The 45,696-nt window shown below is 65.5% G+C and carries 46 protein-coding genes and 1 tRNA gene; 16 read left to right on the top strand and 31 right to left on the bottom strand.

Annotated features, from left to right (window positions below):
- Positions 1 to 204 precede the first annotated feature (204 nt).
- The 5 genes from recQ (at position 205) to AC1DKR_RS20240 (ending at position 5,945) form a co-directional block, all read left to right on the top strand.
- Positions 205 to 2,010: a DNA helicase RecQ gene (recQ, locus tag AC1DKR_RS20260; RefSeq protein WP_025874645.1), complete on the top strand. Its 1,806-nt coding sequence runs from the start codon at positions 205 to 207 to the stop codon at positions 2,008 to 2,010.
- A gap of 93 nt (positions 2,011 to 2,103) precedes the next feature.
- Positions 2,104 to 2,490 (top strand): CopL family metal-binding regulatory protein, encoded by a 387-nt coding sequence (locus AC1DKR_RS20255; RefSeq protein ID WP_025874646.1) that lies wholly within the window; start codon positions 2,104 to 2,106, stop codon positions 2,488 to 2,490.
- A 75-nt stretch (positions 2,491 to 2,565) separates the two neighbouring features.
- Entirely contained in the window at positions 2,566 to 4,377 is a 1,812-nt protein-coding gene (locus AC1DKR_RS20250; RefSeq protein ID WP_478034806.1) for a copper resistance system multicopper oxidase, read from the top strand.
- Positions 4,374 to 5,354 (top strand): copper resistance protein B, encoded by a 981-nt coding sequence (locus AC1DKR_RS20245; RefSeq protein WP_478034804.1) that lies wholly within the window; start codon positions 4,374 to 4,376, stop codon positions 5,352 to 5,354. The genes AC1DKR_RS20250 and AC1DKR_RS20245 overlap by 4 nt, the downstream gene beginning before the upstream one ends.
- 78 nt (positions 5,355 to 5,432) lie before the next feature.
- Complete coding sequence (locus tag AC1DKR_RS20240; protein ID WP_312786166.1) at positions 5,433 to 5,945, top strand: GNAT family N-acetyltransferase; 513 nt, start codon at positions 5,433 to 5,435, stop codon at positions 5,943 to 5,945.
- A 6-nt stretch (positions 5,946 to 5,951) separates the two neighbouring features.
- Here AC1DKR_RS20240 and AC1DKR_RS20235 read toward each other — a convergent pair whose 3' ends face one another.
- Positions 5,952 to 6,275, bottom strand: coding sequence for a TFIIB-type zinc ribbon-containing protein (locus AC1DKR_RS20235; protein WP_025874650.1), 324 nt, complete (start codon positions 6,273 to 6,275; stop codon positions 5,952 to 5,954).
- A 150-nt stretch (positions 6,276 to 6,425) separates the two neighbouring features.
- Between AC1DKR_RS20235 and AC1DKR_RS20230 the strand changes: the two genes are divergently transcribed.
- Together AC1DKR_RS20230 and AC1DKR_RS20225 are read left to right on the top strand one after the other, a co-directional pair.
- A complete protein-coding gene (locus AC1DKR_RS20230; RefSeq protein ID WP_478034800.1) occupies positions 6,426 to 7,193 on the top strand; it encodes a CPBP family glutamic-type intramembrane protease in 768 nt (255 codons plus the stop codon).
- Positions 7,194 to 7,285: 92 nt separating this feature from the next.
- Positions 7,286 to 7,711 carry a response regulator gene (locus AC1DKR_RS20225; protein WP_025874652.1) on the top strand — a complete coding sequence of 142 codons (426 nt, stop codon included), beginning with the start codon at positions 7,286 to 7,288 and terminating at the stop codon, positions 7,709 to 7,711.
- Positions 7,712 to 7,871: 160 nt separating this feature from the next.
- Here the strand turns inward: AC1DKR_RS20225 and AC1DKR_RS20220 are convergent, their stop codons facing one another.
- Entirely contained in the window at positions 7,872 to 8,807 is a 936-nt protein-coding gene (locus tag AC1DKR_RS20220; protein ID WP_478034798.1) for an alpha/beta hydrolase, read from the bottom strand.
- A gap of 85 nt (positions 8,808 to 8,892) precedes the next feature.
- Positions 8,893 to 9,738, bottom strand: a complete 846-nt coding sequence (locus AC1DKR_RS20215; RefSeq protein ID WP_312107734.1) for an alpha/beta hydrolase — start codon at positions 9,736 to 9,738, stop codon at positions 8,893 to 8,895.
- A 716-nt stretch (positions 9,739 to 10,454) separates the two neighbouring features.
- Between AC1DKR_RS20215 and AC1DKR_RS20210 the strand changes: the two genes are divergently transcribed.
- Together AC1DKR_RS20210 and AC1DKR_RS20205 are read left to right on the top strand one after the other, a co-directional pair.
- Positions 10,455 to 10,811, top strand: a complete 357-nt coding sequence (locus tag AC1DKR_RS20210; protein ID WP_478034795.1) for a hypothetical protein — start codon at positions 10,455 to 10,457, stop codon at positions 10,809 to 10,811.
- Between the two features lie 79 nt (positions 10,812 to 10,890).
- Positions 10,891 to 11,208 (top strand): hypothetical protein, encoded by a 318-nt coding sequence (locus tag AC1DKR_RS20205; RefSeq protein ID WP_478034793.1) that lies wholly within the window; start codon positions 10,891 to 10,893, stop codon positions 11,206 to 11,208.
- Positions 11,209 to 11,441: 233 nt separating this feature from the next.
- Here AC1DKR_RS20205 and AC1DKR_RS20200 read toward each other — a convergent pair whose 3' ends face one another.
- The 3 genes from AC1DKR_RS20200 to AC1DKR_RS20190 all read right to left on the bottom strand — a co-directional run bounded on the left by AC1DKR_RS20200 (position 11,442) and on the right by AC1DKR_RS20190 (position 13,463).
- Positions 11,442 to 11,927 carry a hypothetical protein gene (locus AC1DKR_RS20200; RefSeq protein ID WP_478034791.1) on the bottom strand — a complete coding sequence of 162 codons (486 nt, stop codon included), beginning with the start codon at positions 11,925 to 11,927 and terminating at the stop codon, positions 11,442 to 11,444.
- A gap of 142 nt (positions 11,928 to 12,069) precedes the next feature.
- Complete coding sequence (locus AC1DKR_RS20195) at positions 12,070 to 12,810, bottom strand: abortive infection system antitoxin AbiGi family protein (RefSeq protein ID WP_478034787.1); 741 nt, start codon at positions 12,808 to 12,810, stop codon at positions 12,070 to 12,072.
- A gap of 239 nt (positions 12,811 to 13,049) precedes the next feature.
- On the bottom strand, positions 13,050 to 13,463 hold the full coding sequence (locus tag AC1DKR_RS20190; RefSeq protein ID WP_478034783.1) for a DNA adenine methylase: 414 nt from the start codon (positions 13,461 to 13,463) through the stop codon (positions 13,050 to 13,052).
- Between the two features lie 107 nt (positions 13,464 to 13,570).
- Here AC1DKR_RS20190 and AC1DKR_RS20185 point away from each other — a divergent pair, with 107 nt between their 5' ends.
- Positions 13,571 to 13,834, top strand: a complete 264-nt coding sequence (locus AC1DKR_RS20185; RefSeq protein ID WP_478034779.1) for a hypothetical protein — start codon at positions 13,571 to 13,573, stop codon at positions 13,832 to 13,834.
- Positions 13,785 to 14,894 (top strand): site-specific integrase, encoded by a 1,110-nt coding sequence (locus tag AC1DKR_RS20180; RefSeq protein WP_478034774.1) that lies wholly within the window; start codon positions 13,785 to 13,787, stop codon positions 14,892 to 14,894. The genes AC1DKR_RS20185 and AC1DKR_RS20180 overlap by 50 nt, the downstream gene beginning before the upstream one ends.
- A 39-nt stretch (positions 14,895 to 14,933) precedes the next feature.
- Here the strand turns inward: AC1DKR_RS20180 and AC1DKR_RS20175 are convergent, their stop codons facing one another.
- The 3 genes from AC1DKR_RS20175 to AC1DKR_RS20165 all read right to left on the bottom strand — a co-directional run bounded on the left by AC1DKR_RS20175 (position 14,934) and on the right by AC1DKR_RS20165 (position 16,393).
- On the bottom strand, positions 14,934 to 15,674 hold the full coding sequence (locus tag AC1DKR_RS20175; RefSeq protein WP_478034771.1) for an adenylate/guanylate cyclase domain-containing protein: 741 nt from the start codon (positions 15,672 to 15,674) through the stop codon (positions 14,934 to 14,936).
- Positions 15,675 to 15,692: 18 nt separating this feature from the next.
- A complete protein-coding gene (locus AC1DKR_RS20170) occupies positions 15,693 to 16,172 on the bottom strand; it encodes a Pycsar system effector family protein (RefSeq protein ID WP_478034769.1) in 480 nt (159 codons plus the stop codon).
- A 145-nt stretch (positions 16,173 to 16,317) separates the two neighbouring features.
- Positions 16,318 to 16,393, bottom strand: a tRNA-Lys gene (locus AC1DKR_RS20165).
- Between the two features lie 174 nt (positions 16,394 to 16,567).
- On the opposite strand from AC1DKR_RS20165, the gene AC1DKR_RS20160 reads away from it, so the two are divergent.
- Positions 16,568 to 17,581 (top strand): DUF2268 domain-containing putative Zn-dependent protease, encoded by a 1,014-nt coding sequence (locus AC1DKR_RS20160; protein WP_478034766.1) that lies wholly within the window; start codon positions 16,568 to 16,570, stop codon positions 17,579 to 17,581.
- A 77-nt stretch (positions 17,582 to 17,658) separates the two neighbouring features.
- Here the strand turns inward: AC1DKR_RS20160 and queC are convergent, their stop codons facing one another.
- The 18 genes from queC to aspS all read right to left on the bottom strand — a co-directional run bounded on the left by queC (position 17,659) and on the right by aspS (position 34,150).
- On the bottom strand, positions 17,659 to 18,324 hold the full coding sequence (gene queC / locus AC1DKR_RS20155; protein ID WP_478034764.1) for a 7-cyano-7-deazaguanine synthase QueC: 666 nt from the start codon (positions 18,322 to 18,324) through the stop codon (positions 17,659 to 17,661).
- Between the two features lie 77 nt (positions 18,325 to 18,401).
- On the bottom strand, positions 18,402 to 19,103 hold the full coding sequence (queE, locus tag AC1DKR_RS20150; RefSeq protein ID WP_025874666.1) for a 7-carboxy-7-deazaguanine synthase QueE: 702 nt from the start codon (positions 19,101 to 19,103) through the stop codon (positions 18,402 to 18,404).
- A gap of 237 nt (positions 19,104 to 19,340) precedes the next feature.
- On the bottom strand, positions 19,341 to 20,159 hold the full coding sequence (gene ybgF / locus AC1DKR_RS20145; protein WP_088100990.1) for a tol-pal system protein YbgF: 819 nt from the start codon (positions 20,157 to 20,159) through the stop codon (positions 19,341 to 19,343).
- A 3-nt stretch (positions 20,160 to 20,162) separates the two neighbouring features.
- Positions 20,163 to 20,681 (bottom strand): peptidoglycan-associated lipoprotein Pal, encoded by a 519-nt coding sequence (gene pal / locus AC1DKR_RS20140; protein ID WP_025874668.1) that lies wholly within the window; start codon positions 20,679 to 20,681, stop codon positions 20,163 to 20,165.
- Positions 20,682 to 20,745: 64 nt separating this feature from the next.
- Positions 20,746 to 22,065 (bottom strand): Tol-Pal system beta propeller repeat protein TolB, encoded by a 1,320-nt coding sequence (gene tolB, locus AC1DKR_RS20135; protein ID WP_025874669.1) that lies wholly within the window; start codon positions 22,063 to 22,065, stop codon positions 20,746 to 20,748.
- Positions 22,066 to 22,314: 249 nt separating this feature from the next.
- Positions 22,315 to 23,370: a cell envelope integrity protein TolA gene (tolA, locus tag AC1DKR_RS20130; protein WP_080150524.1), complete on the bottom strand. Its 1,056-nt coding sequence runs from the start codon at positions 23,368 to 23,370 to the stop codon at positions 22,315 to 22,317.
- The gene (gene tolR, locus AC1DKR_RS20125; RefSeq protein WP_025874671.1) at positions 23,360 to 23,788 is read right to left on the bottom strand and encodes a protein TolR; all 429 of its coding nucleotides are present in this window, start codon (positions 23,786 to 23,788) and stop codon (positions 23,360 to 23,362) included. The genes tolA and tolR overlap by 11 nt, the downstream gene beginning before the upstream one ends.
- A 24-nt stretch (positions 23,789 to 23,812) precedes the next feature.
- On the bottom strand, positions 23,813 to 24,592 hold the full coding sequence (gene tolQ, locus AC1DKR_RS20120; RefSeq protein ID WP_025874672.1) for a protein TolQ: 780 nt from the start codon (positions 24,590 to 24,592) through the stop codon (positions 23,813 to 23,815).
- 10 nt (positions 24,593 to 24,602) lie between these two features.
- Positions 24,603 to 25,040, bottom strand: a complete 438-nt coding sequence (gene ybgC / locus AC1DKR_RS20115) for a tol-pal system-associated acyl-CoA thioesterase (RefSeq protein WP_312786169.1) — start codon at positions 25,038 to 25,040, stop codon at positions 24,603 to 24,605.
- Positions 25,030 to 26,070 (bottom strand): Holliday junction branch migration DNA helicase RuvB, encoded by a 1,041-nt coding sequence (gene ruvB / locus AC1DKR_RS20110; RefSeq protein ID WP_223496280.1) that lies wholly within the window; start codon positions 26,068 to 26,070, stop codon positions 25,030 to 25,032. Before ruvB ends, ybgC begins: the two co-directional genes overlap by 11 nt.
- A gap of 510 nt (positions 26,071 to 26,580) precedes the next feature.
- Positions 26,581 to 28,500, bottom strand: coding sequence for a potassium transporter Kup (locus AC1DKR_RS20105; protein ID WP_312787392.1), 1,920 nt, complete (start codon positions 28,498 to 28,500; stop codon positions 26,581 to 26,583).
- 49 nt (positions 28,501 to 28,549) lie between these two features.
- Complete coding sequence (gene ruvA, locus AC1DKR_RS20100; protein ID WP_032975138.1) at positions 28,550 to 29,143, bottom strand: Holliday junction branch migration protein RuvA; 594 nt, start codon at positions 29,141 to 29,143, stop codon at positions 28,550 to 28,552.
- A gap of 13 nt (positions 29,144 to 29,156) precedes the next feature.
- Positions 29,157 to 29,678: a crossover junction endodeoxyribonuclease RuvC gene (gene ruvC, locus AC1DKR_RS20095; RefSeq protein ID WP_025874677.1), complete on the bottom strand. Its 522-nt coding sequence runs from the start codon at positions 29,676 to 29,678 to the stop codon at positions 29,157 to 29,159.
- 129 nt (positions 29,679 to 29,807) lie between these two features.
- The gene (locus AC1DKR_RS20090) at positions 29,808 to 30,539 is read right to left on the bottom strand and encodes a YebC/PmpR family DNA-binding transcriptional regulator (protein WP_032975140.1); all 732 of its coding nucleotides are present in this window, start codon (positions 30,537 to 30,539) and stop codon (positions 29,808 to 29,810) included.
- 243 nt (positions 30,540 to 30,782) lie between these two features.
- Positions 30,783 to 31,415, bottom strand: a complete 633-nt coding sequence (locus AC1DKR_RS20085) for an esterase/lipase family protein (protein ID WP_025874679.1) — start codon at positions 31,413 to 31,415, stop codon at positions 30,783 to 30,785.
- Between the two features lie 77 nt (positions 31,416 to 31,492).
- On the bottom strand, positions 31,493 to 32,014 hold the full coding sequence (locus AC1DKR_RS20080; RefSeq protein WP_099843426.1) for a GNAT family N-acetyltransferase: 522 nt from the start codon (positions 32,012 to 32,014) through the stop codon (positions 31,493 to 31,495).
- 32 nt (positions 32,015 to 32,046) lie between these two features.
- Positions 32,047 to 32,382 (bottom strand): DNA primase, encoded by a 336-nt coding sequence (locus AC1DKR_RS20075; protein WP_312786719.1) that lies wholly within the window; start codon positions 32,380 to 32,382, stop codon positions 32,047 to 32,049.
- Positions 32,383 to 32,398: 16 nt separating this feature from the next.
- Positions 32,399 to 34,150, bottom strand: coding sequence for an aspartate--tRNA ligase (aspS, locus tag AC1DKR_RS20070; RefSeq protein ID WP_478034754.1), 1,752 nt, complete (start codon positions 34,148 to 34,150; stop codon positions 32,399 to 32,401).
- 160 nt (positions 34,151 to 34,310) lie between these two features.
- On the opposite strand from aspS, the gene AC1DKR_RS20065 reads away from it, so the two are divergent.
- Positions 34,311 to 35,069 carry a DUF3011 domain-containing protein gene (locus tag AC1DKR_RS20065; protein ID WP_478034752.1) on the top strand — a complete coding sequence of 253 codons (759 nt, stop codon included), beginning with the start codon at positions 34,311 to 34,313 and terminating at the stop codon, positions 35,067 to 35,069.
- A gap of 100 nt (positions 35,070 to 35,169) precedes the next feature.
- On the opposite strand, the gene AC1DKR_RS20060 is transcribed toward AC1DKR_RS20065, so the two are convergent.
- The 3 genes from AC1DKR_RS20060 to blaL2 all read right to left on the bottom strand — a co-directional run bounded on the left by AC1DKR_RS20060 (position 35,170) and on the right by blaL2 (position 38,102).
- A complete protein-coding gene (locus tag AC1DKR_RS20060) occupies positions 35,170 to 35,811 on the bottom strand; it encodes a hypothetical protein (protein WP_312786716.1) in 642 nt (213 codons plus the stop codon).
- Positions 35,812 to 35,867: 56 nt separating this feature from the next.
- Positions 35,868 to 37,082, bottom strand: coding sequence for a cation:proton antiporter (locus AC1DKR_RS20055; RefSeq protein WP_312786715.1), 1,215 nt, complete (start codon positions 37,080 to 37,082; stop codon positions 35,868 to 35,870).
- Between the two features lie 105 nt (positions 37,083 to 37,187).
- Positions 37,188 to 38,102 (bottom strand): L2 family extended-spectrum class A beta-lactamase, encoded by a 915-nt coding sequence (gene blaL2, locus AC1DKR_RS20050; protein ID WP_312786714.1) that lies wholly within the window; start codon positions 38,100 to 38,102, stop codon positions 37,188 to 37,190.
- A gap of 174 nt (positions 38,103 to 38,276) precedes the next feature.
- Here blaL2 and ampR point away from each other — a divergent pair, with 174 nt between their 5' ends.
- Entirely contained in the window at positions 38,277 to 39,143 is an 867-nt protein-coding gene (gene ampR / locus AC1DKR_RS20045; RefSeq protein ID WP_478034746.1) for a LysR family transcriptional regulator AmpR, read from the top strand.
- A 78-nt stretch (positions 39,144 to 39,221) separates the two neighbouring features.
- Here ampR and AC1DKR_RS20040 read toward each other — a convergent pair whose 3' ends face one another.
- Positions 39,222 to 41,087 (bottom strand): ABC-F family ATP-binding cassette domain-containing protein, encoded by a 1,866-nt coding sequence (locus AC1DKR_RS20040; RefSeq protein WP_312110462.1) that lies wholly within the window; start codon positions 41,085 to 41,087, stop codon positions 39,222 to 39,224.
- Between the two features lie 332 nt (positions 41,088 to 41,419).
- Between AC1DKR_RS20040 and AC1DKR_RS20035 the strand changes: the two genes are divergently transcribed.
- Both AC1DKR_RS20035 and ybaL read left to right on the top strand, forming a co-directional pair.
- Positions 41,420 to 43,807 (top strand): TonB-dependent receptor plug domain-containing protein, encoded by a 2,388-nt coding sequence (locus AC1DKR_RS20035; RefSeq protein ID WP_478034740.1) that lies wholly within the window; start codon positions 41,420 to 41,422, stop codon positions 43,805 to 43,807.
- Positions 43,808 to 43,965: 158 nt separating this feature from the next.
- On the top strand, positions 43,966 to 45,696 hold a 1,731-nt coding region (gene ybaL / locus AC1DKR_RS20030), incomplete at its 3' end, for a YbaL family putative K(+) efflux transporter (RefSeq protein ID WP_478034735.1).

The following is a 45,696-nucleotide window of genomic DNA, read 5'->3' as shown; positions in this document are numbered from 1 at the left end:
GCGCCATGGATGGCGCCATCGAGCCCCCATGGACGGGTTTACGGCGTGTCCTGCAAGCCCACACCGCCCCGCCAAACCACGGATCACCCCAGAGCCGGCTGTTGCTGTTGCTGTTGCTGTTGCCAGGGTTGCCGGCCAGCGGCCGGCCCTACAGCAGGTGCCGGGTGCAACCCGGCCGAACCCCCGCCGGGGTAAACTAGCCGGATGGCTTCCCGTCCCGCGCACGACCTGCTCCGCCGCGTCTTTGGTTACGACGATTTCCGTGGTCCGCAGCAGGACATCGTGGAGCATGTGGCTGCCGGTCACGATGCCCTGGTGCTGATGCCTACCGGCGGCGGCAAATCACTGTGTTACCAGGTGCCCGCCCTGCTGCGTGACGGCTGTGGCATCGTCATCTCGCCGCTGATCGCGCTGATGCAGGACCAGGTCGAAGCCTTGCGCCAGCTCGGCGTGCGCGCCGAATTCCTGAACTCGACCCTGGACGCCGAAACGGCCGGCCGGGTCGAACGCGAACTGCTCGCCGGTGAGCTCGACATGCTCTATGTCGCCCCCGAACGCCTGCTGACCGGCCGTTTCCTGTCGCTGCTGTCGCGCAGCCGGATCGCCCTGTTCGCCATCGACGAAGCCCATTGCGTGTCGCAATGGGGCCACGACTTCCGCCCCGAATACCGGCAGCTGACCGTCCTGCACGAGCGCTGGCCGGAGATTCCGCGGATCGCCCTGACCGCCACCGCCGACCCGCCAACCCAGCGCGAGATCGCCGAGCGCCTGGACCTGGCCGAAGCACGTCACTTCGTCAGCTCCTTCGATCGCCCCAACATCCGCTACACCGTGGTGCAGAAGGACAACGCCCGCAAGCAGCTGAGCGATTTCCTGCGCAGCCATCGCAGCGAGGCCGGCATCGTCTACTGCATGTCACGGCGCAAGGTGGAGGAAACCGCCGAGTTCCTGTGCACGCAGGGGTTCAATGCACTGCCCTACCACGCCGGCCTGCCCGCGGAAGTGCGTGCCAACAACCAGCGCCGTTTCCTGCGCGAAGACGGCATCGTCATGTGCGCGACCATCGCCTTCGGCATGGGCATCGACAAGCCGGACGTACGCTTTGTCGCCCATACCGACCTGCCCAAGTCGATGGAAGGCTACTACCAGGAAACCGGCCGCGCCGGGCGCGATGGCGAAGCCGCCGAGGCCTGGCTCTGCTACGGCCTGGGCGATGTGGTGCTGCTCAAGCAGATGATCGAGCAGTCCGAGGCCAGCGAGGAGCGCAAGCAGCTGGAGCGGTCCAAGCTCGACCACCTGCTGGGCTACTGTGAATCGATGCAGTGCCGCCGCCAGGTGCTGCTGGCCGGCTTCGGCGAGACCTATCCCAAACCCTGCGGCAACTGCGACAACTGCCTGACACCGCCGGCGGCCTGGGATGCCACCATCCCCGCGCAGAAGGCGTTGAGCTGTGTTTACCGCAGCGGCCAGCGCTTCGGCGTCGGCCACCTGATCGACGTCCTGCGCGGCAGCGAGAACGAGAAGGTCAAGCAGCAGGGCCACGACAAGCTGAGCACCTACGCCATCGGCCGCGACCTGGATGCACGCACCTGGCGCAGCGTGTTCCGCCAGCTGGTGGCCGCCAGCCTGCTGGAAGTGGACAGCGAGGGCCACGGTGGCCTGCGCCTGACCGATGCCAGCCGCGATGTGCTGACCGGTCGCCGCCAGATCAGCATGCGCCGCGATGCGGTCAGTGCCAGCGCCGGGCGCGAACGCAGCGCGCAACGCACCGGCCTGTCGGTGCTGCCGCAGGACCTGGCCCTGTTCAATGCGCTGCGCGGCCTGCGCGCCGAGCTGGCGCGCGAGCAGAACGTGCCGGCCTTCGTGATCTTCCACGACAGCACCCTGCGCAACATCGCCGAACAGCGCCCGACCTCGCTGGACGAACTGGCCCGGGTCGGTGGCATCGGCGGCACCAAGCTCAGCCGCTATGGCCCGCGCCTGGTGGAGATCGTGCGCGAAGAGGGTTGAACACGCCCCGGCCCCAGCCTGGTGCCGCTCAAACCTTGAACCACCTGTTCAGCCGGATGTGCATGTCCGTCCACTTGCCGCTAGATTAGCGCCATGTCCCTCGCCTCGACCCTGCTCCGTGTCGTGCTCATGCTCAGCCTGTTGCTCAACGGGCTGAACGCGGCCATGGCCAGCGGGCACGAGGACATGGGCCGCATGGCCCATGCGATGGCCTCGGCGATGACCGATGAAGGCGACGCCGACTGCCACCACCACGCCGGCATGACTGCAGACGAGGCGCCGCAGGCCAAGGCCCCCGCCCACGACGCACACTGCCAGATCAAGGACTGCGTGCGCAGCTGTGCCCAGCACCCGCTGCTGGCCGTGCAGGCACTGCCTTTCCTGACCGGTCCCGGTCTTTCCCTGACCCCGCAGCCGATGCCTGCCAATGGCCGCCCGGCACCGCCGCTGCCGCCGATCTCACGCCCTCCCATCGGCTGATCCAACACGCCTCGTGCGCGCTGCGCACTGAAGCCGGCCCTGCGCTGGCGTCTTTCCGTGTTTGGAGTCACCACCATGAGTACCCGTATTCCTCCCGGCCCGGGCGCTGTGCCCATGCCGTCGCGCCGTCTGTTCGTGCAGGGCATCGCTGCTGGCGGCGTGGTTGCCGGCCTCGCCGCGGCCGGCATCCCGCAGCGCGCGCTCGCCGCCGCTTCTGCTGCACCCCGCCTGGCCAGCGCACCGGCGATCATCAGCGATACCCGCGTCGAACTGGCCATCGGCGAGTCGCTGGCCAACTTCACCGGCCGCACCCGCCCGGCAATCACCGTAAACGGCTCACTGCCGGCACCGATCCTGCGCTGGCGTGAAGGCCAGACCGTGGACCTGTTCGTGCGCAACACGCTCGGCCAGCACCCTACTTCGATCCACTGGCACGGCATCCTGCTGCCGGCCAACATGGATGGCGTGCCCGGCCTGAGCTTCAACGGCATCGGCCCCGGCGAGACCTACCACTACCACTTCGACCTCAAGCAGTCCGGCACCTACTGGTATCACAGCCATTCGCTGTTCCAGGAACAGGCGGGGCTGTACGGCGCGCTGATCATCGACCCGGCCGAACCGGCGCCGTACCGGCATGACCGCGAGCACGTGATCATGCTGTCCGACTGGACCGACATGGATCCCGGCGCGCTGTTCCGGCGAATGAAGAAGCTCGCCGAGCACGACAACTACTACAAGCGCACCCTGCCCGACTTCCTGCGCGACGCGCGTCGCGATGGCTGGTCCGCCGCCCTGTCCGACCGCGGCATGTGGGGCCGGATGCGGATGACGCCCAGCGACATCTCCGACATCAACGCGCACACCTACACCTACCTGATGAACGGGACCGCGCCGGCCGGCAACTGGACCGGGCTGTTCCGCAGTGGCGAAAAGGTGCTGCTGCGTTTCATCAACGGTGCGTCGATGACCTACTTCGACGTGCGCATCCCCGGCCTGAAGATGACCGTGGTCGCCGCCGACGGCCAGTACATCCATCCGGTCAGCATCGACGAGTTCCGCATCGCCCCGGCCGAAACCTACGACGTACTGGTGGAACCCAGCGGCCAGGATGCCTTCACCATCTTCTGCCAGGACATGGGCCGCACTGGTTATGCCGCCGGCACCCTCGCCGTGCGCCATGGGCTGCAGGCACCGATTCCCGCACGCGATCCGCGCCCGTTGCTGACGATGAGCGACATGGGTCACGACATGGGCGGCGGTGGCCACGGCGGCCACGACATGGCAGCAATGAAGGGCATGGAAGGCGGCTGTGGTGCCAGCATGGGCCACAGCGCACATGGCGGCGGCGAGACCGCCAGCAAAGCGCCAAAGCATCCGGCCAGCGAGCGCAACAATCCGCTGGTGGACATGCAGAGTTCGGCCACCGAGCCCAAGCTGGACGACCCCGGCATCGGCCTACGCGACAACGGCCGCCAGGTGCTGACCTATGGTGCGATGCGCAGCTTGTTCGAAGACCCCGATGGCCGCGAGCCCGGCCGCGAGATCGAGCTGCACCTGACCGGCCACATGGAAAAGTTCTCCTGGTCGTTCGACGGCATTCCCTTCGCCGGCGCCGAACCGCTGCGCCTGAACTACGGCGAGCGCATGCGCATCGTGCTGGTCAACGACACCATGATGCAGCACCCGATCCACCTGCATGGCGTATGGAGCGACCTGGAAAACGCACAGGGTGAATTCCAGGTGCGCAAGCACACCATCGACATGCCGCCCGGTACACGCCGCACCTATCGCGTACGCGCCGATGCACTCGGCCGATGGGCCTACCACTGCCACCTGCTGTACCACATGGAAGCAGGCATGATGCGCGAAGTGAGGATCGAAGAATGAGCCGTTCCCTGCTTGCCCCAAGCCTGTTGACCGTAGGCCTGTTGGCTGCGCTGCCCTCGTTTGCGCAGTCCCATGACGGCCATGACATGACAGCGCACTCGCCTCCCGCCGATGCCACGCCAGCAGCAGCGGCCGACGTGGATCATTCGAAGATGGACCATTCGAAGATGGATCACGGTGCGATGGATCATTCAACGATGGACCATTCAACGATGGACCATGGCGCGATGGATCACTCGACAATGGGCCACGGCACGCCCGCGCCGACGCAGCCGCGCGAACCAATACCTGTACCCACCGATGCTGATCGTGCGGCCGCGTTTCCACCTATCGCGCATGGTGCGATGGAGCACCCACCGGAAATCCACAGCCTGCTGCTGATCGATCGCCTGGAACACTGGGATGGAAAGAACGGCAACGGCCAGGCCTGGGAAGCCAGCGGCTGGATCGGCGGCAACATCAACCGCCTGTGGCTGCGCACCGATGGCGAACGCAGTGAAGGCCGCACGGAATCATCAGGCGTGGAAGCACTGTATGGCCGCGCCATTTCGCCATGGTGGGACGTGCTGGTTGGCGTACGCCAGGACTTCCGCCCCGCCGATTCACGCACCTGGGCGGCCATCGGCATCCAGGGGTTGGCGCCGTACAAGTTCGAAAGCTCGGCCACGCTGTATGCCGGTTCCGGTGGCCAGCTGATGGCCAAGGCCGAAATCGAATACGACGTACTGTTGACCAACCGGTTGATCCTGCAGCCCCTGCTGGAAGCGACCGTGGCCAGCAAGGACGAACCGGAGTACGGCATCGGCCGCGGCCTCAACAAGGTCGAGGCCGGCCTGCGCCTGCGCTACGAGTTCAGCCGACGCTTCGCGCCGTACGTCGGCATCAGCCACGAACGCAGTTTCGGCGACACCGCGGACTATGCCGGCGACCATGCACGCGATACGCGCTGGGTCGCCGGCATCCGCATGTGGTTCTGAGCAGCGGATCGTGAGCAGCCAGCCCCGGCAAGCACCGGGGCCGGCTACACTGCCGCACGTTCCATTGCAGGCTGCACCATGTCGTTGCATATCCGCCGCGCCACCCTGGCCGACGTCGACGCGTTGTCGGCGATCGCCATCGCGACCTATACCGAAACCTGGGGCGATTCCTATCCGCCGCAGGACCTGCACACTTTCCTGCAGGATCACTACGGCACCGAGCCGCAGCGAGCGGAACTGTCCGACCCGCGCAGCGCGGTGTGGCTGCTGCTGGAGGGCGAGACGGTGGTGGGCTATCTGGCCGCCGGCGCCAACACCCTGCCGCATGCCGAAGCACGCGAAGGCGACATCGAACTGAAGCGGCTGTACATCCTGGCCAGCCACCAGAACGGCGGTCACGGCGCGCGCCTGATGGATGCCTTCATGGCCTGGCTGGACCAGCCACAGCGCCGCACCCTGTGGGTGGGCGTGTGGGAAGAGAACTTCGGCGCGCAGCGCTTCTACGCGCGCTACGGCTGCAGCAAGGCCGGCGAGTATGACTTCATCGTCGGCGACAGCCGCGACCGCGAGTTCATCCTGCGCCGGCCCTGAGCAGCGTCAGAAATCGAACAGCTCGGAGAGGAAGCTCTCCTTCTTCTTTTTCTTGTAGCCCTGGCTGTACTGGCCACGGTTGTCATCATGGCGCTGGCCGAGATGACGGGTATCGCGATGCATCACCGGCGGCGGAGCAGCCTGCGGTTGCACAGGCGCGGGCCCTGGCGGCGGCATGGCGGCACCTGCACCGTCAGTGGCGCGCTCGATGATCTTGTCGAGTTCGCCACGATCCAGCCATACGCCACGGCAGCTCGGGCAGTAGTCGATCTCGATGCCATGGCGCTCGGCCATCTGCAGGGTCTGGGTCTTGCACACGGGGCACAGCATTCGCATTGCTCCTGTCGGTCTGGCCTCGACTGTACCTGCGTGCGGATGACTGTGCGGCAACGCATGACCAATGGCACAGGGACTTCCGGCGCGTGCCGGCACGTTCCCCGCCCTGCAGACTGCCTTGCGATCTCGCTGCAAGGAATGCATGTGACTGCCCGTGACTCGATTCCCACCGGCGTCCGCCTGTTGCTGGTGCTGCTTGGCGTTGGCCTCGGCCTGAACGTGCGCGACATCAGCTCCACGCTGGGCGCGCCGATTCCCGCCCTGCCCATCCCCTACGGTGGCAGCCTGCTGGACAACGCGCTGGCGGTGCTGGTCGCACTGCTGCTGGCCACGCTGCTGCGCCCCCGCGGTGTGGGCCTGCTGGCCAGCCTCGGCCTGCGCGGAAACGGCATGCGTGGCCCGTTGTGGGTGCTGCTGGCCAGCCTGCCGTGCTGGCTGGGGCTGGCCCTGCTGGGGACGCCCAACACGGCGCTGACGACGCTGGACGCCACGATGCTGGCCGTGCTGTTCCCGCTGGCCGAAGAAGTGCTGTTCCGCGGCCTCGGCTTCGTGCTGCTGATGAAGATCGTACGCGGCCCCTGGCCGTTGCTCGCACTGCCGCAGGCGCTGCTGTTCGGCATGGTGCACTGGCTGGGCTTCGGCGGCTTCGACGGCGGCGGCATGGCCCTGTTCGTCGGCCTAGTGATCGCCTTCGGCGGCTTCATCTTCGCCTGGCTCGACCACCTCGACGGCAACACCCTGTGGTGCGGCCTGGCCCTGCACCTGTCGATGAACCTGGCCTGGAATGTGTTCAGCCTCGACGACGGCGTTGCGCTGGGCTGGCAGGCCACCAGTTTGCGCATCGGCACTACGCTGCTGGCAGTGGCAGCGCTGGCCTGGCATGTGCGGACCCGGCGCAACCGCGCGCTGTAACGCCGGCTTAGCCGATCCTGCACACGGGGATCACTGGGGGCTTGCGCATACTTGCGCGCCTTTCATGCCCTGCCGTCCGGAGTTGTTGCGTCATGCTGCTGTCCAAGCGCCACGTTGAACCACGCGTCCTGCTGATCGAAGACGCCGAGGAAACCCGTGAACTGAGCCGGATGGCGCTGGAGAGCCAGGCCTGCCACGTCGCAGGCGTCAGCAGCGCCGAAGCCGCGCTGGGCCTGCTGGCCGCCGGAGAGCGCTTCGACCTGATGTTCACCGACGTCAATCTCGGCCTGGTCAGCGGCATCGAGGCCGCCAACCGCGTGCGCAGCCTGTATCCGCAGCTGCCGATCCTGGTGACCTCCGGCATGGACCAGCATGCCGTGCTGCCGCAGTTGCACGACGGCATCCATTTCCTGCCCAAGCCCTACAACATGAGCGAGCTGCTGGATGCGATCCGTCTGTGCTTCCGCCATGCCGCCGATGCCGCGCTGATGCCGGCGCCGCAGGCAAGCGCGGCCTGAGGCTGCCATCCACGCATGGCGTGGATCTACTGGTGCAGCCACGCATGGCGTGGATCTACTGATGCATCCCCGCATGGCGTGGATCTACTGCGATGCGCACCGTTGCGTGAACGAAAAATGCTGCCAGTAGATCCACGCCATGCGTGGATGGAGCCGGCCGTCAACCGCCGGTATACGGTCCTTCGCCCGGAAGTACCTCAAGCAGCGCACGGGTGATCACGCGTGGATACACGGTGAGATGGTCTTCGCCATCAATCACGATGTTCTCCACCTGCAGCTTGCGACCGCTGCGTCGCAGCTGACCGGCGAAGTCGGCGCTCTGCCGCAGCATGTCATTGCCCGTTGAGTAACGTGGCCCCGGCTTGACCGTCTCGTAGCCGCCCACCGACAGCAACACGCGGATGGGCTGTGAAGGCATCACGGCGGCATCCTGCATGCGCGGCAGCAGGCTCTGGTCGAACCACAGCGACGGACTGGACAGGATGTAGGTGCCGAACATGTCGGGCTGGGTCGTCAGCACGTAAGCACCCAACAGCGCGCCATAGGAATGACCCGCAAACACGCGCCGGGCCGGATCGGTACGGTAGCGCGCATCGATCAGCGGCAGCGCGTGGTCAGCCAGGAAGTCGCGGTAATGGGCCGCGCCGCCATAGGTGACGTCATCGCTGTAGTAGCCGGCAGGGGTGCGCACAGGATCACTGGGGGTGTAGTCGCGCGAGCGGCTCTGTTTGGAGGTCAGGCCTTCCTGCGGCGGCAAACCGACCAGGATGAAATCCTCGATGTTGACGCCCTGCTGCCCCACCAGGTTGCGCACGCTGCGCACCAGCGGAAAGCTGTACAGCGCATCGGTCACGTACACCACCGGATAACGCTTCTGCGGATGCGCCGCGTAGCCGGCAGGCAACGCCACCCACAGGGAATAGTCGCGCCCGATCGGGTCATGCACGCGCAGTGACTCGGTATCGGGCAGCACAACGCCTGGCACGGCCGTCGCGCTTTCCCTGGCTTCCTTCTGCGTTGCCGGCGGCGCCACCGACATCGCGCACCCTGCCAAGGCCAGGCAGGCCAGCACACTCCATACACGCACACGCTGCATCCGCGCTCTCCTGTTGCGGGCGGCGCATCCAGGTGGCGCCGCTGATGCATCCTCACACACCGCGTTGTTGCGCGCCAAACCCCTCTCAGGGCGAGGCCGGCGGCGGTACTGGGAACAACGTACGCAGGCCCTGCAGCGCCGCCGGGTGGTAGATCGTGGCGTGGGTCTCTTCCGGCAGCGGCTGGTACTTCACCAGCGTTGCCGGCGATGCCTGCTGCAGCACCGCCGCCAAGCGTGCGCTCGACGCAGCCAGTTCCGGTTGGCCACTGCTGGCCAGGAACAGCCGCGCACCGCTGCGCGCGACGGACGGCACCTGCTTGCCTGCGCCAGACAGCAAGGCGCCGTGGTTCCACCACAGGCTGGGGTCCAGCGCGATATAGCTGTTGAACAAGGCCGGTTCCTGCAGCAGCGTCTCGATCACGAACAACCCGGCCAGCGATTCCCCAATCAGTGCCCGCTCGTCGGTGGTCGCATAACGCTGGCGTACCTGCGGCATCAGTTCATCGCGCAGGAAATCACGGTACGCCGCCGAGCCACCGATGCGCGGCGCGATCTTGCGATCCTCCGCCACGTTGCTGGGGCCGGTCATGTCGCGGCGGCGCTCGGTGTTCTCGATGCCAACCAGAAGGAACGGGCGCATGCTGCCGTTGCCGGTCAGCACCTGCACCAACCCGGCCACGTGCAGGAAGTCCTCGCCGATGCCACCGTCGGGCATGTACAGCACCGGCAGCGGCGTCTTCGGGTCCAGGCCCCACGGCTGCGGGCGATAGACGTTGATGCGACGGGTTTCGCCCAGCGCCTTGGATTGGAAGGTGAAGGTCTCACCGATGACCAACGGCGAAGCGACCGCTGGCTGAGGCGCCGGTTCGGCGGCCATCAGCGGCGCGGCGGAGACACAGGACAACAACAGCGACAGCACGATCAAGCGCATTGGGCGCCCCATCCAGCGAAAGATGCCGAGCATAGCGCCCGGACGCGCGCATTGGTGCCTGCCAGATGCGTAGATCCACGCCAGGCGTGGATGACTTGCCGTGACTCGCGCCCGGTTACGGCCCCCCATACCGCGCGTGCACCGCCATGTGTCGTGTTTGAACCGCCAAGGACACCACTATCGTCGCACCTGCACCGAAATGCAGTGGGTACAACTGAAACGCACAGAGGACATTGATGGCGAAAGTGAAGCCAGCTTTACACGCGTTGGTTCACGGCAGATGCATCGTAATGTGCGGTTTGCGGCATCTTCCAGCGCGATCAACCGGCCGCGGAAACGAATGCGTCGTGTACTGACGCTTGCTGCGCAAGACAGGCCTGCGCCACCATCGTCGCGCGTCTGGATTCCGCATGTCCTTCCGGAAACTCCTGATTGAAATCCAAGCGAAAGCGTAAACACCATGCTGCGCCACCGACAACGGGTGGCAACGGGCCTGCAAGCCCGTGATGAGGTTATCGCTTGTTGTTTGCGCTCACCCGTCGGCACTGTCTCCGGACCGTGCCGGCGGGTGATCCGTCGGCCTTTATGGCGGGCGGTGCGTGGGGGCCTTCGTGCCCGCCGGTCAATGGCGATACTTCATCCCGGCTTGCAGCCACGCACCGTCCGCCACCCGCTCTGCGCGGTGGCACTCCAACCTCAGAGCCGAGGAAGCCGAGATGACCGAAGGTCCGCCCTATGCCTCATATGCCGCCAGCATCAACGACGACGATGACAACCCTGCGCCCGAACTGAGCACGTTCCTGGGTTGCCTCAAACGCATCCGCGCGGGCGAAGGTGCAGACGGCCAGCCCTGGCCTGATACCAGCCTTCCCGCAGGGCGCAGGCTGGCACTGTCACGCGTGGAGCGGGCGGCCGTCGGCATGCTGACCGTGGCAGAGATGCTGCACGCCGCCGATCGCTGCCGATCAATGGCAACGCCGGACCGGCATCTGGATGACGGCGTGGTCGAAGGGCTGTTCTTCGCCTTCCGCGGGCTGGCGGAACTGGTATGCCGGGATATCCGGCCTGAGTAGGAACCCTGCACCGTAATCCAGCCCATACTCGGGCCGGGCCCGTACCGGGTTCCATCGACACTGACACAAGGAGGTTCGCATGTTGAATGCCATGATCATTGCCGCGCTGGCCGCAAGCCTGGCCGCCCCCGTACCGTACGCCGACTGCCTGCTCGGCAACATCCAACCCGGGTTATCCGACCGCGCCGTGCAATTGGTGCAGCAGGCGTGCGCCGCAAAGCACCCCGACAGTTTCATCGCCTCGCTGGAACTGGAGCGCAGTTACAGCGCCCAGCGGCAGGCCCGGTTCGACGCAGAGCGCGCCGCAGTGGAGCGTGCTGCGAACGCGGCCGCGGTTGCCGCACAGGCAGCGGCAGACCGCGAGGCAGCCCGTTCCCAGGGCGCGAAGTCCAAGTAGGACCTCAGGTTCTGCAACAAAAAAGGCACCGCTTGGCGGTGCCTTTCTGGATGACCGGAGTCATTGCCTGCAATGGTGGGCCGTGATGGATTCGAACCATCGACCAAAAGATTAAAAGTCCCGCTGACTCTGCAAAAAAATCAATAGCTTGCACTGAACTGATTTCCGGAACCGGCCCGACCAATCCATTGCGCCGCAAGGTGGCAAGGTCGAGTTTTCTGGAGGCGAATCGGTCAAACGCGCGGGTACTGGCCCATGCTCGTACGCAACCGCCCTTTCCTCGGATCCTTCGCCCTGGGCTTGGTCGCCGCCGGCGGCCGGATCGGCTCCAATGCAGCCATCACCCGGGCCGACGCGGCCGCTGCTGCCTCGTCCAGTCGCTGGGCCGGGGGCAGGCCAGGCAGCGGCGGTGTCGGCGCATACGGCGTGCTGTCGGTCAGGCGGGCCACAGCCTCATGCAGCGGCAGGTCCGGGTAGAGCCTGGCCGCACACCAACGTTCGGCGAAGCGTTTGCCCTGCCCCACGCTGACCACCCTGGCCTCCCTCACCTGCCACATCTTCTGGCCCCGCAGCCACAGACGAAGGCCCGGGCGGCCGTCAGGGGCCACGCTGGCCGTCTCTCGGCCGTTGTAGCAGAGCGCCCAGCGCTCGCCGGTCAGCACCCATCCAGAGGGGATGGGCGCTGTGCGGAATCCTTGATAGCCGAGGGAAGGAAGCATAACCGGCAGCATACGAGCAGGCGTCTCAATTCCTGCGAACGCAGCGGCACCTAGCTAATTCGGGGAGCTAAGGAGTCGCATGGCCAACCATTGCCTCCGCGCTCCCGAGACACACCAAGCAAATCAGCCAGCAACCAATCAATCAAAAATCGCTCTGAATCTGCTCAGACGTGACAATACGGGTCATCAATCGCTCGACCTGTCGCTTAGTACCCTTATCCCCCTTAACTTTATCAATGTGCGAGATAAGGCCACCTATCTCATCATCTGATTGAATGACCAGATACTTTATGTCATCAAGCTCAAAGTTTAAACGCAAGTGAGATAGAAGCCCATTAGCCACATCCTTTCCTGTAGCCTTGAATTTTTCAGGAACATACATCATCGGATAATCATCGGACAATGGAGGAACATAGCGCCACTCCCTTTCGTCGGAATAACGATATGGATCAACCACCTTCCCATCAATCTTTAGAGCACCCTCATAATTTTTTATGTATCGAGCAATATCCTTCGCCATGGTCCTAGGCACTCGATCAACGTCACCAGACTTCTCATGATCGTAGAGTATTTTTACCAAACCCTCATAACTCTCCGCCAAATTTGAATTCGCCTGCACGTAAAGAACAGGATTTAGCCGGTGTGTTAGAGCCCACTTCCTGGACAGACCAACTCCGTATGGACCGTAACTTCTAATGTGCTCCTTTATCTGCGAGAAGGGTATATCACAGAAGGAAACCATAGGAACATGAAGATCTACTTTTCTACCATGAAGCCAAAAAGACTCCCGACAATGTTTAACCTTAAAGCCTTCTTCAAGTATCCCATAGAGGCTTTTTAGATCCTTAGTGAAATGAAGCAATGCGCTCGAACTCAACCCCATAAAAACATCCCCTTATCGTTGAGAATCAATCAAAAACCAGCACTAAAGCCGCATTGATATCACTATCGCACCGCCTCTGCAATTCAGATTAGCAAGACTTTCCCATCCCAAACATTTGCAAGCTGTGGGCAGGGCAGGCGGCACTGGCCACCAGTCGCCGGCGATACTACAAACCCTAGATCGCTGGGCCTGCCGCATGAATCGCCTGGCAAAAGCGCGTCTTTTCTTCCACAGCAGGGCTACAACAAGGCGGCCTGTCGATCATCCCAGCTCTTGATGATCAGCTCGCCGAACTTGCGCCCCCGGCCCTGCCCGCCGCCAATCGTGTAGTCCAGCTGCAGCGGAACCACGCCGAACGCAGCGAACACCTCACGGATCTGCGGATGGTCGTTGATCGACACGACGAACCGACCCGCAGCGCCGCGCATCAGCTCTGCCATCGCCTCGTACTCGCTGAAGGGGAAGTCGACGCCGTAGCCCTCGGTCTCCCAATACGCCGGGGCCAGGTAGAACAGCGTGCCCGGCCGGTCATACCGACGCACGCACTCCTGCCATGGCAGGCATTCGATGATGGTGTTCGCCAGCCTCAGATGGACCGCACTGAGTTCTTCTTCGATCCGCAGCAGGTTGAGCCGCGGACCTCCCGTGGTCACTACGCCGAACGTATGCCCCTGCACCGATCAACCGCGTATCGGTGGACCAGTGCTCTCGCGGCTGCCTACGGAATAGATCCGCCTCCACGCTCAGGACAGGGGGCACGATGATCGGAGAGGTTCTCCAGTTTCAGGATCTGCAGGAACTCTGTCGGCCTGGCGAACGACCACGCCTGCCCACTGTGGAAGCGTGGGCTTGCAAGGAAGGGATTCGCTACAGGTACGACGGCAAGAGCGGCATTTGGACCACCGCTCCCGCGATGAACGCAGCACTCGGCCTACAGCAGGCCTCAACGACACCTATGGAAACGACGTCATCTGATGGCACCTCGACCGAGAAAGCACAATCCATCGATCCCCCCACACATTGACCAGGCGAAAATTCCCAAGGAAATGTACTGGGATGCGACCAGCCGTGGGCGTTGGTACGTATTGGACACGGCGACGGGCATCGACGGCCCCAAGAAGACCCGCCGCACAGTTGCGGGCCCCGATGCCAAGCTGTCTGAACTGCACAGCATCATGGAGACGGGCGAGAGCACGGGGACCGTGGAATGGGTATGCGCCCAATATCACGACAGCGCCAAATTCAAAGGCTTGGCCACAGGCACCCGCGACGACTACGAGTCAGCGCGGAAGGTGCTGATCAACTATCCCACCAACCTTGGCATGCCATTCGGCAAGCTTCAGGTGGCAGAGCTGAGCAACCACAATTTCCAGCGTCTGGTCGACAAGATCGAATCGGCAGGCACACCCACCAAGGCAAACAAGGTGCTGCGCTACTCGCGTCTGGTGTTCCGTTGGGCGCTCAATCGGGGCATCGTTGACCACAATCCCGCGCAGGGGCTGGAGCAGGCGAAGGAGCGAACGCGCCAGCGACTTCCTACCGATGCAGCCTATGCGAAGTTGGTGGCATTCGCCCATGAGCGCTCCATGCGAACGGCGAGGACTGAAGGTTCGGTACCGGCCTATCTGTGGATGATCATGGAGCTCGGCCACCTATGCAGACTGCGAGGCATTGAGACGCTCACGCTGACCGAAGCGCACGGCACGACCGAGGGGTTGCACACGAACCGCCGGAAGCGCAGCCGCGACAACTTGGTGGAGTGGACCCCGAGGCTGCGGAGCGCGTGGGATGCCGCGATCGCGCGCCGCGAAGCCATTATCGAGCGCCACAGCTTGCCCGTTCAGCTACGGGCCGATCAGCGCCACCTGTTCCTCGCAGAGCATGGCGAACCCCTACAGAAGACAAGCCTAGACAGCACTTGGCAGCGCTTCATACAGCTCGCAATAAGTTCAGGGACTATCTTGGCGGAGGAGCAGTTTAGCCTGCACGACCTGAAACGAAAGGGGGGGAACAGACACAGCGAGAAATCGCGGGGACCGGCAAGACGCATTGGGCGTCACGGATGCGATGATGAAGGTTTATGACAAGAGCGTACCGCGTGTTAAGCCATCAGACCCTGCAAACTAGGAACCACTGGGCGGCACCCACTTCCACGCCGATCTATAAATCATTTCATACATACCTACTGGGACCTCAGGCCAACGCCACTGCTCCCACATAATCTGGCCGTCTGGACCGCTATTTCCATCTTTGTAATAAGTCCAGTCGTCCAGCTTCATAAATACGTCTTCGGTGATGTAAGTCGAGTAGTCCCCATCTCGAATAGACGCCAGCTTTGCGGCCACGTTAGGCGCTCGCCCTACCCAGACGAGATCGTTGTTCCTCCGGATTCCTGTCCTGGCTACGAAAACCTGTCCGACATCGATTCCAACTCCATGGCGGATAGTGATTCCACTATTGGCAAACGTGGAGTAACGGTGGAAAACTGGCCTCAAAACATTCACAACAGTCCAATTGATCTGGAGTGCGGCCTTCGCTGCGCGGATGCAACTATCGCTCCCTACGAAGACGCCCATCACCCTATCTCCGTCGAAACTGCGTATGTGTCCATCGTGGTATCGGATGATACGGCAGCTAGTTGCTAGAAATGCTTTAGCGATTTCCGCAGCCAACCACGGGGGGAGGCTCATCGCAATCCTTGTCGACTCCGCCAGATCAGCATAGAGCATCGCGGCATCGATGTTGACCGCGCCCGCTCCTAAAGCAACGTCCTCCGCTGCAGGGACGGTGGCCGAGTCCCGTTCGTTCCAACGAATTGCGACAACGCTGCTGACCTCGGCCTCGATATCTTCCTTCAATCCCATGGTCGATCTCCTTAGAAGCTAGTTGGCGATAGACATTGTAAGCAGGCCAAGAACCCACGGGACGACGGACGCAATTAACCAGCCCAAGCCCCTCCGAAGGTACTTGAACTTCACCGTGAGGATAGAAGAATTCCTCCAGGCTTGGTGCGCGATCTGCCTAGCCAATTCGCGGTCGGATGCATCTAGAAGCGCATTCTCGTACTCGGCTTGGGTCATTTTTGCGACGTCGCCGAAAAACACAGTCGACCTGCCGACTGAATCTAGATTTGGGAATGCGGCACGGTAGATGGCTAGATATGAGAGAGCCGAGAACAGCGCGAAAATTACCGTAAGAATCACCAACCACGGTCCCGCCTTCTCGGGCTCAGGCCACTTGGCGAAAAAAAAACCCGACATAGCGGTGTCCACCCCCAGCACCACGGCTAGCATCGCATCCACCCGTGGGAAGATCCCCAACACAACCTGCAGATGGGTCCAAGCTCTTTGTGATGACTCCATGTCTCGCTTCCCTGTTGCCGCGATGGCATTGCAATTGTGACGCGACGAGCATGCAATGCAACGCCAGCACGAGCCAGTTTTACGGAGGGAATTACGGAGAAGATGAAAAAAGCGCCACAAGGGCGCTTTAAGTCATTGATTGCATTGGTGGGCCGTGATGGATTCGAACCATCGACCAAAAGATTAAAAGTCTTCTGCTCTACCGACTGAGCTAACGGCCCATGCAAAGCCCCGGCCTTTCGGCGGGGTGGGCATTCTACCGTACTTTTCCGGGCGGGGTGAAGCCGGGGATCTACCAGGTTGCCGGCCAGCGGCCGCCACTACCCCGGCTGCGGGCCTCTAAACCTTTCCGCCACGTGCCGCATCTCACCTGCGACCCTGCCCCGGAGCGATGGATGCGCCTGCCACTGCCGTTGATGCTCGCCCTGCTGCTGCCGTTTGCCGCCTCTGCGGCATCGCCTGCACAGGTGCGGACCGACGACATCGGCCGCTTCTGGGCTACTTACGATGCGGTGCTCACCGAGCCCGATGCCGCACAGCGTGTGGCCCTGGTGCAGCAGCGCTATATCGAGCCCGGCTGCCCTGGCCTGCATGCGCTGATGAAGGTGCGCAACTACACCGCCGCCGAATACGAACAAGCAATGCTCGCCTGGCCGCGCTTCTGGGCCTCGGTGCGGCCGCTGACCGCCAACGCCCGGCAGGCCAGCGCTACGCTGGAGCGGGATCTGGCTGCGTTCCGCAGGCTTTACCCCGCCCTGCGTCCGGCCAGCATCACCTATGCGGTGGGCGTGCTGCGCACAGGCGGCACCACGCTGGGGGACCAGGTGCTGATCGGCGCGGAAATGGCGCTCGGCGATGCAAGCGTGGATGTCAGCGAACTGCCGGAGCCGTTGCGCAGTCGCCTGCGGGCCTTCTACGACAGCGCGCCGGGCGCGAACAACGCGCAGAACAACCTGCATGAGTACGTGCACACCCAGCAGCGCGAGACCACCGGATCGCTCGCGCAATATGCGGTCCGCGAGGGCGTGGCCGAGTACATCGCCGAGCGGATCAGCGGTCGCCGCCCGGCACTGCCGCTGTACACCTATGGCCCGTTGCACGAATCGGAGATCCGCGCTCGCTTCAGAGCGGAGATGGATGGCGATGCGCTGGACAACTGGCTGTACAACAGCGCCCGCAATGCGTTCGGGGTGAGTGATGTGGGGTACTACGCGGGTTACCGTATCGCGCAGGAGTACATGCGGCAGCAGCCGGATGAGCAGGCGGCGATCGCACGGATGATCGAGCTGGATTACGAGGATCCTGCGGCGGTGCGCGGCTTCATCGACGCATCGGGTTGGCTGCGGATTGCGAATGCCAATGAGGCTGCCGGCCAGCGACCGGCACTACCGGAAAGCCAGCGTCGGTAGCGCCGGGACAGGGAGTGCGAACCAACGGTTCGCACCTACCGGGGAAGCCGGCCAGCGGCCGGCACTACCAGAGGCAGTCAAGCGTACAGCGTCGGGTCGGCCACGCCGGCTTCGGTGAAGCCCTGCGCGCGCAGGCGGCAGGCATCGCACTGACCGCAGGCCGCGCCGCTGGCATCGGCGTTGTAGCAGGACACGGTCAGGCCGAAGTCCACGCCCAGTCGCACGCCTTCGCTGACGATCTGGCCCTTGCTGAGGAATTGCAGCGGCGCATGCACGGTGATGCCCGCGCCTTCCACGCCCGACTTGGTCGCCAGGTTGGCCAGCGCCTGGAAGGCGGCGATGAACTCGGGGCGGCAATCCGGGTAGCCGGAGTAGTCCACGGCGTTGACGCCGCAGAAGATGTCGTTGGCGCCAAGCACTTCGGCCCAGCCCAGCGCCAGCGACAGCATGATGGTGTTGCGCGCCGGCACGTAGGTGACCGGGATGCCCTCGCCGCCCGCCTCGGGCACGTCGATGTCGTCGGTCAGCGCCGAGCCGCCGATGCTGCGCAGGTCCACGTCCACGATCTTGTGCACGATCACGCCCTGGGCCTTGGCCACGCGCGCGGCAGCATCCAGCTCGGAGGTGTGGCGCTGGCCGTAACGCACGCTGAGAGCATGCACGGCGAAGCCCTGTTCCTGGGCCATGGCGATGACGGCGGCTGAATCCATGCCGCCGGAGAGAAGCACGACTGCCTTCTTCATGGGTAAATCATCCGGTTGGGGGAGAAAGCCAGCACGCTGTCCCGCGCCGGAGCTACATCAGGAAACGCTGCGCCGGCTCATCGGCCCGGCTCGTCGTTCCACAGGATTTTATGCAACTGCATCTGGAAGCGCACCGGCAGCCGGTCTTCCACGATCCAGTCGGCCAGCTGGCGGGCAGTGATTTCGCCCTTGCTGGGAGAGAAGAACACCATCGTGCGCTGCACCAGCTGGTGTTCGGCGACCATGGCCTTGGCCCAGTCGTAGTCTTCGCGGTTGCAGATCACGAACTTGATCTGGTCACGCGTGGTCAGCAGCGGCAGGTTTTCCCAGCGGTTGCGCGCAACCTCGGCCGAGCCCGGGGTCTTGATGTCGACCACGCGCGACACGCGCGGATCAACGGCGCTGACGTCCAGCGCACCGGAGGTTTCCAGCGATACATCCAGGCCGGCATCGCACAGCTTCTGCAGCAGCACCAGGCAGCGCTTCTGCGCCAGCGGCTCGCCGCCGGTCACGCAGACGTGGCGCACGCCCTGCGCCTGCACGTGGGCCACGATATCGTCGATGTCCCACCAGGTGCCGCCGTGGAAGGCGTAGGCGGTGTCGCAGTACTGGCAGCGCAGCGGGCAGCCGGTCAGGCGCACGAACACGGTCGGCCAACCGGCGGTATCGGCTTCGCCCTGCAGGGAGGTGAAGATCTCGGTGATCTTCAGGCGCGGCAGGGGCGACTGCACGATTTCGCTGGGCGTGGCGACGGCGGCGGACGGGGGAACGGCGGTCATGGCAGGGACTTCTTGATGGGACACGTGGCGGGTGGGCTACCGTGGCCGGTAACGAACGCAGCCGAGCATGGCTCGGCTCTACAACAGCAGCCGGTCGGGTATGGCCCGGCGGGTAATGCAAGCCGCCGGGCATGGCCCGGCGCTACCGGATCCGGACGGGTTTGCCGACCCGGAAACGAAAGCAGCCGAGCAAGGGCTCGGCGCTACGGGGAATACATTGTACGCCCGGTCAGCGGATCAGCGGATCTGATTGCCGAGGCGGATCGACTGCAGGCGGTCCTGCGCGGTACGCGCGGCATCCGAGCCCGGGTATTGCGCCACGACGGTCTCCAGCGTCTGCTGGGCCTGGTCGACTTTGCCCTCGCCGTACTGCGAGAGGCCGACCTTGAGCAGGCCGCCAGCGGCCTTGTCGTGGGTGGGATAGCGCGAGAGCAGTTCGCGGAACTGGGACTCGGCCATCGGGAAATTGCGGGTGGCGTAATAGCTTTCACCCAGCCAGTACAGCGCATTGGGGGCGTAGACGCCGTTGGGGTACAGCTCCAGGAAGCTCAGGAACAGCTGCGCCGAATCATCGTACTTGCCCGCCTTCAGTGCGTCGAAGGCCACGTTGTAGGACGTACGCTCGTCACCGGTGACGGCCAGGCTGCCCGGGTCACCATGGACGGAAGGCGGCCGCTCGGAAGTGGCCGCCGCTGCGGGTTTTGCCGGGGCTGCAGGAGCCTTCGGTGCGCTCGCCGGAACAGCAGGCAGGGCCGGGGCGGCAGAGCCCCCTTCCAACCGGTTCAGGCGGCTGTCCAGATCCAGGTACTGGTCCTGGGCGGACTGCTTGAGCTGGGCGTTGTCGTGTTGCAGTTGTTCGATCGAGGCCTGCAGGCTGGTGACCTGCTGCCGCAGCTGGTTGATCTGGTTCAACAGGTCCTGGTTGGCACTGTTGTTGTACATCTGCTGCTCGAGCGAACCGACACGGTCGGCCAGGCTCTGGCGTTGTGCATGCGCCGGTGCGGCAGCCACGAGGGCTGCCGCAACGACCAGCATCAGTTTGATGCCAAGGCGCATGGATTACTGCGCGGTGTAGACGATTTCGACGCGACGGTTCTGCGACCAGCAGGACTCGTTCGACTCGGTGCAGACCGGACGCTCTTCACCGTAGGACACGACGGTCAGCTGCGAAGCCGAGCCACCGTTGGCCTGCAGTGCCGAGTTGACGCCGTTGCCACGACGCTCGCCCAGGGCCTGGTTGTACGCGCGCGAACCGCGCTCGTCGGTGTGGCCCTGCAGGGTGATGCGCGAGGACGGACGGTCACGCAGGTACTTGGCGTGGCAAGCCATGATGGCCTGGAATTCCGGCTTCACGTCTTCCTTGTCCAGGTCGAAGTAGACAACGCGCTGGCGCAGGCAGGCATCGGTGTCCAGGTCGCCCGGGCCGTACAGGCCGGAGGTGGACGGACCGGTCGGGGTGGTGGTCGAGGTGCCGGTATCGACCGGAGCCGGGGCTTCTTCCTTGACCTTCTTCGAGCAACCGGCCAGGACGGCCACAGACAGCAGGGAAACAAGCAGAACGCGGGTGGACTTGTTCATGGCGATACCTTTGTGGCTCCTAAGCCGATGAGGGGTTCAATACAGAGAAAATATTAACACTCTTTTAGCGCTGGGTACGGTATGGGGACCATGCCGGCTCGCGCACATCACCGTCTGCCAGAACCAGGCGCTGGCGCACGCGCGCATCGGCCGAGACGGCGTACAGCACACCACGACCACCCTCACGGGCGGCATACAGCACCATGCTCGCGTTGGGCGCGAAGCTCGGCGATTCGTCCAGCGAACCCGGCGACAGCGTGCTCCAGCGGGGCGAACCCAGCGAGCTGTCCATCAGGGCGATCTTGTAGCTGTTGCCCGAACCCTGGGCGACGGCGATCTTCTTGCCGTCGTAGGAGACCGAGGGCTTGGCGTTGTAGTTGCCCTGGAAGGTCACGCGCTCGGCGCTGCCACCACCGGCACCGACCTTGTAGACCTGCGGACGGCCGCCGCGGTCGGAGGTGAAGTACACCGCGCTGCCATCCGGCGCCCAGGTCGGCTCGGTATCGATGGCGAAGTGGTTGGTCAGCTGGGTCAGCTGCTTGCTGCCCAGATCCATCACGTAGATTTCCGGGTTGCCCGAGCGCGACAGGGTCAGGGCCAGCTTGCGGCCGTCCGGCGAGAAGGCCGGGGCGCTGTTGATGCCGCGGAAGCTGGTGACCAGCTCACGGGCGCCGGTGGAGATGTTCTGGATGTAGATGGCCGAATTGCCACGCTCGAAGCTGACGTAGGCCAGCTTGTTGCCATCCGGGCTCCACGACGGCGACAGCAGCGGCTCGGCCGAACGCACGATGGTCTGCGGGTTGAAGCCGTCCGAATCGGCCACCATCAGCGCGTAGCGCATGGCGTCGCCCTTGCCGCTGGCGGTCACGTAGGCGATGCGGGTCCAGAAGGCACCACGGACACCGGTGATCTTCTCGTAGATGGCATCGGCCATCTGGTGGGCAACGTCGCGCATGGCATTGCCACGTGCGGTCATCGCCAGGCCGAGCAGGCGCTCACCCTTGGGCACGTCGAACAGTTCGTACTCGACGCGGTAGGCGCCGGCACCGGCGTCCATGACACGGCCGACCACGATGTAGTTCTGCTTCAGCGCGCGCCAGGTGGCGAACTGGATGTCACCGCCACGGATCGGCTTTTCGACGATCTGCGCTTCGGGCAGCGTGCGGAACTGGCCCGAACGTTCGAGGTCGGCACGGACCACGCCGGCGACGTCGGTCTGCGGAGCACCGGCTGCACCCTGGTAGGGCATCGGCACGATGGTGATCGGGAGGGCGGAGGCATTGCCGCCGATGATGTCGATATCCAGCCCCTTCTGCTGCGCGACGGCAGCAAAGGGCAGCAACAGGGCCGCAAACACGGCAAGCCAGCGAGGCATCTTCTTCATGGAGCGCTCAAATAGGGGGAACCGGAACGAGGGATAACAAAACGGCAGTGAACCGCTTCGCAATCATGAACCAAGGGTACGTGAATTCCTGGTCAGTGCCAGCCGGGTCTCTCACATGCCGTTAACGTCGCGGCCAACTTTCGTGCGGATGACTCGTCCCAAGCATGGCGTGGACGGGCCCATACGATCCAGAGCTAAAGGCGTCATTGGATGACGGGACAGCCCCAAAGGGCTGCCCTGCCCCGCGCCTCAGCGATCCTGGGCGGTGAATGTGAAGTTGATCGTGCGTGCGAATACCTGCTCGAAACCGCGGTACGGCAGCGGCTGGGCGTTGAGCACGGCGGCCTCGATCGAGCGCTTGCCGGCTTCATCGAACGGGCAGCCGGCGCTGACCGTGGCGCTGCGGACGGTACCGCCCGGCAACTGGTTGATGGTGATCTGGCAACGTTGGCCCAGCGGCACGCTGTCCGGACGCACCCACTGCGCCAGCACCTTGGCCTGGATGGCCGCCGCGTACTTGGCAGACAGATCATCACTGCTGCCACCACCACCGGCAGCCGGCTGTGCTGCACCACTGGCACCGGCAGCAGCCGTGCCTGCGGCATTGCGCGCAGCAGCGACCTCGCGCAGCTTCCGCTCGGCCAGCTTGGCTTCCTTTTCGGCCTGCTCGCGGCGGGCGCGGATGTCGGCGATCTTCTTCTGCTTCTCGGCCTCGGCCTTGTCAGCGGCCAGGCGCTCCTGCTCGGCCTGCTTCTTCTTGGCGTCCGCTTCCTGCTGCTTGGCCAGGCGCAGTTTCTGCTCGGCCTCTTCCTGGCGCTTGCGCTCGGTCAGGTCGATCTGCTCCTGGCGGCGCTTGGCTTCCTGCTCCTGCTTGGCCTTTTCCTGCGAGATCGCCAACGCGCTGACCGCGTCCTGGTCCTTGGTATCGGGCTGCGCCACGCGCTCCTGCGCCTGTTGCTGCTGCGGCGTCGGTGCGTCCTGCGGGCGCGGCTCTTCAATCGGCTGCGGCGGCGGGATGGTGTCTTCCGGCACCGGGATCGGTTCGGCCACCGGCGGCGGCAGGTCTTCCAGCTTTTCCGACTGGCGCAGGGCCTGGCGGGCGGCAGCGGCTTCGGACGCGGACAGTGCCAGGCTGGCCTCGACCGAGGGATCACCTGCGGCGGCATCGGTATTGCGCTGCGGTGACCACAGCCAGGCGCCGATGAAGATCAACGCGACCAGCAGGTGCACCAGCACGGCCAGCACCATCGGCTGGCCCCAGCCGGGTTCCTGCTTGTGCGGTGGCGGCAGGGCGTCAGCGTGCATCGGTGGCCAGGCCTACCTTGTCCACGTTGGCGCGCTTGATCACGTCCATCGCCGCGATGACCTTTTCATAGGCCACGGCACGGTCGGCGGCGACGATCACGCGCACTCCCTTGTCCTGCGCGGCGATGCCGGACAGGTGGCCCTGCAGTTCCTCGGCAGTGACGGCCGTGGGTTCCTTGGCGTCGGGCAGCTTCAGGCTGAGCTGGCCGTCCTGGCGCACCGAGACGATCACCGGGTCCTGCTTGCTTTCCAGCGCCTTGGCGTTGGAATTGGGCAGGTCGACATCGAAGCTCAGGGTGAGCAGTGGCGCGGTGACCATGAAGATGATCAACAGCACCAGCATGACGTCGATATAAGGAACGACGTTGATTTCCGATTTCAGCTTGCGGCGCTTGCGGCGACCGATGGCAGCGGACATGGCTTGGACTCCCGGGTCTGGCGCTTACTCGTCGCCAGCGCTCTGGCGCTGCAGGATCGAGCTGAACTCGTCGGCGAAGGTCTCGAAACGCACCGACATGCGCTCCACGCGGGTGGTGAAGCGGTTGTAGGCCCACACCGCCGGGATCGCCACGAACAGGCCGATGGCAGTGGCGAACAGCGCTTCGGAGATGCCCGGGGCGACGGCGGCGATACCGGCCTGGGCGCCGCTGCTGATCATGTCGTGCATGGTCACCATGATGCCGAACACGGTACCGACCAGGCCCACGTACGGGGCGGTCGAGCCGATGTTGGCCAGCAGTTCCAGGTTGCGCTCGAGCTGGTCGACTTCGCGGGTGTAGGTGGTGCGCATGGCGCGCTGGGCACCTTCCAGCTGGGCACGGCCATCCAGCCGGCGCTTGTCGCGCAGGCGGGTGTACTCGCGGAAACCGGCTTCGAAGATGGCTTCCAGGCCGCCGACATTGCGGCTGCGGTCGGTGGCCGAGCTGTACAGCTTGCCCAGGTCGGCACCGGACCAGAAGCGGTTCTCGAACTCGTCAGCTTCGCGGGTGGCCTGCTTGAAGATGCGGGCCTTGCGGAAAATGATGACCCAGCTGACGAACGAGCCGACCAACAGCGCCAGCACGATGATCTTCACCGGCAAGCTGGCCTTGGCCATCAGTTCGAGGTAGTTGATGCCGCCGCCGGTGGTGGCCTGGGCAAGGGTCTGGGTCGCGGCATTGCTGACGTCAGCCGGCAAAGCCTCGGTGACCGTGGCCTGCAGGGCCAGGAGCGTTGCGATCATCCGTTGTTCCTCAAGAGTTCTGTTCGGATTCGGGGTGGAGGTGGGGTTGCAGCGCGGCAAGGACGGAATCGTCCATGCCACGCGGGCGGAAACTGGCCGCGTCCAGTGCGGCGATGCGGACCTGTGCGGACAGCAGCAGCTGGCCGTTGCGCAGGACCTGCTGGTCGAAGACCATGCTGGCCTTCTTCAGCTGGACCAGGGTGGCGCTTACCTGCAGCTGGTCATCCAGCCGTGCCGGCTTGATGAAATCCATCTGCATGGAGCGCACCGCGAAGACCATGCCGTGCTCGGACCGCATGCGCTCCTGGCCGTAGCCCAGCGCGCGCATCCATTCGGTCCGGGCCCGTTCCATGAAGGCCACGTAGCGGGCGTGGTAGACCACGCCGCCAGCGTCGGTATCTTCCCAGTAAATGCGTGTCGGCCAACTGAATCGCGGTTCAACCGACATCGGGGACCTCGGCAAACAGGTCCTGTGGCGGGTTCTTCGGCTTCAGGCCCAGGTGCCGGTAGGCCTTGTGGGTCGCCATGCGGCCACGCGCGGTGCGCACCAGGAAGCCCTGCTGGATCAGGTACGGCTCGACCACGTCTTCCAGCGTGCCACGCTCTTCGGACAGCGCCGCGGCGAGCGACTCGATGCCCACCGGGCCACCGTCGAAGTAATCGACCATGGTCTTCAGCAGCCGGCGGTCAAGCTCGTCGAAGCCTTCCGGGTCGACCTTGAGCATCTGCATTGCGGCCTGGGCCACGGTCTGGTCAATGTGGCCACCGGCCTTGACCTGGGCGTAATCGCGCACGCGGCGCAGCAGGCGGTTGGCGATACGCGGGGTGCCACGCGCGCGGCGCGCGATCTCCCCTGCCCCGTCGGCGGTGCAGTCGATGGCCAGGATCGCGGCCGAGCGGCGCACGATGCGGGTCAGTTCTTCGACGCTGTAGAACTCCAGGCGCTGGACGATGCCGAAGCGGTCGCGCAGCGGTGCGGTCAGCAGGCCGGCGCGGGTGGTGGCGCCGATCAGGGTGAACGGCGGCAGGTCGATCTTGATCGAGCGCGCCGCAGGGCCCTCGCCGATCATGATGTCGATCTGGAAATCTTCCATCGCCGGATACAGCACTTCTTCCACCACCGGCGACAGGCGATGGATCTCGTCGATGAACAGCACATCGTGCGGCTGCAGGTTGGTCAGCAGCGCGGCCAGATCGCCGGCCTTCTCGATCACCGGGCCGGAGGTCACGCGCAGGGCCACGCCCAGTTCGTTGGCGATGACGTGGCTGAGGGTGGTCTTGCCCAGGCCGGGGGGGCCGAAGATCAGGACGTGGTCCAGTGCGTCGCCACGACCCTTGGCGGCCTGGATGTAGATCTCCATCTGCTCGCGCACCGGCACCTGGCCGAGATAGTCGGCAAGTCGCTTGGGTCGGATGCTGGCGTCGGCGGCGTCATCCTCGCGGGTGGCGCCGGCGGCGATGATGCGGTCGTCGGTCATGTGCTGATTATGCGGTAAAAGCGGGGAGATTCGGCCGGGCTGCGCCCGGCACCCGCAGAAGCAACTGCAACTTCAACTGCCGAAGCGACAGCAGAAGCAGGTTTCCTGATGGATGGCGGGGTGGGTCCGGTTGCGGGGGACGCTGCAAGTACGTCCCTGTAAGCTCGGTCGCCGCATCCATGCGGCTCACGCCCCCGCAACCGGACCCACCCCGCCTTCGACAGGTTCCCGCGATCTGTCGGAATGGCATGGCCTGCTCCTGGTAGGTGTCGACCTTGGTCGACACGGCATGGCCTGCTATTGGTGGGTTTCGACCTTGGTCGACACGGTAGATCCATGCGTGGAGGGAACTGAGGAGCAGAGCGGGCTCAGCTTCTGGCGCGCGGCGCCTCCGAAAGTGGAGCCCCCTTGTTGTTCAAGGGGGCGCGCCGACAGGCGGGGGGATAAGGTGGAATGCGGGCGGGGCCCACGATTTGCGCAGCAAATCGTGGGACGTAGCGCAGGTGGAGATTAAATCTCCACCTGCGCGCCCAGCTCTACGAGGCGGTTACCCGGAATCCGGAAGAAGCCCGTCGCCGGGGCGGCGTTCCTGTGCATCAGCGCGAACAGCTTGTCGCGCCAGATCGGCATGCCACGGTTGGCGGTGGCGACGATGGTCTCGCGGCTGGCGAAGAAGGTGGTGTCCATCGGGTCGAAGTAGATGCCGCCGTGGTCGCACGAGCGCATCAGCGCCAGCGGTACGTCGGGGGTCTCCATGAAGCCGAAACACACGTAGACCCGGTAGAACTCATCGCCCACCGATTCGATCTTCAGGCGCTGCCCTTCCGCCGCGTACGGCACCGGCAGGGTCACCACATGCAGGAACACGTTGCGCTCGTGCAGCACCTTGTTGTGCTTGAGGTTGTGCATCAGCGCATGCGGGGCCACGGCCGGGTCGGCGGTGAGGAACACCGCGGTGCCGGGTACGCGCACCGGCGGCGCCAGCATCAGGCCTGGCAGGAAGGTGTCGATGCGGATGCCGTCCTTGCGGATCTCGTCGCGCAGCAGTTCGCGGCCACGGCGCCAGGTGCGCATCATGGTAAACAGGAAGATGCCCAGCACCACCGGGAACCAGGCGCCCTGCAGCAGCTTGGCGCCGTTGGCGATGACAAAGCCCAGATCGATGATGAAGAACACCACGCACAAGGGCAGGATCCAGTTGCGTGCCTTGGGCCACAGCGAACGTGCAACCAGGGCCAGCAGCAGGGTATCGATCAGCATGGTGGCCGACACCGAGATGCCGTAGGCCACGGCCAGGTTGGACGAGCTGCGGAAGGCCAGCACCAGGCCGATCACCATCACCGCGATGCCCCAGTTGATGCCGGGGATGTAGATCTGGCCGATGGTGTCGTGCGAGGTGTGCTTGATGCGCATGCGCGGGATGTAGCCCAGCTGCATGGCCTGGCGCGAGACCGAGAACGCACCGGTGATCACCGACTGCGAGGCGATCACCGCCGCCATCGTGGCCAGGATGATCATCGGGTACAGCGCCCACGACGGCACCGCCTCGAAGAACGGGTTCTTCACCGCCTCGGGATGGTTGAGCACCAGCGCGCCCTGCCCCAGGTAGTTCAGCACCAGGCAGGGCAGCACGAAGAAGTACCAGGCGTGGCGGATCGGCTTGGCACCGAAGTGGCCCATGTCGGCGTACAGCGCCTCGCCACCGGTCACCGCCAGCACCACCGCGCCGAGGATGAAGATGCTGTGCCAGCCGTGTTCCATGAAGAAGCGGATCGCCCACCACGGGTTGAAGGCCTTCAGCACTTCCGGCGCGTCGACGATGTTGTAGATGCCGATCGCGGCCAGCGAAATGAACCAGATCGAGGTGATCGGGCCGAACAGCTTGCCGATCTTCGCGGTACCGAAACGCTGCACCGCGAACACGGCCAGCAGCACCACCACGGTGATCGGCACGATGAAGGCGTGCAGCCCGGGGGCAGCGACCTCCAGGCCTTCGACGGCACCCAGCACCGATATCGCCGGGGTGATCACGCCATCGCCGAAGAACAGCGAGGCGCCGAAGATGCCGAGGATGCCGACCACATAGGCCGAGCGCGACCCATTGCGCAGCGTGCGCTGGGTCAGCGCCATCAGCGCCATGATGCCGCCCTCGCCGTCATTGTCGGCGCGCATGATGATGGTCACGTACTTCAGGGTGACCACGATGTTCAGCGCCCAGAACGCCAGCGACAGCACGCCCAGAACGGTGTCGTGGTCGCTGTTGAGCCCGTAGTGCGGCGAGAACGCCTCCTTCAGGGTGTACAGCGGGCTGGTGCCGATATCGCCGAAGACCACGCCGATCGCACCGATGATCAGCGCCAGGCCCCCGGCGGGGGGAGCGTGACCATGGCCACCATGGGCGGCGGTGTGCGGGGTTTGACTGCTGGACATGGGGCTCCTGGCGAAGCTCAGGGTGTAATGGGGAAGGAAACGGAGCGGCTCAGCGCAGCGCCGATTGCAGGGCCTTGCGGATGACCATGGCCACTTCGTCGCCCTCGTTGAAGGCCTCGCGCGCCATCCGCGCCGCCTCGGTGGGCTTGTAGCCCAGCTGCTGCAGCGCCACGGTGGCATCGGACAGCGGATCGGCCGGGGCCGGGCCACTGCCGGTGGGCAGTGCGCCACCGGCACCGAACTGCGCCGCGCGGTCACGCAGTTCCAGCACCATGCGCTCGGCGGTCTTCTTGCCGATGCCGGGGATGCGGGTCAGCGCGGTGATGTCGCCGGCCTGGACCATGCGGGCGAATTCTTCGACGGTGACCCCGGACAGCACAGCCAGCGCGATCTTCGCGCCGATGCCGCTGACCTTCTGCACGTCGCGGAACAGGCGGCGCTCGCCTTCGCGCAGGAAGCCGTACAGCGAGACGCTGTCTTCCTTCTGCGAATAATGAGTGTAGAGCGTGACCTCACGGCCCAGCTCGGGCAGGTCGTAGAAGGTGCTCATCGGCGCCTCCAGCTCGTAGCCCACCCCGTTGACGTCCACCACCAGCCACGGCGGCGCCTTGTAGGCGACGATTCCGCGCAGTCGACCGATCATTGCGTGCAGCTCCTCATTTGCGGCCCCACGCCTGGCGGGCAGTCAGCCCCAGGCGGTTGGCCGTTGCCCTTACGTGGGCATGGGTGATGGCCACGGCCAACGCGTCGGCCGCGTCGGCCTGCAGCTTGGTTTTCAGGTTGAGCATGAGCCCGACCATGTGTTGAACCTGTTGCTTTTCGGCGCCGCCACGACCGACCACCGCCAGCTTGATCTCGCTGGCGGCGTACTCGTGCACCGGCAGGTCGCGCAGCACCACCGCCGAAATCGCCGCGCCACGGGCCTGGCCCAGCTTCAGCGCCGAATCGGGGTTGCGCGCCATGAACACCTTTTCGATGGCCACTTCCTGCGGCTGGAACTCCAGGCACAGCTCGGCCAGGCCCAGCACCAGCAGCTTCATGCGCTGCGGGAAGTCATCGGCACCGAGCAGCACCAGCGGCTGGTGATGCACGTGGCTGACCCGGCCGCTGGCATCGACATCGATGATGCCGACCCCGGTCCGTTGTGAACCCGGGTCGATGCCGAGAATGCGGGTCATGCGGCACACGCGCGCAGGCCGCTGATCCGGGAAGGACGCATGCGGCGGTGATGGCTGGAAACGTCTGGGGTCATCATGGTCCGCATTGTCCGCTCACCGGCCGCCAAAGGCGACCGGCACAGCGTCCGTTCAGGCGTAGGCGTCCGCGCCGAGATCGGCGTTGGAGTACACGTCCTGCACGTCGTCGAGGTCTTCCAGCATGTCCAGCAGCTTCTTGACCTGCAGGACGGTGTCGCCCTCGACCTTGATGTCGTTGTCGGCACGGAAGGTCAGCTCGGCATGATCCGGCGTGCGGCCAGCCGCCTGCATCGCATCCTTGACTGCGTGGAAGCTGTCCGCGGCGGTGAGCACGTCGATCGCGCCATCCTCCGGGTAGACCACGATGTCATCGGCACCGGCCTCGATGGCCGCTTCGGAGATGGCGTCCTCATCGGCGCCGGCGCCGTAGTGCAGCACGCCCACCCGCTTGAACATGAAGCTGACCGAGCCTTCGGTGCCCATGTTGCCGCCGCACTTGCTGAACGCATGGCGGACATCGGCCACGGTGCGCACGCGGTTGTCGGTCAGGCAATCGACGATGACGGCCACGCCACCGGGCGCGTAGCCCTCGTAGCGGATCTCTTCGTACTCGACGCCTTCCAGTTCACCGGTGGCCTTCTTGATGGCGCGCTCGATCACGTCCTTGGACATGTTCGCGGTCAGCGCCTTGTCCACGGCTACACGCAGGCGCGGGTTGTTGTTGGGGTCGCCTCCACCGCCGCGGGCGGCCACGCCGATCTCACGGATGATCTTGGTGAAAATCTTGCCGCGCTTCGCGTCAGACGCGTTCTTGCGGTTTTCGATGGAGGGGCCTCTACCCATGGGTCTTTCCGTACGTGCGTTGATGGATAAGGCCGCGGATTCTACCTGATCGGGCCCGCTGACCGTGTCGAGGGCGGATGGATGCCGCCGGGCGTGGCCCGGCGAGAGCGTGCGAACCAACGGTTCGCACCCACCAAGGCAGGACGGTTCGCACCCACCGAAGCAGGACGGTTCGCACCCATCAAGGCAGGCCGGTAGCGCCGGGCCATGCCCGGCGAGCGCAGCGGCGCTGGGTGACGTCGCTCAGGCCGCAGCGGCGTCCCGGCCATGGTCGAACTGGCCATGGCGGAGGAAATGCGCGGTCTGTCGCGCGGCATCGGGTGACACCACCAGGCCGCTGTGGCTGGTGCGCACCACGCAGTGGTCGGCCAGGCCCGGCAGGCGGGTCTCGGCCAGCGCCACGGTACCGTCGGAATCGTCATCCAGCGCCCCGAGCAGGCTGCCCAGCCCATGCGGCACCGAGCCGGCGATCAGGCCGACGGCGGCCTTGCCCTGCCAGTCCGGCAGCCCGTCCAGCAACAGCTCGCTGCTGCGGCCCAGGGCCAGGCCCCAACCATGTTCGGACAACGAGCGCGCAGTGCCACTGCCCCGCAGTGGCGAGCCCAGGCAGACCACGCGCTGCACGGGCAACTGCGGCTGCCGGCGCAGGGCTTCCAGCGCCAGCAGGCCACCCAGGCTGTGCCCGACCAGCGACAGCGGGCCTGCATCTGCCAGCCGCTCCAGCAACTGCGGCACGGCCACATCGGGACCGCCAAATACGGACGAGTAGCCAAAGGTATGGACCTGGAAGCCGCGCGCGCGCAGGCGCCAGGCCAGCGGCCCGACCCAAGCACGGGCATTCCAGATGCCATGCAACAACAGAACGGGGGGAGTCATGTGCAACAGCCTGGCGGTCAGCGGGGCGGAACTACGGTGATTGAACAGAAGCCAGGGGCAAGCGGCAGTGAACGGTTTCAGGCCGGATGCGGCAGACGGCGCAGGATGAACTCAAGATCGTTGGTATCGCCCACCGGGAACAGGTACTCGCCGGCCTTTTCAAAACCGTACCGGGCGTAGAAGCGCTGCGCGCCGAAGTTTTCCGACCACACGCCCAGCCACAGCGTGCGCGGGCCGTCGTGCTCCAGCCAGGCCAGCGCGGTTTCCAGCAGGCGGCTGCCCCAGCCGCAGCTCTGCTGTGTCTTGATCAGGTACAGGCGCTTGAGCTCGCCGTCACCGGGCTTTACCTCCGGATGCGGCAACCCACAGGGGCCGGCGGCGGCATGGCCGACCGCCTCCCCATCCAGCTCCAGCAGCCACACCGCGTAATCGGGGTGGGCCAGGATCGTGCGCTGACGCTCGACCGTGTAGGCCTCGTCGATGAAATCCTGCAGGTCCTGCGGCGGATACAGATGGCCGAAGGTTTCGGTGAACGTGCGTGCGGCCAGCGCCGACAGGGTCGGCGCGTCGTCCACAGTGGCGCGGCGGATCGAATACATGGGTCGAGTTGACGTCAGGACCACGGTTCGGGTCAAGCCCGCTCCGCCGGTTCCTTGTCGTCTTCTTCCTCTTCCTCTTCTTCGTATTCCTCGTCGTCCTCTTCTTCCTCGCCGTCTTCCTCTTCTTCGCCGTCCTCGTCCTCGTCGTACTCTTCCTCTTCGTCGTCTTCGTAATCCTCGACGCCGAAGTCTTCACCGTCCCAGCGGCCTTCGCCGTCGGCGACGAAGGTCAGGGCCATGGCCGACGGGTTGGTACCGACACGGACCAGCCAACCACCGAAGACACGTGCACGCTCGGTGACCAGGTTGGCCTCGGAGCCTTCATTGCCCAGCTTTTCCCACTCCAGCGAAAACGCAAACTCGGTCATTGCCTGGATCTCCTGATCAGTTTTTCTTGGGGCGAACCTGGATGTGCACTTCGGCCAGCTGCTCGTCGACGATCGGCGACGGCGCGTCGGTCATCAGATCCTGCGCACCGGTGGTCTTCGGGAACGGGATGACGTCGCGGATCGACTCGGTGCCGGCCATCAGCGCGGCGATGCGGTCGATGCCGAAGGCGATGCCGCCGTGCGGCGGCGCGCCGTAGTTCAGCGCGTCGAGCAGGAAGCCGAACTTGGCACGGGCTTCTTCAGCACCGATGCCGAGCAGCTCGAACACCGCGCTCTGCATGTCGGGGCGGTGGATACGGATCGAACCGCCGCCGATTTCATTGCCGTTGAGCACCATGTCGTAGCCGCGCGAAACGGCAGTCTTGGCGTGCGCGCGCAGATCGGCGATGTCATCCACGGCCGGTGCGGTGAAGGGGTGATGCAGGGCGACGTAGCGCTGCGCTTCCTCGTCCCACTCGAACATCGGGAAGTCGGTGACCCACAGCGGTGCCCAGCTGTCGGCGACCAGACCGAAGTCCTTGCCGGCCTTCAGGCGCAGCGCGCCCATGAAGTCGGACACCTTGTTATAGCCGCCGGCACCGAAGAACACGATGTCGCCGTTGCCGGCGCCGACATGGGCGATCAGGGCGGCGAAGCCCTCCTCACTGAAGAACTTCTGGATCGGCGAGCTGATTTCACCGTTCTCGCCCACCTTGATGTAGGCCAGGCCCTTCGCACCGTACTTGGCGGCGTGCGCGGCGTACTCGTCGATCTGCTTGCGCGACAGGCTGGCACCACCGGGGATGCGCAGCGCGGCGACGCGGCCATCGGCATCGTTGGCAGCAGCGGTGAACACCGGGAATTCGCTGGTCTTGACCAGTTCGGCCACGTCCACCAGTTCCAGCGCGATGCGCAGGTCCGGCTTGTCCGAACCATAGCGACGCATCGCCTCGGCCCAGGTCATGCGCGGGAAGCTGGCATCCAGTTCGACGTCGACCACTTCCTTGAAGATGGCGCGGATCATGTCTTCGACGAAGTCCTGCACGTCGCGCTCGCGGACGAAGGCGAACTCCATGTCCAGCTGGGTGAATTCCAGCTGTCGGTCGGCACGCAGGGCCTCGTCGCGGAAGCAGCGCGCGATCTGGTAGTAGCGGTCGAAGCCGGCCACCATCAGGATCTGCTTGAACAGCTGCGGGCTCTGCGGCAGGGCATAGAACTCGCCCGGGTGCATGCGCGCCGGCACCAGGAAGTCGCGTGCGCCTTCCGGGGTGGCCTTGGTCAGGATCGGCGTTTCGATGTCCTGGAAGCCCTTTTCGTCCAGGTGGCGGCGCAGGGCCTGCACCAGCTTGATGCGGGTGCGCTGCATGCGCTGCATCTCCGGACGGCGCAGGTCCAGATAGCGGTACTTCAGGCGGGTTTCTTCGCCCGGGTTCTCGTGGGCGTGGAACGGCAGCGGCGCGGCCTTGTTCAGCACGGTGATGGCGGTGGCGATCACTTCCACCTTGCCCGTGCGCAGCTTGTCGTTGACCGCGTGGCGGGCACGTACCACGCCTTCCACCTGCAGCACGTCCTCATAGCCCAGCGAGGCGGCCACGGCGAACACTTCGGCGTTGTCGAGCTCCACCGTCACCTGCACGATGCCTTCATGATCGCGGAGATCGATGAAGCAGACGCCGCCCTGGTTACGGGCCACGTCGGTCCAGCCGGCGAGGGTGACAGTCTGGCCAATCAGGGTCTCATCGACCAGGCCGCAGAAGTGGGTACGCATGGGGGGAAAGCTCCGCTGGAGAACGCCGGCGCCTGACGGGGGCCGGAAAGCCTCTTATTCTGCGGCCGAGGCCCCGGCCGGGGCAAATGCGGACGGTCACGCGGGCTTGATCGCCCCGGTCCTTATAGTCGCGCACCTACTCCCGTATGGGGATGTCGCCATGAAACTGCAGTCTCTGGCCAGCCTGGCCGTGATCCTTGGCACCTTTACCGCGCTCGCCCTGCCCTCCGCCCCTGCCGCCGCGCAGGACGGAGTGGTCCGCTGCGAGAGCCAGAACAACCGCGAACGTGTCTGCAACACCGGCTGGCGCGACGCCCAGCTGGTCCGCCAGCTGTCCGGCTCGGCCTGCGTGGAGGGCCGTACCTGGGGCACCCGCAATGGCAGCATCTGGGTCAACAACGGCTGCCGCGCCGAATTCACCCGGGGCCGAGGTGGCTGGGGTGGCGGCAACGGCGGCGGTTGGGGTGGTGGCAATGGCAACGGCAACAGTGGCACCGTGCGCTGCGAAAGCCAGGACAACCGTGAACGCAGCTGCCCGGTCGGCTGGCGCAACGCGCGCGTGGTCCGGCAGATCTCCGGCACCCAATGCGTGGAAGGCCAGAACTGGGGCGTGCGCAACGGCGCGATCTGGGTCAACCGCGGCTGCCGCGCCGAGTTCGCCGAAGCCCGCGGTGGCTGGGGCGGCGGCAATGGCGGGGGCAATGGCGGCGGCTGGGGGGGCGGCAACAGCAACTACACCGTGACCTGCAGCAGCAACAACAACCGCCAGCAGAGCTGCAACTGGGATGAACGCCAGGGCCGGCCGGTGCTGCAGCAGCAGCTGTCCGGCAGTGCCTGCCAGGAGGGCCGGACCTGGGGCTACTCGCGCGGCAACGTGTGGGTCAGCAACGGCTGCCGGGCGCGCTTCGGCACGCGTTGATGGCAGGGTCGGATCCCTGGCCGACGGCCAGCGCTCTGCCCCTTGGGGGCGTGCAATGCTGGGGTCGGAACCCTCCAAAAGGAGGGATCCGACCCCGCAATCAGGGTGCCGGCGAAGCCTGGTCGCCCCAGGGCGCCGGCGGCAGCGCGACCGGCTTGCTGAGATCGAACTCGACCCGGAAACGGCGCCCTTCCGGGCGCGTCAGCTCATAGACAAAACGCTGGTCCGGCTCGATCTCCATCGCCCACGTGTTGTGGGTTGAAGCCAGCATATCGGCGCGGCGGAACATCGCTACGGACTCGCCATCGGCGGGGAACTGCTGGCGTTCGGCGGTACCCGGCGGCTTGCTGTCGCCGCCGTAGAGGGTGATCGCATCGGGGCTGCCATCGGCGTGGCGATGGTCGTGCTTCAGGCGCAGCCCGTGCTCGGTACGGGTCAACACCCAGGTGCGCGAATGGTCATCGCCGACGTGGAACGGGATGCGCAGCTCATGGCCCGGGTCGGCGCAGCCCCGCATGTGCATCACCAGCTTCTGCCCGGCGAAGGGATCTTTGCCGGTGGGTGCCGGCGTGTCTTCCACCACCCTGCCCTCGTACGCCTGGCCACAATGGGCAGCGACCGCGGCCATGAAGGCGTCGGCCGGCGCGGTCGACAGATCGTGGTTGACCGTATGCGATGGCTGCGAGCAGGCGGCGAGGCCGAGCAGGGCGAAGGCGGAAGCAACAGCGGCGATCGGTTTCATGCCCCAACCCTAACGGCCATGGCCGATGCGCGCAAACCGCACTCCCTGGATCTACCTCAGCGCTCGGCTGCAGGGGCGACGGCAACCACGTCCGTCGCCGCCACGGGTGCATCTTCGCCCTGCCCTGCCGGCTCCTGCTCGACCGGGTCGACATCGAACGGCGTGCGGAACACCAGCGACGGCAGCAGCGTGGTCAAGGCGGCGTACAGCAGCAACGCGCCGAACAGCACCGCGGGAATCTGGAAGCGATCGCGCATGATCGCGGCCAGCACCAGGGTGAAGATCAATGTCGGTGCCAGTGCCAACGATACGCGCAGGCTGCTGCGGAAGCTCTCGCCGAACATCACGCGACGCTGCAGCCAGACCACCGCGATGCGCAGCGGCAGCACCACCAGGGTGATGACGATGCCCAACCCCAGCGCCTCCCAGCTCAGCGCTTCGCTGGGCACCTTGGTGCCGGCGTTGAAGAAATAGAACGGCACGAAAAACGAGGCGAACAGACGCAGCGCGTGCAGGTTTTCGTGCGAAGCCAGCAGCGGCATGCGCTGGTGCAGCAGGCGCGCGACCAGGCCGGCGATGAAGGCGCCGACCAGGTAGTACACGCCCAACAGGTAGGTGATGTACGCCGCCACCATGCCGACCATCACCAGCAGCGAGAATTCCGAGCCCGGTGCATGCGGCGCGACCCAGCGACCGAGCGCCATGAACAGCAGCGGCAGGCCGATCATCATCGCCAGCAGGGCCAGGCTGGACAGCGCCATGTGCCCGGGATCGCCAGCCTGCAGCACGATGAACAACGCCGCCAGGGCCAGCAGTTCACCGGCGATGGCCTTGCTGGTGACCCAGAACCGCTCGTCCTCGCTCAGCCCCAGCCGCGACAGCGAATCCATGATGAAACCGGTGGAGGGGGTCAGCAGCGCAAGCGCCAGCAGCCCTGCCGCCTGCCATGGCAGGCCGGCGTAACGCCAGGCCAGCCAGCCGACGCCGAACAGGGTCGCACTGCGGATCAGCAGATGCGCCAGCAGCGGCCACATGCCGCGCCGCAGGGCCTGCAGGTCAACTTCCAGGCCAGCGAACAGGAACAGTGAGGAGATGCCCAGCGTGGCCAGCAGTGCGATGACCGCGTCGTGCGCCTGGTCGCCCAGCCAGAGCATGCCGATGATGCCGAACAGCAGGCAGGTCAGCGGCGCCGGCAGGCTGAACCGCTGCAGCGCGCGCGGGATGACCAGCAGCGCGAAGATCAGCAGCAGGTAGACCAGTTCATGGCTCATCGGGGGACTTCCGTGTGGATCGAACGCGCGCAGGATGCGGGTTCGATCCGGATCGGGCAAGCCGGACACGGCTGAAAGTGTCCTCTCCTTTCGGCAGAGCGCCCTTCAGCGGATCAGCCCATCTGCGATCCGCCCGACCTGCGCAAGCACCGCCGCGCGCTGTTCGAAGCTGATCGCGCCCGCCTGCAGATAGGCGGTCAGGACCCAGGGCGAACCGCCCTGCACCGGCCACAACACGGCGATGTCGTTGCGGGCGTCTTCGCCATTGCTGCCGGTCTTGTCGCCCACCCGCCAGCGCTTGCCCAGGCCCGCACGAAGGCAGGCATCGCCGGTTTCGTTGTCGATCAGCCAGTCGGCCAGCTGCTGGCGTGAGGCAGGCCTGAGTGCCTTGCCCAGCACCAGGCGCTGCAGCGTCGATGCAATGGCCGCCGGCGTAGTGGTGTCGCGGGGATCATCAATGGCGAAGCTGTTCAGTTCCGGCTCCAGGCGATCGCTGCGGGTGATCGTGTCGCCGGTGGCTCGCAGGAACGCGGTGACTGCTGGCGGCCCGCCGATCGCTGCGAACAACAGGTTGGCGGCGGTGTTGTCGCTGGTGATCAACGTGGCCCGGCACAGGTCACGCACGGTCAGGTCCTTGCCGACGTGGCGGCGGGTGACCGGCGCGTGCTCCAGGAGGTCCTGGGTCCGCACCGGCAGGCGCCGGTCCAGCAGTGCCGCATCGCGCTCGGCCTGCTTGAGCACCGTGGCGGCCAGCACGCTCTTGAAGGTGCTGCACAGCGGGAAGCGTTCGTCCTGGCGATGGCCGAGGCGACGACCACCGGCACTGTCGAGCAGGGTTACGCCGAGTCGACCGCTGCACGCCTTTTCCAGTGCCACGAAGTCGGCGGCGGCGGCGATGGCGGCATTGACCGGTGTGGCGGGCACGGTGGCGGGTGCGGCAGCCCGGGCCAGCAGCGGCAACGCAAGGGTGGAGGCGACTGCGGCACTACTGAACTGCAGGAATCGACGACGGGCAAGCATGCGGAATCCTCGTGGAAGCTGTCCCGATTATTGAAAGGGTGGGCAGAGGCGACCAGCGCGTTTTTTCAGCGTCAGCCATGAGATAAATTCATGCATGACGCATCGAACCCTTTATTTATCCAACGCCCATGGCAAGGCGCTACCATCAGCCATCATCCTGCCTCACACGTCCCCATGCTTCACCCCACCCTTTCGCTGAATGCGTTGCGCGCCTTCGAAGCGGCTGCGCGGCACCAGAACTTCACCCGGGCCGCCTTGGAACTCTGCGTCAGCCAGGCGGCGCTGAGCCACCAGATACGCGGGCTGGAGGACCGGCTGGGTATCCGCCTGTTCCATCGGCTGCCCCGCGGCGTGGCGCTGACCGAGGAAGGAGCAGCCCTGTACCCGGTGATCAATGAATCCTTCGAGCGCATTTCAGCCAGCATCGCCCGCTACACCGGTGGCCCGGCGCGGGAAGTGCTGACGATCGGCGTGGTCGGCACCTTCGCCACCGGCTGGCTGCTGCCGCGGCTGGCCGCGTTCGATGCGGCCCACCCGGATATCGAACTGCGGCTGCAGACCCACAACAACCGCATCGACCTGGCCGGTGAAGGCCTGGACCTGGCAATCCGTTTCGGCGATGGCGACTGGCAGGGACAGGCCTGCACGGCGATCCTGGACGCGCCGTTCGCACCGTTGTGCGCGCCGGCACTGGCGCGACGGCTGAAGCACCCCCGCGATCTGGCGGCCTTGCCGCTGCTGCGTTCGTACCGCAGCGACGAATGGCCACGCTGGCTGCAGATGGCCGGGGCCAACGGCGTGGAAGCGCGCGGACCGGTGTTCGATTCGTCATTGACGCTGGCGGTGGCTGCGGCCGGTGGCGCGGGCGTTGCCCTGCTGCCGTTGCGCATGTTCGAAGCGGACCTGGCCGAGGGCCGGCTGCTGCAGCCGTTTGCCACCACGCTGGAACTGGGCCGCTACTGGCTGACCCGTCTGCGCTCACGTGCTGAACGTGAGCCAGCCAGGCGCTTCCGAGAGTGGTTGCAGGCGCAGGGCGCGTAGGTAGTGCCGGCCGCTGGCCGGCACCCCCTTGATCGTTGTGGGCGCATCGCATTGCCGGCCAGCGGCCGGCACTACCGATCAGGATTCCAGCAGTTCCATCCAGGCCGCTTCGGCCTTTTCCAGCTGCGCCGCGGTAGCTTCGCGGTCGCGGCCGAGCACGGCCATGCGCGTGGCATCGGCGTAGTTGCTCGAGTCGGCAAGCTGCCGGTCCAGTTCGGCCAGCACACCTTCCAGCTCGGCGACCTTGGCTTCGGCGCTGGCCAGCTTGTGCGGGTTGACCGGCTTCTTCTGCACCACCTGCGCGACCGGTGCGGTCTTGACCACCACCGGCTCCTCCACCTGCTCCATGCGTGCCTTGGTGCCCTGCGCCTGCGGGCGCGTGCGCAGCCAGGCGGCATAGGCGTCGAGGTCACCGTCGAACGGTTCGACCACGCCATCGGCCACCCGCCAGAAGGTGTCACAGACCAGGCCGATCAGATGACGATCATGCGAGACCATCACGATCGCGCCGTCGAAATCGGCCAGGGCTTCAGCCAGGGCTTCGCGCATTTCCAGATCAAGGTGGTTGGTCGGTTCGTCCAGCAGCAGCACGTTCGGCTGCTGCCAGGCGATCAATGCCAGCGCCAGGCGTGCACGCTCGCCACCGGAGAAACCATCCACCGGTTCAAAGGCACGGTCGCCCGGGAAATTCCACTTGCCGAGGAAATCGCGGAACGACTGGTTCGGTGCATCCGGGGCCAAGTCGCGGAAGTGCTCCATCGGCGACTGGCCTTCATGCAGCGACTCGACCGTGTGCTGGGCAAAGTAGCCGATGCGCAGGTCCGGGTGTGCGGCGCGCTCGCCGGCGATCGGTGCCAGCTCGCCCACCAAGGTCTTCACCAGCGTTGTTTTACCGGCGCCGTTGGGGCCCAGCAGGCCGATGCGCTGGCCCGCTTCCAGGCCGAAGCCCACGTTGTGCAGGATCACCGAGTCGCTGCCGTAGCCGGCCTCGACGTGGTTCAGGCGGATCAGCGAGAACGGCAGTTTGGCCGGCGGTGCGAACTCGATGCGGAATTCGCGCTCGGCGCGGACCGCTTCGGTACCGGCCAGCTTGGCCAGTCGCTTCATCCGGCTTTGTGCCTGCGCAGCCTTGCTGGCCTGGGCCTTGAAGCGGTCGATGAAGCTCTGCAGATGGGCGCGCTCGGCCTGTTCCTTCTCGTGCGCGATCTGCTGCTGACGCAGCTGTTCGGCGCGCTGGCGCTCGAAATCGGTGTAGCCGCCCGGATACAGCTTGGCACCGCCACCGTGCAGGTGCAGGGTGTGGGTGGCGACGTTGTCGAGGAACTCGCGGTCATGCGAGATCAGCAGCAGGGTGCCCGGATACTTCAGCAGCCACTGTTCCAACCAGTACACCGCATCCAGATCCAGGTGGTTGGTCGGTTCGTCGAGCAGCAGCAGGTCGCTGGGCATCATCAGCGCGCGGGCCAGGTTCAGGCGCACGCGCCAGCCGCCGGAGAACGAGGACACCGCGCGGTGGTGCGTTTCGGCCGGGAAACCCAGCCCATGCAGCAGCTTGCCGGCGCGCGCTTCAGCGTCGTAGGCGTTCAGCTCGGCCATGCGCGTATGCGCCTCGGCCACGGCTTCCCAGTCTTCACGGGCGGTGGCCTCGGCCTCGGCGGCCAGCACGGCGGCAACCTCGACGTCACCGCCCAGCACGAAGCTCAGCGCCGGATCCGGCAGCGACGGGGTTTCCTGGGCGACGCTGGCGATGCGGATCTTGCCGGGCAGGTCGACGTCACCCTTGTCGGCCTCCAGCTCGCCCTTCACCGCCGCGAACAGGCTGGACTTGCCAGCACCGTTGCGGCCGACCACGCCTACCCGGTAACCGGCATGCAGAGTCAGGTCGACATTGGACAACAGCAGCCGCTCGCCGCGGCGCAAGGCGAAATTACGAAGCGAAATCATGGGGGGAGGCGTCCATATAACCGAATGGAATGTGCTGGTAAGCACTGTTCCTGCGACGCAATTCTAACGTTAACGAATACTTGACGCGCCCCGGGATGCGCGGCGGGCGACGTTCCTCTCTCCCACGTCCTGTCCGCGCGCCTCCCGGGCCCCTTCCCGTCACTGCCTGTCGCAGCTAAATGGTTGCTGCTGCAACGTTTTTTCTGATGACCGGCATTTGACAGGCACTGAATATCCCGTTAATTCCTGTATTGCGCACCGCAACAACCGTCGTCCGCTCACCCCCGTGATGTCGATTCCGGTGCCATCCCGCCAACCGGAGCCCCCTCCCGATGACCCGCAAGACCAGCCTGATCGCCGCCGCCGTCGCTGTCGCACTCGGTGGCTCTCCGTTCGTTGCCGCCGCCCAGCAGACCGGCACCGCCGCCAATACCCTGGATACGGTGATCGTCACCGGCACCCGCGTGGCCGACCGCACGGTCGCCGAATCGCAGTCGCCGATCGACATCATCACCCCCGAGATCCTGCAGTCCACCGGTACCGGTGAGCTGGCCACCGCGCTGTCGCGCGCGCTGCCGTCGCTGAACTTCCCGCGCCCCGCGCTGACCGACGGCACCAGCGGCGTGCGCCCGGCACAGCTGCGCGGCCTGTCGCCGGACCAGGTGCTGGTGCTGGTCAATGGCAAGCGCCGCCACACCTCGGCGATGATCAACGTCAACGGCAGCATCGGCCGCGGTTCGTCGGCGGTGGACATCAACGCGATTCCGATCGCCGCCATCGAGCGCGTCGAAGTGCTGCGTGACGGCGCCTCGGCACAGTACGGTTCCGATGCCATCGCCGGCGTCATCAACATCGTGCTGAAGGGCAGCGGCAGCGGCGGCAGCCTGGCCGTCGACTACGGCCAGTACTCGGCCGGCGACGGCAACAAGTACCAGCTGTCCGGCGATACCGGCGTGGAATTCGGCAACGGCCGTGGCCGCGTGCACGTGGCCGGCCAGATCAGCCAGCAGGACGAGAGCGACCGCGCCGGCCCCTATCGCGGCACCACGCCGAACACCGGCAATTTCCCCAGCGTCGGCCAGACCACGTTCATCGTCGGCGACCCGAAGGTGGACGCCACCGCTGCCTCGGTCAATGCTAGCTACGATTTCAGCGACCACGTGACCGGTTACGCCAGCGCGCTGCTCAGCAACCGCGACATCACTTCGTTCGCGTTCTACCGTTCGCGCAACCACAGCGGGCAGAGCGCGCTGCTGGCGCAGACCTATCCGGACGGCTACGTGCCGCAGATCAACCAGTACTCCAAGGACCGCTCGCTGGTGGCCGGCGTCAAAGGCAACACCGACAACGGCTGGACCTGGGACCTGAGCCTGAACCACGGCGAGAACACCCTGGATTTCCACACCCGCAACAGCATCAACTACAGTCTGGGCGCGACCAGCCCGCGTTCGTTCTACGACGGCACGCTGAAGTACCAGCAGGACATCTTCAACGCCGACCTGACCAAGTCGCTGGACTGGGGCCTGGCCTATCCAGTCACGCTGTCCTTCGGCGGTGAGTACCGTCGCGAGAAGTGGGACCAGAACCCGGGCGAGCTGAATTCCTACACCGGCACCGGTGCGCAGGGCTTCGCAGGCTTCACCCCGACCAACGAAGTGCACACCGATCGCCACAACTACGCGGTCTATGCGGGCCTGGAAGCGGACCTGAGCGAGAAGTTCTCCGCCGGCATCACCGGCCGTTACGAGGATTACTCGGACTTCGGCGACCGCTTCTCCGGCAAGCTGTCGGCGCGCTATGCGTTCACCGACAAGGTCGCGCTTCGCGCCACCGCCTCCAGCGGCTTCCGCGCGCCATCGCTGCCGCAGCAGGGCTACCAAGCGGTGACCAGCCAGTTCACCAACGGCGTGTTCGTCGAACGCGGCACCTTCCCGACCACCAGCCCGGCTGCACAGGCACTGGGCGCGTCGCCGCTGAAGGCCGAGACCTCCACGTCCTACAGCCTGGGTCTGGTACTGCAGCCGATCGACCGCCTGTACGTCACCGTCGATGCGTACCAGATCGAGATCGACGACCGCATCGCGTTGTCGTCCAGCATCACCACCAACGCAGCATCCAGTGCGCTGCTGGCCGGGCTGGGCCTGCCGCAGGTGACCGCGTTCTCGTACTTCACCAATGGTCTGGACACCCGCACCCGCGGCGTTGACTTCGTCTCCAGCTACACCGTGCCGTTCAGCGCCAGCAGCCTGGAACTGACTGCGGCCTACAGCTACAACGACACCGAAGTGCAGCGCGTGGGCGGCACGCCGGCGGTGTTCGGCACGCTGGGCCTGACCCAGTCGCTGATCGGCCGCGATGAGATTGGCCGCATCGAAGACAGCTACCCGCACGACAAGACCATCCTCAGCGGCACCTGGCGTTCGGACCACTGGGAGCTGGGCCTGGCGGCAACCCGCTACGGCAAGTTCACGGTGCGCAACTCGGCCACGGCCACGCGTGACCAGACCTACGGCGACAAGTGGGTGCTGGATGCGTCGGCCAGCTACAAGCCGAGTGCGAACTGGACGCTGACGGTAGGTGCCGACAACCTGCTGAACGAGTACCCGGACCGCACCGAAGATCTGCAGAACTCGACCTTCGGCATGCTGCCGTACAGCAACTACTCGCCGTTCGGCTTCAATGGTGCGTATGTGTACGGGCGGATCAAGTACAACTGGTAAGCGGTAACGGGCGCGCCGGGCCCTGCCCGGCGGGTTCATCCGGGGTCAGATCCCTCTTCCTGCAGGAAAAGGGATCTGACCCTATTTGCTCTAAAGGTTTGCCGCATTTGGCTCATTAGGTGAAAATCGGGGCATCCCCCCGATTTCTGCGAGAGCCGATGCACCATGACACCGACCTGATCAACATCGTTGCCGTTGGTCTCGGGCTCGCCTTCATCTTCGGCGCGCTGGCCAACAAGCTCCGCTTGTCTCCTCTGGTCGGTTACCTGGTTGCTGGCATCTGCGTCGGGCCGTTCACGCCGGGCTTCGTCGCCGACCAGGCACTGGCCAACCAGCTGGCCGAGCTGGGCGTGATGCTGCTGATGTTCGGCGTCGGCCTGCACTTCTCGCTGAAGGACCTGATGGCGGTCAAGGCCATCGCCATTCCCGGTGCCATCGGCCAGATCCTGGTCGCTACCCTGCTCGGTTGGGGCCTGGCGGCATTGATGGGCTGGCCGGTCATCCACGGCGTGGTGTTCGGTTTCGCGCTGGCCACGGCCAGTACCGTAGTGCTGCTGCGCGCGATGGAAGAGCGCCGCCTGCTGGAAACCCAGCGCGGCAAGATCGCGGTCGGTTGGCTGATCGTCGAGGACCTGGCCTGCGTGCTGGCACTGGTGATGATGCCGGTGATGGCCGGTGTGTTCGGGCCCGACGCGGCCAATGAACACCACACCCTCGGCAGCGTGCTGGCCAGCATCGGTTGGACGTTCGTGCAGCTGGGCCTGTTCGTGGCAGTGATGCTGGTGGTCGGGCGCCGGGTCATTCCGTGGATCCTGGAGCGCATCGCCGGTACCGGCTCGCGTGAACTGTTCACCCTGTCGGTGCTGGCGATCGCGCTGGGCGTGGCGTTCGGCTCGGCGATGCTGTTCGGTGTGTCGTTCGCGCTGGGCGCGTTCTTCGCCGGCATGCTGCTCAATGAATCGGAACTCAGCCACAAGGCGGCCAGCGATTCCCTGCCGCTGCGCGATGCCTTCGCGGTGCTGTTCTTCGTCTCGGTGGGCATGCTGTTCAATCCCGGCATCCTGATCGAGCACCCGTGGCAGGTGCTGGCCACCGCCGGCATCATCATGTTCGGCAAATCGGCGGCGGCGTTCTTCATCGTGCGCGCGTTCGGCCACCCCACCGGCACCGCGTTGACGATCTCGGCCAGCCTGGCGCAGATCGGCGAGTTCGCCTTCATCATCGCCGGCCTCGGCGTGACCCTGAAGATCCTGCCACCCACCGGCCAGGCGCTGGTGCTGGCCGGCGCGCTGATCTCGATCATGCTCAACCCGCTGGTGTTCGGCCTGCTCGACCGCTGGCTGCTGAAGCACCAGGAAACCACGCCCACCGCGGTGGAGACCGAGCTGCCACCGGGGCCGTCGCTGGACCTGCACGACCATGCCATCGTCATCGGCTACGGCCGCGTCGGCAGTGCGCTGGCGCAGGTGCTGCGCGACCGTGGCGTGCCGGTGATGATCATCGACGACAACAAGGAACACGTGGCCGAGGCGCATGCCGCTGGTCTGCCCGGCATCCGCGGCAGCGCGGCCTCGGACAAGGTGCTGGCCGAAGCCCATCCCGAGCGCGCGAAGATCGCGGTGCTGGCGATCCCGCAGCCGCTGGAAGCCGGTGAGACCTTGGCCAAGCTGCGTGCGATCAACCCCAACCTGACCCTGCTGGCGCGCGCACACAGCGATGCCGAAGTGAAGCATCTGCTTGAACACGGTGCCGACGGCACGGTGATGGCCGAGCGCGAGCTGGCCTACTCGCTGGCGGAAATGGTGATGGCCACCCCGCCCCGACGGCACGGTGATGGCCGAGCGCGAGCTGGCCTACTCGCTGGCGGAAATGGTGATGGCCACCCCGCC

It is taken from the genome of Stenotrophomonas sp. 01N47 (assembly GCF_056399165.1).
The sequence above is the reverse complement of the archived record's forward strand: the minus strand, read 5'-3'. Positions and strand labels throughout refer to the sequence as shown.

Coding starts and splice junctions, on each gene's coding strand:
- recQ (WP_025874645.1), top strand. CDS start 205: ATGGCTTCCCGTCCCGCGCACGACCTGCTCCGCCGCGTCTTTGGTTAC.
- AC1DKR_RS20255 (WP_025874646.1), top strand. CDS start 2,104: ATGTCCCTCGCCTCGACCCTGCTCCGTGTCGTGCTCATGCTCAGCCTG.
- AC1DKR_RS20250 (WP_478034806.1), top strand. CDS start 2,566: ATGAGTACCCGTATTCCTCCCGGCCCGGGCGCTGTGCCCATGCCGTCG.
- AC1DKR_RS20245 (WP_478034804.1), top strand. CDS start 4,374: ATGAGCCGTTCCCTGCTTGCCCCAAGCCTGTTGACCGTAGGCCTGTTG.
- AC1DKR_RS20240 (WP_312786166.1), top strand. CDS start 5,433: ATGTCGTTGCATATCCGCCGCGCCACCCTGGCCGACGTCGACGCGTTG.
- AC1DKR_RS20235 (WP_025874650.1), bottom strand. CDS start 6,275: ATGCTGTGCCCCGTGTGCAAGACCCAGACCCTGCAGATGGCCGAGCGC.
- AC1DKR_RS20225 (WP_025874652.1), top strand. CDS start 7,286: ATGCTGCTGTCCAAGCGCCACGTTGAACCACGCGTCCTGCTGATCGAA.
- AC1DKR_RS20220 (WP_478034798.1), bottom strand. CDS start 8,807: ATGCAGCGTGTGCGTGTATGGAGTGTGCTGGCCTGCCTGGCCTTGGCA.
- AC1DKR_RS20215 (WP_312107734.1), bottom strand. CDS start 9,738: ATGCGCTTGATCGTGCTGTCGCTGTTGTTGTCCTGTGTCTCCGCCGCG.
- AC1DKR_RS20210 (WP_478034795.1), top strand. CDS start 10,455: ATGACCGAAGGTCCGCCCTATGCCTCATATGCCGCCAGCATCAACGAC.
- AC1DKR_RS20205 (WP_478034793.1), top strand. CDS start 10,891: ATGTTGAATGCCATGATCATTGCCGCGCTGGCCGCAAGCCTGGCCGCC.
- AC1DKR_RS20200 (WP_478034791.1), bottom strand. CDS start 11,927: ATGCTTCCTTCCCTCGGCTATCAAGGATTCCGCACAGCGCCCATCCCC.
- AC1DKR_RS20195 (WP_478034787.1), bottom strand. CDS start 12,810: ATGGGGTTGAGTTCGAGCGCATTGCTTCATTTCACTAAGGATCTAAAA.
- AC1DKR_RS20185 (WP_478034779.1), top strand. CDS start 13,571: ATGATCGGAGAGGTTCTCCAGTTTCAGGATCTGCAGGAACTCTGTCGG.
- AC1DKR_RS20180 (WP_478034774.1), top strand. CDS start 13,785: ATGGCACCTCGACCGAGAAAGCACAATCCATCGATCCCCCCACACATT.
- AC1DKR_RS20175 (WP_478034771.1), bottom strand. CDS start 15,674: ATGGGATTGAAGGAAGATATCGAGGCCGAGGTCAGCAGCGTTGTCGCA.
- AC1DKR_RS20170 (WP_478034769.1), bottom strand. CDS start 16,172: ATGGAGTCATCACAAAGAGCTTGGACCCATCTGCAGGTTGTGTTGGGG.
- AC1DKR_RS20160 (WP_478034766.1), top strand. CDS start 16,568: ATGCGCCTGCCACTGCCGTTGATGCTCGCCCTGCTGCTGCCGTTTGCC.
- queC (WP_478034764.1), bottom strand. CDS start 18,324: ATGAAGAAGGCAGTCGTGCTTCTCTCCGGCGGCATGGATTCAGCCGCC.
- queE (WP_025874666.1), bottom strand. CDS start 19,103: ATGACCGCCGTTCCCCCGTCCGCCGCCGTCGCCACGCCCAGCGAAATC.
- ybgF (WP_088100990.1), bottom strand. CDS start 20,159: ATGCGCCTTGGCATCAAACTGATGCTGGTCGTTGCGGCAGCCCTCGTG.
- pal (WP_025874668.1), bottom strand. CDS start 20,681: ATGAACAAGTCCACCCGCGTTCTGCTTGTTTCCCTGCTGTCTGTGGCC.
- tolB (WP_025874669.1), bottom strand. CDS start 22,065: ATGAAGAAGATGCCTCGCTGGCTTGCCGTGTTTGCGGCCCTGTTGCTG.
- tolA (WP_080150524.1), bottom strand. CDS start 23,370: ATGCACGCTGACGCCCTGCCGCCACCGCACAAGCAGGAACCCGGCTGG.
- tolR (WP_025874671.1), bottom strand. CDS start 23,788: ATGTCCGCTGCCATCGGTCGCCGCAAGCGCCGCAAGCTGAAATCGGAA.
- tolQ (WP_025874672.1), bottom strand. CDS start 24,592: ATGATCGCAACGCTCCTGGCCCTGCAGGCCACGGTCACCGAGGCTTTG.
- ybgC (WP_312786169.1), bottom strand. CDS start 25,040: ATGTCGGTTGAACCGCGATTCAGTTGGCCGACACGCATTTACTGGGAA.
- ruvB (WP_223496280.1), bottom strand. CDS start 26,070: ATGACCGACGACCGCATCATCGCCGCCGGCGCCACCCGCGAGGATGAC.
- AC1DKR_RS20105 (WP_312787392.1), bottom strand. CDS start 28,500: ATGTCCAGCAGTCAAACCCCGCACACCGCCGCCCATGGTGGCCATGGT.
- ruvA (WP_032975138.1), bottom strand. CDS start 29,143: ATGATCGGTCGACTGCGCGGAATCGTCGCCTACAAGGCGCCGCCGTGG.
- ruvC (WP_025874677.1), bottom strand. CDS start 29,678: ATGACCCGCATTCTCGGCATCGACCCGGGTTCACAACGGACCGGGGTC.
- AC1DKR_RS20090 (WP_032975140.1), bottom strand. CDS start 30,539: ATGGGTAGAGGCCCCTCCATCGAAAACCGCAAGAACGCGTCTGACGCG.
- AC1DKR_RS20085 (WP_025874679.1), bottom strand. CDS start 31,415: ATGACTCCCCCCGTTCTGTTGTTGCATGGCATCTGGAATGCCCGTGCT.
- AC1DKR_RS20080 (WP_099843426.1), bottom strand. CDS start 32,014: ATGTATTCGATCCGCCGCGCCACTGTGGACGACGCGCCGACCCTGTCG.
- AC1DKR_RS20075 (WP_312786719.1), bottom strand. CDS start 32,382: ATGACCGAGTTTGCGTTTTCGCTGGAGTGGGAAAAGCTGGGCAATGAA.
- aspS (WP_478034754.1), bottom strand. CDS start 34,150: ATGCGTACCCACTTCTGCGGCCTGGTCGATGAGACCCTGATTGGCCAG.
- AC1DKR_RS20065 (WP_478034752.1), top strand. CDS start 34,311: ATGAAACTGCAGTCTCTGGCCAGCCTGGCCGTGATCCTTGGCACCTTT.
- AC1DKR_RS20060 (WP_312786716.1), bottom strand. CDS start 35,811: ATGAAACCGATCGCCGCTGTTGCTTCCGCCTTCGCCCTGCTCGGCCTC.
- AC1DKR_RS20055 (WP_312786715.1), bottom strand. CDS start 37,082: ATGAGCCATGAACTGGTCTACCTGCTGCTGATCTTCGCGCTGCTGGTC.
- blaL2 (WP_312786714.1), bottom strand. CDS start 38,102: ATGCTTGCCCGTCGTCGATTCCTGCAGTTCAGTAGTGCCGCAGTCGCC.
- ampR (WP_478034746.1), top strand. CDS start 38,277: ATGCTTCACCCCACCCTTTCGCTGAATGCGTTGCGCGCCTTCGAAGCG.
- AC1DKR_RS20040 (WP_312110462.1), bottom strand. CDS start 41,087: ATGATTTCGCTTCGTAATTTCGCCTTGCGCCGCGGCGAGCGGCTGCTG.
- AC1DKR_RS20035 (WP_478034740.1), top strand. CDS start 41,420: ATGACCCGCAAGACCAGCCTGATCGCCGCCGCCGTCGCTGTCGCACTC.